This window comes from Neorhizobium sp. SHOUNA12A (genome assembly GCF_023006505.1).
Classification (GTDB): Bacteria; Pseudomonadota; Alphaproteobacteria; order Rhizobiales; family Rhizobiaceae; genus Neorhizobium.
On the sequence record NZ_JALBGV010000034.1, the window covers coordinates 1 to 56,917 of the forward strand.

Consider the following 56,917-nt stretch of genomic DNA (forward strand, 5'->3'; position numbering starts at 1 on the left):
AGTTCACCCGATCTCACGTCGCCGCCGCGCATCCATCAATTCCCAATCTCGACGGGACCAATGAATCATGAGAGGAGCGCTCAGGCTAGGCCTTTTTCAACAGCCTGCTAGTTCCCAAAATTTAGGTGGGAGCGTTGGATCACTCACGTCTCCGCCTGCTTGGGTCTGAGTAGAAATCTAGATACTTGTCTGCGCGACGCATGGTGCAGGCAATCCACGAAGTCGGGAGGACAGGTAAGAGGAACCGATCGATATAGTATTCCAGAAGTGGCCAAGCACTCACGAACGCACTTGGCACGCCGCCGACTAGGCCGAATATAATCGCAATCACGAGACCAATGGAAAAAAATAGCGGTAGAAACAAAACTGCTAAGACCACGTCCTTCACAAATATTGCCGCGCTTCTCATCTGTTCCGGCCTTCCACCGAGAGCGTTTGCGATGAGGGACTGTTCGGCTTCAAATCGTCAGCCGCTAGCTTCATCATACACGCATACATGCGGCGCTCGAATTGAAAGAGCCACCATTTCAAAACGTTTAGCGGGATGATGAAGCGGGACGGATAGACCGGGATCTGGTAAGTTATATTCCATAACTCCGGATAGCGTTGGCAGATCGCCTTGTAGTATTCCCGCGCACTATGGCCCAGTCCTACGATCAGAATGATGCGCGCCACTGGTAGACGTTTCAAGCACTCGCCGATCTCCCACATTAAGCTCTCGTGTGGGTCGGAAAAATCTATGACTGCCAGATCAGCTTCTTTAATCAACTCAGTTACTTCGACCTGCCATGTCTCTCCGTAAATTTTTTGATATTGGCTATCCGTCAACACCTTACCGAGCTGATCTTGAGCGCCCTCTGCGATAACATTCCTTGCCCACATAATTCGACCGTAACAGCCGATGCACGGCAAAACTCGGTTCGGAACATCTGCTCTGGCCTCTTCATGAAATCCACGCAGAAATATGATATTACAAGAACTACGCGCTCTATATTTCCGAGGAATAAGTATGGCCCATAGTATTAAAAATGCGAAATTAACGACAAAGAATGCGGCCGCAATCCGAAAAAAGCTATCCTCTGTTAGAGGACTAACGATCAACCAGAAAGGAGAAAGTATGTTTGTCATAACTAAGGCTCGCACCGACCAAATAATGGACGCTACTAATGCATAGCTTGTGTAAGGCGCACTCAGATACCGCTTTGACCCTAGCTCCTTTGCAACGTTGGGTACCACCGCGAACTCCGTGACCTAAGGTTTATTGATCAACACACAATATACACGCTCGAACAATACACTCAACCAAGTCGTGGCAGCGGCGAAGCACTGCTAACCGCCCCGACGAACATTAAATGATTCCCCGCGCGCGAAACCTCCCCCTCCCCGTCATCTCGCTCAGCCCCAGTTCCAAAACTATCCGCCGCGCCGCCTGCGGCGTGAAGTCGAGCGTCTTGGCCACCATCCCGGCCGACACCAATGGCTTTGCCATCACCAGTTCGACCAGCTCCGGCAGCTTTGAAGACGTCCGGTGCCTAAGCTTTCCCGAGCTGGAGCGCTGTGTAGCGCTGGCAATCCTCGATCATAACCAACAAGAAAATTCCAAAACGGTGAAAGTGCCAATCGCGGAGTGGCGAAACCGTAGCCCGGGTTTGCCCGAGCGACCAGACGATTTAGATCAAGTGCCTTTGTCGTTTCTGCCCAGCACGACACGGCAGTTGTCTCCTCAGGGCCTCAGCATGTTTGCCTTGCATTACTATGCGCCTTGGCTCGGTTCCCCCGTCCCAGATCGCGACCGGCTCGGAAAACTCGAGGTTCGATACGATCCCCGTGATATCAGCCATATCTATGTTCGTCATCCGGAAACCCGATCATTTCGACCCGTCGAGCGACGAGATGGCTGCCTTGAGCCGATGACGCTCTGGGAACATGATGCTCATCGCGCCCAGTTGAGAGCTGCCAATCACCGCTCAAGCATAGCGAACGTTACAAGATCTACCCAGCACGAGACGAACGTATTCTTCGAACTGTGCGAAAGGTTGTCAGGGGGCTATCACATTTTCACGGCATACAATCTGCGATACGAGACGACGAGATCGTCGCAGACGTGATGACGTATACGCTTCCACATGAGACTATCGAAGCCATGCAATACCACCATGCTGAACCCGACGTCCTGCAATACGCATTCGTAAATCTTGGTGCCGGTCCCGACGTTCGTAGCCTTTGGATATTGCGGTTTTCCGAGCGGACTAGCTTCGTGGCCGTGCATTTCGGTTCATCGACCGCAGCTGCATTACCCGTCGGATACCGGAGTTAACGGCTAGGTCGCTTGTACGCCCGTTTTTGGTTTGAACTATCCGGCGCCTGTCTAGCATCCGCTGATCAATCGCCATCGTCTTCAGCGATTGATTCGTGCGCCTCATCAGTTTGGTCGTCGCGCATTGCGGCTTTTCTGCTTAGCAATCCGGCATCCTCAAGCGCTTCCATATCCGGCAGGCCGCGCAATGTCTCCATCCCGAACGCACAAAGAAAATGCCGCGTAGTCACATAGGTGTATGGAGCGCCTAGTGTCGGGCTGCGCGGCCCGGACCCAACGAAACCAGCGCCACGCAGGTTGCCGATGGTATCGCGACTGACCTCCTTGCCGAAGATCTTCGACAGCTCTCCGCGCGTGATCGGCTGGAAATATCCCACGGCCATCAGCACCATTGCCTCGAATTCCGAGAGCGTAGCGACCCCTCCCCTCGTCGCGCCGAGCATGCGCGGATCGTGTCGGCAAAGCGCGGCCGGGTGCGGTGCTGCCAGCCACCAGCGACGGACACCAGTTCGTAGGGCCGATCCCGTAGTTCCTCGACGAGATCGTCGATCCGCAGGTCGATGCTGCAATCCCGACCGACGACGCGCGCCAGTGTCTCACGGCCGACTGGCTCGGCCGAGGCAAAGATGACAGCCTCGACCCGCATCATCCACTCCCGCCAGCGCAATTCAGCCGGTAGATCCTCCAGCTCCCGATCGAACCGACGTTCGTCTGCGGGGTTGGTCTTCCGGCGCGATGGCTTAGCAGCGGGTGAGCCGGGCATGGTCATAACCCAAAAATTCGAAACGAAGGCCGGCCGGACAGTTCGCGCACCGCCTCGAGAGCCACGAGCCGATCAAACAGGCGGCCCGCCGCCCAGCGCGACAGTTGACCTCCGGGTGACGTCGCCGAGACGGCATCGTCATTCAGCAGCTTCTGGACAACGGGTTCGGCCCCCTTGGTTCGAAGTTTTGGTGTCACGGCCAAGAGCCTGGCGGCGCGGAGCGCCGTTTCAGCGCCCTCAACAAGGGCCAGACAGATTGCTTTCGGATAGGCCGGCTCGCCCGGCCTCGCCCGCCAATCGTCCGGAATCCCGAGCCAAATCTCGCGGGTAGCAGCAGCGGTACTGGCCTCGCCCACCTCAGCTTTAGCGCCAGAACCACCTCGGCCAGCCCGAAGGCAAGAACCTCAGCGTCCGGGCGAAGGGTCGCGATCGCCGATATCAGATCGGCCACCGCGAGGGGTGCCGCACGCCCGGACTGAATCGCCGTATCGATGAGATCGGCGACCGATTTAAGGTCGTCGTCCCATCGGATAGAAAACAACGTCGCCAGTTCCTTGACAAACGGGGTGCCCGGCATCTGGGACCGACGGGCGAGCAATCGCGTGGCCAGATACAGCCTTCCAGCCGGCCCCGGATCACCGTTTGCGGGGGTCAGCAAAACAGCGTCGCGCAGCGCGTCCTCCTCCTCTGCCCTTCCACCCATCCGGGCGGCGACAGCGGCCGATTTGAGCGCGAGGCGATCGCGCCAGCAGCCGATCCACGGTGGCTCCGCGCGGATCAGATCGTCGAGCGATTTCAGGGCGATACCTGTGGCGAAGACGGCATCAAGTTCGTCGATTTCGCGACCGCGCGACAAGGCCCATCCCGGCAGATGTGATGACCATGCGGTTGCAGTTGACGGGATGGTGGCAATCGAACTCATGAGCCGAAGCATAGATCAGATGCGCAGTATGTGCCATCATTTTCGGTCTAAACCGCACAGCATGTCGTGAAACTAAAACGTCCGATAATCTTGCATTATCGGACATTCTTGTCATTAGATATGAAATGGCCCAAATCATCGAGCAAAACAGCGAAAATCACGTCGAGAAGACCGCAGCGCCGTCTCTCAGCACGGCGGCCGGGCATGATGTTTCCGTGCCGGAGGCGTCGGGCGGGTTTCCCTCCCCTCACGTGGAGATGGACGCCGGCCTGCCGGCGCATCTGCAGGATCTTGGCGACCGCGCACGCACCTATATCGAGGCCGCCAGTTCCGCCAATACCCGCAAGGCCTACGCCGCTGACTGGAAGCATTTTTCAGCGTGGTGCCGGCGCTCCAATCTGGCCCTCCTCCCCCCGCATCCGCAAACCGTTGGGCTCTATATTACTGCCTGCGCTTCCGGTACGGCTGAACGGGGCGCAACAGCAAACTCCGTCTCGACCATCGAACGACGCCTCTCCTCGCTCTCCTGGAACTATGCCCAACGGGGTCTTTCGCTTGATCGCAAGGACCGGCACATCGCCACCGTGATGGCCGGCATTCGCAATAGTCACGCGAGGCCGCCCGTCCAGAAGGAAGCAGTTATGGCTGAAGACATCGTCGCCATGCTCGAGACGTTGGATCGTGGCTCTCTGCGCGGCCTGCGGGATCGGGCCATGTTGCTCATCGGATTTGCTGGCGGCCTTCGGCGTTCCGAGATCGTCGGTCTTGATCTGAAGGCCAACCAGACCGAGGACGGACGCGGATGGATCGAGATTCTCGACAAGGGCATGCTCCTCACCCTGCGCGGCAAAACAGGATGGCGAGAGGTCGAGGTCGGCCGCGGCTCAGCCGATGCGACCTGCCCAGTTGCCGCAATCGAGACCTGGATCAAGTTCGCCAAGCTGGCTCATGGTCCCCTCTTTCGCCGGGTGACGGGTCAAGGGAAGGCTGTCGGGTCGGAGCGGCTGAACGACAAGGGGGTTGCTCGGCTTGTAAAAAGGGCAGCAATGGCTGCAGGCGTTCGCGGCGATCTCAGTGAGATCGAGCGCGCCTTCAAGTTCTCCGGTCATTCCCTTCGCGCTGGGCTCGCCTCCTCTGCCGAGGTCGACGAACGCTATGTCCAGAAACAGCTGGGCCATGTTTCCGCAGAGATGACCCGTAAATATCAGCGGCGGCGGGATCGCTTCCGCGTGAATTTGACGAAGGCCTCAGGGCTTTAGTCAACTTCAGCTATACGAATACTACGTTCCGCGATTCCAACAGCTGGTGCTGACATCGGCCAACGGGATCGCTACAATGTTCACACGAAATTTCAAGGAACGATGCTATGGCGGCGCCACAAGACGAGTTTTCGGACTTTGTTCAAAAGCAGCAAAAGGATAAATCGGTCGCAACGGCTATCGATTGGGGCAACGTGCGGGACGAATGGCTCGTCCGCCTAGACCAACTTTACGAGCAGGTCGCCAGAGATTTAGATCCTTATATTCTGGGTGGAACGATTAGGCTTGCCTACTCACCGATCGATCTTACCGAAGAGCACATCGGGACATATAAAGCTCGGCTACTTCATATTGAAATCGGGAAGCAAATCGTTACGCTGAAACCGATCGGAACTAGGCTGATTGGTGCAAAAGGACGCGTGGATGTTTTAGGGAGCGCCGGTCAGTCTCGGTTCATCCTCGCCGATAAGGGAGCGCGAAGTTCTCGTGATCTTATTCAGATCAACATTCATATCGATGGAGAGCCTGAGAAGCCCCCTAAGACAGTCCAACCGAGTGAACTTGTATGGAAAATCGCGAGTGCTCCCCCCGCCATACAACTGACAGAACTCAATCAGGATAGTCTTTTCCAGGTCTTGATGGAAGTGAGCAATGGTTAGTAGGGTGGCGTTCTCCGGTGAGAACGTCGATATCACCGCGCATGCATTTCAGCATACGGATATGGAGAAGGCTCTCCGCCTGTACTTCAGCCCTTCATCTCCACTTTATTTAACACGGTTTGCCGGGGACACCGTGGCAGAAGTCACAGAGATGATGCAGGAACGTCTCGATGAGCTTGACCGCTCTTCTGCCTTGACCGTCTTGGGCGCGACAGAGGCTGCCTTCCGTATCGACTATCTTACCCGATGCTACGAAAAGCAGAAGGACGATCTTTCTCGGGCTTTCAGGGAGATACACAAGGAGAAAGGCTCAAAGGCATCGTTGGACAGAGACATCTTCGATGCATGGCAGGTGCATGAACCGGCGCACAAGGCGACCATCTCGGCGCTTAAGGGTGCTTTCAACTTTCGACATTGGCTCGCGCATGGTCGATATTGGGACCCAAAATTAGGACGCAAGTATGACTATATAACGTGCTACGGCCTGGCCGCGGCCGCCTTGTCAACGCTACCCTTTGTCGAATAGTTGAGTTTTTGAAAGTCGAGCTTCCATTCCAGGCATCCCATCTCGATTCCGGACTCGAACTCTCGCCTCTCCCCGCGTTGCTTTTGTCGATTAAACCGACCTCCCTCGATTATCTCTGCCCCTGTTATTGCTCAGTTTCAATCCAGCACTACCGTCCGGCCAGGTAACCTTGAATTCTCCTGATCCACTAGGCCAGGCCAAACCAAAGCCGTTCTCAAACGCCAATGCTAAATCGTCCGCTTTCGTTGAGCCCTGCTTTGCGGATAGTCGCCGCTTGCAACACCTACGGATTGTCGAGATTTGCGACCATTTGCAAATACAAATCCTTTTCGCGGACTAATATCTACCATCGATAAACGATAGTTATCGATGGTCAGCCATCTTATGGGAAACTCTTGCCATCTCCATCGTTAATCCCTATGTTTTCCGCACGATTTCGACGAGGTAGCACAATGTCCGAACCGCAGCTCTCCGTGCGCAGTACCAAGGCCAGAGACCTGGCCCACGCGCTGGCGCGCCGTACGGGCCAGCCGATCAACAAGCTCGTCGAAATCGCTCTCGAACGTTACGACCAGGAACTGCGGCAAAAACCGGCACAGACGCCAGCGGACACGCTTTGGGAGTTGATGCACGAGGGCCGAAAGTCTGTGCCGCCCGGCACGACCTCCGCCCACGATGATCTCTACGACGAAAACGGTTTGCCGAAATGATTGCCGTCGATACGTCGGTCATTGTCGCCACGTCACTGGGCGAGCCTGAAGCTGAACAGTTTCATGCGCTCCTTACCCGTGAGGAGATCGTTATTGGGTGGCCGACCCTGGTCGAAGCGCGCATGGTACTGGCCGGCAAGAATTTTCCCAACGCCGCGACCATCATTTCACAGCTGGTTGCCTTGCCAAACGTGAGCCCGGTGGCTTTTGGCGAGCGGCACTATTATGCCGCTGAGAAAGCTTTCGATTTGTTCGGCAAGGGCCGTCATTCAGCCAGCCTTAATATGGGCGACTGTTATGCATACGCCGTTGCCGCGATCGCCAAGGCGCCCCTGTTGTTCAAGGGCCACGATTTCGGACAGACGGACCTGAAACTTCATCCGTCGTCGTCGCAATAGGGAGGGAAAATCGTGGAGGACCGCGTCCGCTTTGCCCTCGAAAAGTTGCTCAACATCGCGCAAGGGGATACCGGCCAGGGCCGGCGGGTGACCAACTTCCTGCTCGCCTGGTGGAACGCTGACATTCACGGCGGCTTTGATCTGACCGATCTGGCCAATGTCGATCGCGAGGTTTCCGAAGATATGGCGACCGTCTTCGCCTGGCTGGCGCGCGCGGAGGATGTCGTCTACCCCTACGACTATCGCAGCGAGATCGAACAGGTCATCGCACGCTGGCGGCCGCAGGGCCAGACGGCCTGATGGCGAACACCCGCAAACAGCTCGCTCTATCCGGTATCGAGCGGCGCTCCGTCGAACTTGACACGATCGCCTCGGTGCTGCCGATCGACCGGCGGGATGAGCTTGCCGAGCTGCTGACCGACAAAAATGTCGAAACGCTGCGCCACCTTGTCAACGAGGGGATGGGTGCCAACACGCTGCGGGCGCTGACCTCGGATCTCGCCTATCTGGAGGCCTGGGGGTTGGCGGCCACAGGAAGGTCACTGCCCTGGCCGGCCCCCGAGGCGCTGCTGTTGAAATTCGTCGCCCATCATTTGTGGGATCCTGAAAAGCGTGCAGCCGATCCCGATCACAGCATGCCGGCCGCCGTCGACGAAAAGCTTCGGCGCCAAAAATTTCTGAAATCCGTCGGTCCGCACGCGCCGGCGACGGTGCGCCGCCGGCTGGCGAACTGGTCGACGCTGACCAAATGGCGCGGTCTTGACGGCGCCTTCGCCTCTCCTGCCCTCAAATCAGCCATTCGGCTGGCGATCCGAGCCGCGCCAAGACAACGTCTTCGCAAGAGCGCCAAGGCGGTCACCGGCGACGTGCTGGCAAAACTGCTGGCGACCTGCGCGGCCGACAGTCTGCGCGATCTGCGCGACCGGGCGATCCTGATGGTCGCGTTTGCGTCCGGCGGCCGCCGGCGCAGCGAGATCGCCGGGCTGCGATGCGAACAGCTGACCGTCGAGGCCCCGATCGAGGTTACGGACGGCCCTCCCCTCCCCTCTCTCGCCATTCATCTCGGCCGCACCAAGACCAGCTCTGGCGAGCAGGATGAGGTCGTCTACCTGACCGGCCGGCCGGTGGACGCCCTGAATGCCTGGATGACGGCCGCCAGGATCGAGAGCGGGAGCGTGTTTCGGGGGATCGGGCGCTGGGGGACGGTTTCGCGTCGGGCGCTCGATCCGCAGTCGGTCAATGCTATCATCAAGCAGCGGGCGGAGATGGCGGGTTTAGATAGGGGGGAGTTTTCCGCGCATGGGCTGCGGTCGGGATACCTGACCGAAGCCGCAAACCGCGGGATTCCTCTCCCCGAGGCGATGGAACAATCCCGACATCGATCGGTACAGCAGGCGTCGAGTTACTACAACAACGCGACGCGGCGCAGCGGTCGAGCAGCAAGATTGCTTTGATCGATATAGTTGGCAAGGCCATGAATCAACTTAACCATCTGATAATACAACATTATCGGGCGTTTGCTCTTTATAGAGAGAACAAGCGATTTGCCCGTCCGGACATTCGCAATGACGCATGGTCGAGGTTCAGCTGCGCGAGAATTCGCGTCCGCGTTGTCGTGCATTTCCTGGCGAGACATGCTAGTTAGGTAGAATATAGAAAAATAGGAATAGAGGAACCGGCAAATGGCTCTTAGCATCAAAGACCCCGAGACCGAACGGCTCGCCCGCGCCCTTGCAGAGCGCACTGGCGAGACGATCACGATCGCCACCCGCCGTGCCCTTGAAGAACGTCTGCGCCGCACAGGCTCCGAGGCTCGCAAGGCCGCGCTGCTGGAGGATATGGCCGCCAGCCGCCAGCGCTGGAGTACCTTGCCGCTCCTGGATAACCGCTCCGCTGATGAGATCATCGGCTATGACGAGAATGGCTTGCCAAACTGATGGTCATCGATACCTCGGCTATCGTGGCGATCGCCCTTAATGAGCCGGACGCAGCGTCCCTTGAGCAACGAATTGCCGACGATCCTGTCCGCATGATCTCGGCCGCCACCATGCTGGAAGCCGCGATGGTCATCGAGGCCCGCCTTGGCGAGCCCGGCGGCAGCGAACTGGACCTATGGCTACACAAGGTTGGCGTTGAGATCGTCGCCGTTGAAGCGGAGCATGCCGACCAGGCGCGCCGCGCCTGGCGTCGCTACGGCAAGGGTCGCCATCCGGCAGCGCTGAACTATGGCGACTGCTTTTCCTACGCGCTCGCGGCGCTCATCGGCGAACCGCTACTCTACAAAGGCGACGATTTCTCGCAAACTGACATACGAGCAGCATGAGGCGATCGATGCAGCGTCCCTTGCCGACATCCGAAGACCTGCCTCGATCAGACTGAGGATTCTTCGGGCTGGATCGAAATCCTCGACAAAGGCATGCTGCTGACGCTGCGCGGCGAGACCGGATGGCGCGGTAGGTCGAGGTCGGTCGCGGTTCCTCCGAGGCCACCTGCCCGGTCGTCGCAGCCAAGACTGGATCAGGCTCGCCCGGATTGAGAACGGTCTCCTTTGCAGGAAATATCAGCTCATCGCGTGCTGCCATCAAGATGGCAGATGCCCGCATGCCATCGCGCGCAGAGCTTTGCCGTCTTGCGGAGCAATCAGCGGTATGCGCCATCAAACTTGCTCAGGTCCGGACCGCCGCTCTGAATTTCCGCCACAGGGGGCCGCTGGCGCGCGTTTGCCGGCCCGGAGGATCCCGTTGCTTATCCGCAATTGTGATTTGAGTCTGGTGAGCCGCTGTCCGGCACATCAAACACGCTTGCAAAGGGTTATTTTCTCACGCATTCCTTATCTGTACAAAGCACCTGAAAAGCGCGTGAGAAAACCATGGCAAAACGGCAAGCCGCCAATCCACCGTCGGCCCCAAAACGTCTTATAGGTTATGCACGTGTCTCGACCGACGATCAGGTCCATGATGCACAGATGGACGAGCCGAGTGCCGTTGGCTGTGAGAGGATATTTCAGGAGCACGGTTCAGGGGCGTCACGGGCGCGACCAGTCCTGACAAGGCTGCTCGGCGACCTCACCGCCGGCGACGTGCTGGTCGTCGTCGGGCTGGATCGCCTCGCCCGGTCTGCGAGACACCTGCTGGAGATTGTCGAAGATCTAGAGCAGCGCGGCGTCCATTTTAGATCGATTCGCGATCTGATCGATACGTCCACGCCACAGGGCATGTTTTCCCTGCAGGTCCTTGGTGCCGTCGCGCAGCTCGAGCGCGCGTTGATCGCTGAGCGAACCAAAGCTGGTATCAAAGCAGCAAAAGCCCGCGGCAAGCTACCGGGGAACCCTGGACTTCGTGAGCGGCGGCCGGAAGCCATCAAGGCGGTCTCGAAGGCCCGGCAAAAACTCTATATCGACGAGCTGATCTCCTCTGCCCAGACCTGGCTGCCTACCGTCCGGCAACTTCGCCCGAAGCACAGCTGGGATAATGTCGTGCGGGTCCTCAATCGTCGGGGCCATGATTGGACGGTGGAGAGGCTACGTCGCGCCGTGCATCGCATGGTCCGCGAAAAGCTCGCGGATCCCGAGCTACTGGTCCGCTCTCCACGCCGCGCGCCAGAAGATCACCTCATGAAGCTCGTCGCAGCGATTGCCATTGCCGATCCCGGCCTGTCGCTGCGCGAGATTGCCAGCCAGCTTGATCAGATGGGAGAGCGACCGGCGCGCGGCGGTCGCAAATGGCAGCCATCATCTGTTCGTAACCTGCTGGATGAGGCGCATCGGTTCGGTCTCATCCGTCATTGAGGCTACGGAGCATCAACCTGCCGATTGCCCTCTCTCTTGCGCGCCCTGTTTTCGGCGGTAGAGATTTCCAGCCTCGGCTCTCGATAATGTCGCGGGCGAGCTGCTGGTATTCAGTTTCTGGGCGAAGTTTTAATAGTGGCGTCATCTGCGTTGGTAAGAAGGTATCAGGGTCCTTGGGGATTGTTCCACGCTCGAATTGCCGAAAGCCCTGTGACCATTGGGATGGAGTTGTGCGGTCTTGGAGGCCAGCCCAAAGAGAAGGTCTGCGATGGCCATGTCACTGCTCGCCATGCCGGTGGAAGGTTGGTCAGCGGCTTCAAGTCTGCAGTGACTGACGGAGGCTGGCCATAGGGCGGTGGTAGGCCCAGCGAGGTGATGTAGGCCGTGCTTTCGGCCCGAAGCGGACAGCTGGACATGGAGCGAGTTCCCGCGCTCAATGTGCGGGAGGGGATTGTTCGGCTTTCCATATCGCCTTAACGTCAAGGTCGGCAGGCAATCCTTGTTATTCACCCTGCGTTGATTTGTACTGCCGAGCGACACTCATGACCCGCGCCCCATAGAGACGCGCTGTTTCGAGATCGCCCAAGGACATTTCATCCGGGGCTGCGTCAGCGTCCGACTGCGCCATCGGTGCGATATAAGATCCCATGCGGTTCGCGTCGTCGCGCTTAGACTCTTTGACGTTCGATGGTTTGATGCCCAGGCTCACCCATAGGCCACCATGCTGCCCGGAAAGAAGGACAAAGTATTGCAGCGTGTTTAGCTTATCGCCATTGAGACTGGCGCTGTTGGTGAAACCGCCAAAGACCTTGTCCTGCCACTTGGCGGAAAACCACGGCTTTGAGGATGCATCGGCGAATTTCTTAAATTGCCAGCTCGGTCCGCCCATGTAAGTCGGCGAGCCGAAGATGATGGCGTCGGCGGCATCCAACGCCGCCCATCCGTCGTCGGAAAGGTTGCCCTCGGCGTCAATCGCAAGGAGCTTTGCGCCAGCACCTTCTGCGACGGCTTCAGCCATCCGGTGCGTATGGCCGTAGCCGGAGTGGTAGACGATGACGGTGCTTGGGATGGTCATGAGTGGCTCCTATGCCGTGGTTATGCGCCTCGCCGATGGAGTTCAGCGCGGTTCGGATTTGGTGGTTGCTGTGATTGAGCTGGCGGTTTCCCGCGCAGCTAAAATGAGAACTGGACGAGAGCTGCGATGATGAGCAGCAGCAGGAACACCGATGGCGGCGGGATGTGGCGGAAGTCGCGGGCCCTAATGATCGCGATAATGGCGGCGACCATGATGCAGGCTCCGAGCGCCACGCCGAAGGCGAAGGTTGGCCGCAAGACCAGCAAAACTGCCGTCAGGAATTCCAAAATTGCGGTGATCCAACACCACCACGATGGAAATCCGTAACGAACGAATTCTTCTTGAACAGCCTTGCGCCCGGACGCGTTGATGACAGCACCGAGAAGGAATGCGGCGGCGGCAAGGAGCGTCGCCGCATTGCCGACTGACCGCGATATGAAGTTGAACATTGAACAATCCTAGCGTGACACCCGCGAGCGATGCGGCGTCAATAGCACCATGAATAACTATAGCGCTGCTAGATTGTCAACCGTTGCCCTAGTTTATTTGTGCCGCTATGATGCTTTGAAACCAAGGAAGGTGAAGTAGTGGGCATAAGTGAACGCAAAGAGCGGGAGAAAGCCGAGCGAGAGCAGCGGATCATCGGCGCGGCAAAAATGCTTGCGGAAAAAGACGGATGGGCTTCGGTGACAGTTCGTCGACTTGCTCAGGAGATCGAATACAGTCAGCCCGTCCTGTACGCCCATTTCGAAAACCGCGACGCGATTGTCGGGGCGGTCGCTCTTGAAGGATTTGGGGAGTTAGGGCCGGTGCTGCGGTCATCGGTCCGCCGCGGCGCAAGTGCAGTGCAAGCAATGGAAGACGTTGCTATGGCCTACCTGAACTTCGCCTTTGAGCGGCCAGCTTTGTACGAAGCCATGTTCGTCCTTCCGAGCGGTCTGCGGTTTGCAAAGTCAGACACGCCTCAGTCCTTACGCGATACATTCGGAGCCATGATGGCGGTCGTTGAGCCATTTTGCGCAAACGCTGAAGTCGCGACCGAGGCCTTCTGGGCTACCCTCCATGGTCTAGCGGAACTTGAGCGCCATGGTCGGATCAGGGCGGCGTTCCGCAAAGAGCGAGTGGCACATATCGTTGATATGTTTTCGCGTAGGAGTTGACGTACGGATACGAGGGACCTTTCAGCTAACGCATCCCGACTTGAGGTCATTTGCGGCGTTTGCTGCGCTCGAACATTGCTCCTGGTGATCTGCGCGGCCGACAGTCTGCGCGATCTGCGGGACCGGGCGATCCTGATAGTCGCGTTTGCGTCCGGCCGCCGCCGGCGCAGCGAGATCGCCGGGCTGCGATGCGAACAGCTGACCGTCGAGGCCCCGATCGAGGTTACGGACGGCCCTCCCCTCCCCTCTCTTGCCATTCATCTCGGCCGCACCAAGACCAGTTCGGGTGAAGAGGACGATATCGTCTATCTGACCGGCCGGCCGGCCGAGGCGCTGGATGCCTGGATGACCGCCGCCAGGATCGAGAGCGGGAGCGTGTTCCGGGCGATCGGGCGCTGGGGGACGGTTTCGTGTCGGGCGCTCGATCCACAGTCGGTCAATGCTATCATCAAGCAGCGGGCGGAGATGGCGGGTTTAGATAGTGGGGAGTTTTCCGCGCATGGGCTGCGGTCGGGATATCTCACCGAAGCCGCAAACCGCGCGATTCCTCTCCCCGAGGCGATGGAACAATCCCGACATCGATCGGTACAGCAGGCGTCGAGTTACTACAACAACGCGACGCGGCGCAGTGGCCGGGCGGCTCGCATGCTTTGAACCGCACGAGTCGCTCAGTGCATGTCGCAAAACGGTGAGAACCGCCTCGAAATAGAGGCCAGAAAGAGTTCGAAAGCCGCCGAGAAAAGGCTGTCGCCTTCCCGCCACGCTTGTATTCTCCATGGCAACGAGCCTCGGAAATGCAGGCGACGAAGGCTCACGCGCTCGAACGGGTTAAAAATCCCACGGGTTGAGGAGCACGAGACCTGTCGTTTCAAAATCCCTGAGATTGCGCGTGGCCAAGCGTCCACCGTTCACGCGAGCTATTGCAGCGATCATTGCATCGGGTGCTGACATTGCGTGCCCCTGACGAGCCGCCTGCCCCATGATCTCACCATAAGCGAGCGCGGCTTCTTCTGTGAGACCAAACATTCGATCGGCAAACCGACGACGCCATTCCGACAGCCCCTGTTCCAAACGCTCGGCCCGCTGGTCCGGCCTGATCTTTTGAATGCCGAAAGCAATCTCGGCAATTGTCACAGTGGGCAACGCCAATTCCGCGTCGAACCGAACCAGCCAGGCCATGACGGCTTGGTTAGGATCCTTCCGCAAGGTCTCCGAGACAACGTTGGTATCGAGAAATATCAAAACTCGATGCCTTGGTGAGGACGACGGCTTTCACGGATCATGGTATCCAGGTCAATATCTGTGGCAGCTTGCGCGTTGACCCGCAGGTAAAAGGCCGCCGCCGGTTCGCGACCCGCCTCGCGTGTCTCGTAGGCTTCAAGCGCGCGTTCGACCACTTCGGCAATCGAACGATTCTCACGGCGCGCGAGTCGGTGCGCCAGATCCCTTGCCTTGGAGCTTCGGACAGAGAGTTGTGGTGCGGCCATTGCAGTCTCCTTTGCAAGAAATATAAACTCATCGCGTGCTGCCATCAAGATGGCAGATGCCGGCATGCCATCCTCAAGCAGCGGGCGGATGGCAGGGCTGGATAGTTCCGAATTCTCCGCTATGGGCTGCCGTTCAGGGTACCTCACGGAAGCTGCCGATCGCGGCATTCCGCTCCCTGAGGCGATGGTGCAGTTAAGGCATCGCTCGGTGCAGCACGGCATCCAGTTACTACAACGACGCCACACGGCGCAGCGGTAGAGCAGGGCGTCTCATCCCGGAGCCAAACCTTGCTTGCATTTCTGGAATTTCCATCCATAAATGCAAGGATGGTCGAACGCAGAATTGAAGCCAAACTCCTGGATCTCGTTGACCACAGCGCTGCTGTCGGCTTACTCGGCCCTCGTTAAGTCGGCAAGACGACGCTGGCCATCGATATCGGCAAAACTCGCCCCTCCATATATCTTGATTTGGAATCGGAGACCGATCGAGCCAAGCTGTCCGAACCGGAGCTCTATCTAGCACGTCATGACGACAAGCTGGTCATCCTCGATGAGGTTCACCGTTTGCCGAACGTATTCCAAGTCCTACGTGGTGTGATCGATCGCAACCGCCGGGCAGGACGGCGCGTCGGCCAATTCCTGCTGCTCGGTTCTGCTTCCATCGATCTTCTCAAACAGTCTGGTGAGACGCTCGCCGGCCGCATCGCCTATCTTGAAATGCAGCCTCTCGACGCATTGGAAGTGTCGGCAGACGCCCTCGATACGCTTTGGCTGCGGGGCGGCTTTCCCGATAGTTTCCTTGCGTCCAGCGACCGTGGGAGCATGCGCTGGAGGCAGGATTTCATCCGCACGTATCTCGAACGAGATATTCCGCTTCTGGGGCCGCGCATCCCCGCCGAAACGCTGAGACGGTTCTGGACCATGCTGGCACACCACCAGTCCGGACTCCTCAACGCAGCCGAACTCGCCCGTTCCCTTGGAGTCGATGGCAAGACTGTAGCTTCCTATCTCGATCTTCTCGTCGACCTGCTTCTCGCGCGCCGCCTTGAACCCTGGCATGCCAATGTCGGTAAGCGGCTGGTCAAATCACCAAAAGTCTATGTAAGGGACAGCGGCATTGCCCATGCGCTTCTTGGACTTGGAAGCGCCGAACAACTGCTCGGACATCCAATTGTCGGCTCCAGTTGGGAGGGCTTCGTGATCGAAACACTGATCGCCGCATCGCCTGACGGTACAGCGGCCAACTTCTACCGTACAGCGGCCGGCGCCGAAATCGATCTGCTGCTGACCCCTCCAGGCCAAAGACCCTGGGCAATAGAGATCAAGCGAAGTCTATCGCCGAAACTCGAAAAAGGTTTCTACCCCGCTTGTGAGGATCTCCAGCCGCAAAAACGGATCGTTGTCTATCCCGGTGGAGAGGCCTTTCCTCTCTCCAACGATGTGACCGCGATGTCGCTCTGGGCCGCCGGCCGCCTTTTGCTTGACCGATAGCAGGATGCTCGTCGGGCGGACAGCATGATCCTCCATCGCGCCAAGCCCCCCGAATTAAATGGATCCCGCCATGTTTCCGGCGATCTCAAGCGTGGCGGACAGCGGCGCGCATCGCCCCAGCCCCTCCCCTGCCGGCGTCCAACCGCCGAACGCCTCGCGGTGAACCTCCGCCTCACATGATGTCTGTCGCGGTTGACGGGTGGAACCCGAGCCGTTTACGGTCGAACACACAAGCCATGTTTTCCCTCGAGGTTCCTGGCGCCATTGCTCAGCTCGAACGGGCCTTAATTGCCGAGCGTACCAAGGCCGCAATCAGGGCGACGAAAACTTCCCTGGAAATCCGGGGCTTCGAGAGCGGCGCCCGAAAGGAATCCAGGCAGTCTCGAAGGCGCGTGAGGCTGCATCTCGACGAACTGAATGCGTCGGCATAAACTTGGCTGTCGACGGCGCGAGAACTCCGGCCCCAGCACGCGGGGATAGCGCCGTGTGGGTTCTTGGTCGTCGCGGCCACGAACTAAGCGCATGGTCCGTGAAAAGCTTGCCTACAGGGAGCTGTTCGTCCGACTATCTCGTCGAGCTCAGGGAGAAAGTTGGCGGCTTTAAAGTGCGTGGTAGTTCCTCCTCAATGCCGCCGAGCAGGATCCGTTTCAGCCGACGCCATAATGCATTCCCACTTTCTTGAAGACCGTGCGCGCCAGTTGCTCTCCACAGCGTCGCCATCGGGAGTGATTTCGGCAATCCTGTTCCGCCCACGAAACCCTGACAGCTGTCAGGGTTTTCGCGTAGTCCCGATTCTCATCACCGTTCATCCTACCTTGCGTCCGTTCTCGCCAGCCACACTCAGGAGCGCCATCAGCATCGGTCCGAGTGAAAATTCGCCCCGTGCCGTCTTGCGTGTCAGGTCTCGGAGATATCCACCTCTTATCGATGGTAGTACACACGACTCAGCCGAGGTGGACTCTCCCTCCCTGTACTCCCGACGATCAATGGGAGGAACTGCAGCGACAAGCGCTATTGCGCGCAGACAGCCCCCTATCGGCAGTTTTTCCTGCTCGGCTCCCTGAGAAAGAGGCGAGGCTCTTGGCCGGATCAGCGGTCGCCACTCGGCTGGCCCCTTTAATGTCTGCCGTGCCAGAAGAGCGCTTGCCGTTCCTTCACAATAACCGGGTACGGTGATACCGCGTCCGATTGGCTCAAGGACTACGAATTATATCAGAGGCTTTTTCGGCGATCATGATGGTCGGTATGTTGGTATTTCCGCCGGGCTCTTCCGGCATGACCGAGGCGTCGACGACGCGCAGGCCTTCGACGCCATGCACCTTGAGCTCGGGGTCGACCACGCTCTCCGACACGACGCCCATAGCGCAGGTTCCCAACGCGTGCTGGCGTACCAGTGCCGTCCCGCGGATAACAGCTTCGAGGTCGCCGTCCGTCTTCACGTCCCTGCCTGGAAACATCTCGTCTTCGATCAGGTTCTTTTGTTGGCCAGAATTATAGATCTCGCGCGTCAGTCGCATAGCCTTGATCATATTGTCCATATCGGTACGATCGGTAAGGAGATTGAACTGAATGCGAGGGGAGGCCTCAGGGTCTGCGGATCCGAGCTTTACCCAGCCTCGCGAACGTGGATAGAGGGTTCCGACACGCGCCGTGAAAGAATGGATAGCCGGCGGGGTGACACCTGGAAACCAGAACTTTGCGTCATTGGCTACCGAAGAGCAGACCAGTTGCACATCCGGACGGTCGAGATGTGGCTCGGTCCTGGCGAAGATTACTGCGGCAGCGCCGTTGTTGGTAAATGGGCCATTGCGAAAGAGATGCCAGCGCGCGCCTGAGACGACCGCACGGTCGAGCCGGAGCTGCTCCAGGAACGTGCCCCGGCTCTTCGCCTTGAAGATCGCCAGCATGTTCGGATGCTCGGAAAGGTTCTGTCCAACACCCGGCAGATCGTGGATCGCCTCTATGCCGACTTCCCGTAGATGATCTGCCGGCCCTATGCCCGACAGCATCAGCATTTGTGGTGACTTGTAGGGTCCCGCGGACAGTATCACTTCGCGATCGGCCCACGCTTTCCGAAGCTCGCTGTTCCGCTTGTATTCGATACCGATCGCGCGGCCATTTTCGATCAGGACCCGGCGCAAGACGGCCGAGGTCTCGATCGTCAGGTTGGCGCGGGAAACGGCCGGCAGGAGATAGGTCTTGGCGGTGCTCTGGCGCACGCCGTCGCCGACCGCGAGCTCGATCTTGCTGATACCTTCCGTATCGGCGCCGTTGTAATCATCCCGTTCGGGGAGACCACGCGTGACGGCGGCATCGCGCAGGGCGTCATAGAGCATCTGGGGGTGTCGGGTCTGGCAAACCTTGACGGGCCCTTCCGCGCCGTGGAATTCGCCTGCTCCGCGCCAACTGTTTTCGAGCCGCTTGAAATAGGGGAGCACATCCCGATAGCTCCATCCCTCGGCGCCGCTCTGGCGCCAGGTGTCGTAGTCGCGTGGATGGCCGCGGGCGAAGATCATCCCGTTGATCATCGATGTGCCGCCCAGCGCACGACCTCGACGCAGGAGGATACGACGGCCGTTCAGACCCGGCTCCGGCTCGGTTTGGAACTGCCACGTATATCGCTTGTTGAACGACATCATGTAAAAGGCGATCGGCATCTGAAGCCAGGGATGGCGAGCTCGCCTCCCCGCCTCGACGAGCAGGACACGTGTCGTCCCGTCTTCAGTGAGCCGGTTGGCAAGCACGCAGCCCGCCGAGCCCGCACCGACAATAATATAATCATAATTGGCGGTCATGCTTGTGTTCTGGCCCTTCGAGGGAATTGGCTCCCGCGCCGAGTGCGAGAGCAAGGCGCATGGCTGGTCAGCCGGCCGGGGGTATCTTGGCGATCCGGATGAATTCACGCCACTCGTCGATCGCCTTGATCAGCATCTGCTGGGAGTTTTCGGGAGAATTTGCCCATGGATCGCCGCCGGAATCGTTGAGAAACTTGATCGTATCGGGCTGCTTCAAAGCGCTTTCGAACCAGCTGTTGATCTTGTCCACGATGGATTTCGGCGTGCCAGCCGGAACGGCTGCCGAGAACCAGGTCGTCACGTCGATCGGCAGTCCCTTTTCCGTGAGCGTCGGAATGTCCGGGATCGAGGCAAGCCGCTCGGCACTGGCAACGGCCAGCACGCGCAGGCGACCTTCGCGCTGTTGTGCCAGCGAAAATACCGGGTCCAGCGTTCCGAACAGGAGCCGGCCGGACAGGAGATCGTTCAGAGACGCCGCAGCGGATTCGTATTTCACCTGAACGGTATCTAGCTTGGCGGCCTGCTTGTAGAGTTCGCCGAGAACCATGCCGGAATTGGCAGCCGCGGCGTAGGAGGCCTTGTCGCCCGCGGCTTTCAGCTTTTCGGTAAGCTGCTCAAGCGTGTTGATGTCGCTCCTGGCATCCACGACAATCATGAACGCCTGCCGATTGATGGTCGCGACCATCTGCAAGTCTTTGGCGACATCGATCGGCGGCTGCTTGAAACGCGACATGATCGAGGCGATCGTAGTGCCTGCATCCATCAGGATGGTATGGCCGTCAGCCGCCGAGCGCGCCACGAATTGGGTGCCTATGCTGCCGGCCGCGCCCGGCTTATTTTCCACAACGATCGTGGCGCCTGGAGCCTGAGACTTGATCTTTTCGGCCATGAAGCGGACGAGGATATCTGCGCCGCTTCCCGCCGGGAAAGTGCAGATGATGCGAATGTCCTTGCTTGGATAGTCCTGCGCCTGGGCTCCAAGCGGCATTGCCGCGGCAAACGCCAGCGCGATAAAAGTTCTGCGAAACATCGTCCTCTCCTCCCTTTGTCGGCCGTAAGAAGCCGACATGACACTCTGACCGGCGTCTCATTGCAGTTCATCGGCACGACCTCCGCCGCCGTACCGAAGCCAAGGGGCTTCATGCCCCGCATCCGTCCAAGCCGCGTGGCTCAGAGCGCCATCGCCACCGACTTCAGCTCCGTGTAGGCTTCGATGCCCTCACGCCCCAGTTCCCGCCCCCAGCCCGATTGCTTGAAGCCGCCGAACGGCAAGGCCGGGTCCAGCCCACCGCCATTGACGCGTACCGTGCCGGCCTTGAGTTTTTTGGCCATTTTGTGTGCAGTCGAAAGGTTCTGGGTCCATATGACCGCACCGAGGCCGTAACTCGTCGCGTTCGCCGCGCGCGCGATGCGGTCGAGATCAGCTTCGTCATAGGACATGGCGCAGAGTACCGGTCCGAAGATTTCCTGCTGCACGACATCCATGTCCTGCCGCGTTCCCGTCAGAACCGTCGGCTGGATGAAATAGCCCTCGCTGCCGATCCGGCCGCCGCCGGCGCGGATCTCCGCGCCCTGATTCTGGCCTGACGCGATAAACCCGGAAATTCGCTCGAGTTGCTCCTGCGAAACGACCGGCCCCATTTGCGTCAAAGCCGCTAGACCGGCGCCGACACGAATTTCGCTTGCCCGCCGCGACACGCCGTCCACCAGTCTCTCGAAAACGTCCCGATGGGCATAAAGCCTGGAGCCTGCATTGCAGATCTGGCCGGCGTTGGAAAAGATCGATCGGGATGCGCCCTCGATCGCCCGGTCGATATCGGCGTCCGGGAAAACGATGACCGGCGTCTTGCCGCCAAGCTCGAGCGTAACGCGCTTAAAGTCGGCGGCGGCGGCCCTGATGATGAGGCGCCCGACCTCCGTCGAACCAGTGAACGTCACCTTGTCAATACCCGGATGCGCCGTCATGGCCGCGCCCGCGGTCTCGCCGAAGCCGGTCAAAATATTAACGACGCCATCTGGAAAGCCGACGTCGAGAATGAGCTGGCCAAGTCTCAGGGTCGTCAATGGCGTCTGTTCGGCTGGCTTCAACACCACGGTGCAACCAGCCGCAAGCGCAGGCGCAATCTTGGACACCGCCATCATCAGCGGCGCATTCCAGGGGGTGATCGATCCGACGACGCCGACTGGCTCCCGTGTCGTATAGGCATGCCAGGTGCCGGGGTTGGAAATCGAGATGGATTCACCGTTCAGCTTGGTGCACCAACCCGCGAAATAACGCAGGACCTCGATCGAGTGCGGCAGATCGACCAATTTCGCATCATTCAGCGGCTTGCCGTTGTCCAGCGTCTCGATGAATGCGAATTCCTCTGCATGGGCTTCCAGCGCATCCGCAAGCTTCCAGATGAGCTTCGCCCGCGCCGCTGGCGCCACCTGCGACCAATGGCCATCGTCGAAGGCGCGGCGGGCCGCCGTTACAGCCAGATCGACATCGACTGCCTCAGCCGCGGCGATGTCCGCCAGCGGACTACCATCGGCGGGGTTGTAGGTGGAAAATGTCCTGTGCGATGCGGCAGAAACCCATTTGCCGTCGATCAGCAGCCTGTGAGGGCCGCGGATGAATTCGCTCACAGCAGCAGGGATCGCCGCCATCGAAACGTTGACGCTCATGCCTCCTCCTCCTCCTCGCCACTCCAGCCGGGGTGCTCCTACGCGAGTATCAGGCGACCTTAGTGTTCATTATGGACAAACGCAATCCATCATCGTAAAAATCCTGAGGCTGAAGGATCATCGCGACGGGAGGGAAACGTGGCAGATCGCATTATCGGATTTATCGGGCTCGGCAACATGGGCTCGCATATGGCCAGGCATTTGGTGAAAGCCGGATACGAGGTTCTGGCCTATGATATCGACCCGGAAAAACGAACAGCCTTTGCCCGGGAAAATGGAACGGTGGCTGCCGAGACGCCAGCCGACCTCGCTCCAGCGTCGGTCATCCTGACCATGGTGCCGACCGGTGCCGTCGTGCGTGCGGTGCTGAACGAAGGCGGCGAAAAAAGTCTCCTCACAGGCCTTAGACCTGGCAGTCTCGTCATCGACACGACGTCTTCGCCACCCAAAAGCACGCGCGAACTCGGCGCCGATCTTGCGCACCACGGCCTGCTTTTGATTGATGCGCCGGTCTCCGGCGGCTGGATGGGCGCACGCGATGCTAACCTGGTCTTCATGATGGGCGGCGATAGCGAAGCGGCCATCGAGCGCGCGGCGACGGTGCTTTCGCACCTCGGCAAGCAGATATTCCGGCTTGGCAAACTCGGTTCCGGCCATGTGATGAAGGCGATGAACAACTACGTCTCGGCTGCAGCCTATGTCGGAGCCTGCGAGGCGCTCATTATCGGCCAGCAGTATGGGCTGGATCCTGCTATGATGGTGGACGTTTTCAACGTCTCAACCGCACGCAGCTTCGCCACGGAAACATCCATCCGCCGCATCATCGCGGGAAATGAGAGCCGCAATTTCGCGCTCGACCTCTTCACCAAGGATATAAGGATCGCCGTCGACCTTGCCGACGCCAAAGCCGTGAAGGCGACGCTGACACATGCAGTTCTCCACCGCATGGTCGAGGCACGCGATGCGATCGGCGGCCATGGTGATCACACCAAGGCTTATGCCTTCTGGGCATCCGAGGTAGGAGAGGACAATGACCGACGAGACGCATGAGGTCGACATCATCGTCGCCGGGGCCGGCAGCGCCGGATGCGTCGCCGCAGGGCGATTGAGCGAGGTCAGCGGATTGAAGGTCGCGCTTGTCGATGCCGGTAAGAAGGACAGCCTGCGCCGGACGAAGATACCGGCTACCGTGCTGAAAACCATCGCCCATCCGCGCTAAGATCGCCAAGGGTCCCCTGTTCCGTCGCGTCACAGGAAAGGGCAAGGATGTCGGCCCGGACCACTTCAACGACAAGCAGGTCGCTCGCATTCGGCGGCAAGGCCAGCACGGCTGTCTGGATCAGAGGAAGCATCCGCGAACCCCAGGATATTTCCGGTCCTCAACTGATGTCGCTTCACCGCCTCAACGTCGAGCGCATGCTCGTTCCAGATGTGGCCGTCACGTTCCACAATGCAATCAGCGGTCGAGTGAGGATCATAGCGGATCCCTCCTTTCGCGAGCTCCACATGTTCGCTCCGGACTGACCGCCATCCTGTGAAGCTGAACATTCTCCCGCGAAGTCGGACGCCGAAGCGGACGGTATATGTGGAATTGCAGGCGCGTATTCTCTCTTCAAGACCGTCGGCCAGATCGAGATGTCGACATGCGCAGGTGATATAGCTCTCCACTGACTGAAGAAAGCTATGTTCGTCGGCTTCAGGATTTGACATTATCGACACTCGTCAACCTGGAGTGGTCTTATCCCGTGACTTCAAGGATCAGAGTTTCGGCAATAGGGCTCAGGGTGAGCCTTTGTGGCTGTATTGAAGAGATCCATGTCGACATTACCACCGGAAGCGATGACGACGACACGATCCGAGCCTTGCAGAGAGGGTGAATAAAGTGCAGCTGCAAGCGCGACCGAGCCGCCGGGCTCGAGAACTAGCTTGAAATGCTCGAACGCCACACGCATGGCACTCATGACCTGTCTCTCACTGACGACGAGACCATTGCCACAGAGACGCTGCATGATGGGAAATGTGAGAGCTCCGGGCGTGGAGGTGACAATGGAGTCACAAATTGACGAGAACTCGCTGCTATTCGCAACGCGCTCTCCGGCCGCCAGAGATCTCGCAGAGTCGTCAAAATGTTCGGGCTCACAAGTGCGTACAACGAAGCCTGGTGCAGTTTTTTCCAACGCCAGGGCAACACCTGACGTCAGCCCTCCTCCTCCACACGGCACCAGGACGTCGCAAGCGTGGATTCCTTCCTGCTCCATCTGCTTGCCCAATTCGAGCCCGATCGTCCCCTGCCCTGCAATGACCTCCGGATCGTCGTATGGCTTGATGAGGTTCAGCCCTCGATTGCGGGAAAGCTCAATCCCGATCGCGTCTCGATCGTCCTTGTAGCGGTTGTAAACCACAACGTCTGCGCCGTACGCTCGCGTATTTTCCAACTTTGTTCTCGGTGCATCGTCCGGCATCACGATCGTTGCTGGTATGCCGTGCATTTGTGCCGCAAGAGCGACCCCTTGTGCGTGATTGCCGGATGAAAAAGCAACGACACCACGCTTCCGTTCTGCGTGAGAAAACGCCGAAATGGCTGACCAAGCGCCACGAAATTTGAACGAGCCGGTCAGCTGCAGACACTCAGCCTTGACATAAATCCGGCGTCCAGCGGCCGCATTCAACAGCGGTGAGTGCAGTAAGGGAGTACAACGCACCTTCCCGCCGGCCCGGATCGACGCTGCGCGGATCATATGAAAATCTGTCATTTTAACAATCCAGTTCGGTGCTGGGCATGAGATCGTGCCTCAGCAAATGCGGCGCGAGCAATCTGGATAGCAGATCTGCTTCACGGGCTTCCTTGCCAATGTTGTTCAGTTAGCGTCCTGATGCTTGCCTGCAGATGTGTATCCTGACGGTGCAACAAAAAGCCCTCCCCGGCGCATTTCAAGCGCGCGTGCGACACGCAGCGCCAAATGGTCTGAGTAGCGGCGGACGACAATCTGGACGCCTGTCGGGAGGCTGCCTGCAAAGCCCATGGGAATGCTAACCGCTGCGAGATCCATTAGATTGGCAAATCGTGTGAAGAGACCGAATGGCGCGGCGGTATCGTGAATACCTTCGAGCGGCTTGGCAGTGATCGGTGAAGTCGGAATGAGAAGCGCATCGGCGCCGGAAAGATAATGCTGGAACTCATCCTGCATTACACGCCGCTGCTCCAGATATCCGAGATAATCTGAAAGCGTAATCTGAGCTCCGCGGGACATCCGCTTGGCGATTTCCGGATCGACAAGGCTGTCCTGCGCTTCCACGATTGATTGATACTGCCCCCATGCTTCAACGGTAATCATGTTGGCCGTCACGGTTGCATAAGTTTCGAGCGGCCGGGGGAGCGGCTTTTCCTCCAGAACTGCGCCCATCTCCTTGAACTCGGAGAGGGTCTCTCTGAAGCGAGCGAGGATGCCGGGTTCGGCGACACTCAGGCTTTCAATTGGGGGATAGCGAAGCACAAGTTCCGCAACGCCCCTGTCGAGGTCAACTGTCGGATCTTCTAGGCTGAGGCCCATAGTTGATGGATCGCCCCAGTCTTCTCCCTGCAAGGCGCTCAAGATTGTTGCCGCATCTTCGACAGATCGTGTCATCGGTCCCACGGCATCGAAAAGTAGTGCGAGGGGTCGCACGCCGCTTCGACCGATGGCGCCGACGGATGTCTTTAGACCCACCACTCCGCAGAGCGCCGCGGGTGTGCGCGCCGATCCGCCGGTATCGGTTCCGAGGGCGACGGGGACCAAGCCCGCCGCAACCGCTACACCCGAGCCGCTGGAAGAGCCACCGGGAACGCGAGCAACGTCAAGATCAAAGGGGTTGACAGGCGTCTTACTGCTGGGGTTGGTTCCCCAACTGCCATAGGCGAATTCGACCGTATGCGTTTTTCCGAGCAGGATCATTCCCTTGTCGATCAATTGCGCAATCGCATGCGCTGTTTCAGCCGCGGGCGTTGCCGGCAGCGCTTTCGACCCTGCAAGAGTAATATGTCCTTGCACATCAAAGAGGTCCTTTGCTGCGAACGGTACGCCATCAAGATTGCTCCTCAATTCACCACGTGACCGGCGCTGATCGGATTGTCGGGCTGCGAGCAGGGCTTCCTCGCCGTATACTTCGACGAAGGCATTTACATTCGGATCAACCATGCCGATGCGTGACAACAATCCAGTGATGAGCGCCTCTGAAGTAAGGTCGCCACATTGCAAAGCGTTCTGGAGTTCGCTGATCGTTAAGAAGCCAAGTTCCATTTCGGTTCCTTTGGATAATATTTGTCACACGTCAGGCGCGACGCCCGAGATTTGAGTTCGGGTCCTCCTGCGAAGTGGTGTTCCGTGTGCGATTGCATCGGGAGCGTCGCGAGTTGCTTTGCTGAGGTGATGCGAGTCATGGATGGAGGGATCTCGAGCCAAAGCATCGGCCAAGGTCCGAGATCGCCATTTTCAGGTGCCATCGGACGTCGTCTTCACAAGACGGACGCCGCGCTTGCGTCCGAAAAGCAAAGTAATCAGCGCCGCGATGACAACGCAGGTGATAGTGAGCAGCATGGCGGAAACCGCAGCAGATTCCGGGCTCGTGTTGAATTTGATCCCTTCCCACAGTTTTCGCGGCAGGGTCTTGACCGAAAGGTTGCTGAGAAAAATCGACGAGACCGACTCATCGAAGGAGAGAAGCAGAGCGAGCAAGGCGCCAATTGCCAGGCCCGGAAGCAGTAGCGGGAAGACGATCGTCCGGAAGACACGCCAGGAATTTGCTCCCAATGTTGCCGCTGCAAACGACAGGGATTCGTCGATGGAACTGAAGGTCGCAGATGCGATCAGATAGACGACCGGAAAGATCAACACCGTATGGGCGATAATGATGCCAGCTTCCGTGTCAACCAGTCTGAACCGAGCAAAAAGGAGGTAGGCACCCAAGGCGAAGACGACGGATGGAACGGTCATCGGAGACTGGAGAAATGCCTCAATACCACCGCGGAACTTCGCGTTTCGACCCATACCGAGGACAGTGAACGTTGCCAGCACCAAGGTTAGAATGGATGTTGCGATGCCGATCCGAAGACTTGTGAGACCGGCGGCAATCCACTCGGGATTGCCAAGAATTCTCTCGAACCATCGAAATGAATAACCGGGCGGCGGAAAGATGAGGACATCGGCTGAGCTGAATGAGACCGGGAACAGGACTAGCAGCGGAAGCAGAATATAGGCCGAGATCAGGATAAGGTAGGTTGGCTCCGCGCATTTCCAGAACACGCGCGACGTACTCGAAAGATCGATTCTTGGTTCCCGGATTGTGACTGGCGTACGCAGCAGAGCCGTCTCTACTATCGGGGTCTGAACGCCTGAAGCTGCTGGCAATGGACGGGGATTCTGCCATCGGGAGAACGCCCGCGAAACCGAGGACAGACCAAAAACAATCACCGTTGCTGTAACAGCAAGTGTTACTCCCAGCGCTGCGGCGAGCGGCCAGTCTGCCCCGCTTTCAAGTTCCGACTGGATCACCTGGGCAAGCATCTGCTGGCGCTGGTTCCCGAGTAGGGCGGGCGCTATGAAGCTTGCCATGGTGAAGAGGAAGACGATCGTTACGCCGGACTGAATGCCCCGTATGCCGAGGGGCACTACAATCCCGATCCACGCGCGCAAAGGGCGTGCACCAAGCGTATGCGCAGCCAGAAGTGTGCGGCCGTCGATGCGCCGCAGGACGGGAACAAGGGAAAATACCATCATCGGGATGGCGGAGTGCACCAGTGCCAGCAGTACCGCAGTTTCGGTGAAAAGCAGCGCCTTGGGTTCGGTGGCGAGCCCAAGCTTTAAGAGCGTGGCGTTGACGAGGCCCCGCTGACCAAGGATCGCCAGCCATGCAAAGGTACGCACCAGTACGCTCGTGAGAAAGGGGATCAGGACGAGGAGCCCGAGCAGAAGCATTTTGACGCCCGATGCCCGGCTCAGGATCCAAGCAAGGGGGAACGCAACGACCAGGGTGATGGCGGTGGCTTCCAGGCTTATGCGGACCGTCGTCACAATGATTGACAGGTATACGGGGCTACGAAAGATCCCTGCGAAGCGCTCGGCAGCGGCGCCGCCGAACGCTTCAGGCACGATTGCCAGCAGTGGCAGTGCAAAGGCGAAGATCAGAAAGACTATTATCGGAGCAAGCAGTAAACGCCTATCCAACCTAACCAATTTGCCGCGATAATGCATCTAGCTGTCCTCCCTCTGCACTGGCAATTACTGCATGATGTACGTGTTCCAGCGCGGCGTGATCGACGCGAGGTTCTCGTTCCACCATTTAGCGTTCAGGAAGCCACCAAGCTTCTCATTCTCAGGATAGCCCGGCAGCGCCTTCGCGAGAGCAGGATCGAGTAGCTTTACTGCGTCTGAGTTCACCGGACCGTAGAAGATCTGTTTGGGGAGCTCAGCCTGTGCTTCCGGCTGGATCGCGAAATTGATGAACTTCATGGCCTCGGCAACATTCGCGGCACCTTTCGGAACTGCCCAGTATTCTACGAAGGTCAGGGAGGATTCGTAGCTGAATTTCCAGTTGGCGCCGGCCTTGATCGCGTTGTTGATACGTCCTCCAGGGCCGTAGGCTGCGTCAACCTCACCCTGCTGGATGAGCGCCTGAACATCTGACGGCCCCTTGAAGCCGACGATCTGATCCTTCACACGATCGATCACTTTGAGAGCGCGCTCAACGTCGAGCGGGTAGAGTTCGGAGGGCTTTACGCCGTCGGCAAGAAGCGCAAACTCCATGTTGTAGTACGGCAGCGCGAGCATAACACGGCGCGCCTTGACAGACGGGTCGAAGAACTGTGCAGGCGTCAGGTCGTTGGGGAACTTTTCCTTGCTCCAGGACAGGTTCTGCGTAGCCTTCATGTATCCGACGCCGTACTTCAAGCGGAGCTCGGCCGGGATTTTGTCTGCCTTGACGATCGAATAGTCGATGGGTTGGAGCAGATCTTCCTTTGTTTCGCTCTCATAGGCAGCGGCGTCGGCCGAAATGACGTCCCAAGTGACGTTTCCGCTCGTCACCATTGCCTTAACCTTGGCATAGCCGGTTCCGGTGGTATCAACGACTTTCGCCCCGGTTGCCTTGGCGTAGGGCTCGAAAAACGCCGCCTTCTGTGCGTCCTGAAAAGATCCGCCATAAGATGCGATAACGACCTTTCCGGGATCGGCAGCAGAAGCGGCCCCGATAAACATCGCTCCAACCGCAGCGATGAGCGCCCCAGTGGTGATTTTTCTTGATCGATTTTTTTCCATTACATTCCCTCTCTTTGTTTTGGGTTTACCTTCACAGAACCCGGCTTCAGAAAGAACCTTCAGCTGGGAGAACGGCGACCGCTTGCGGCGGCCAATGCGCAATCACGGACTTGCCGGGCGCCAGGTAGCTGGCGACCTCGTCTCCCCGGATGATCGTTGCCAGGAGCGTCTGCCCGTCCGGCAGGATCAGCGTTACCCGCCAACCGGCGCCGAGGTACGTGATATCCTTCACGGTCGCGGGCACTCCCATATTCACGTCGGTCATCGGATCGGTCGGTGCGCGAAGAGATACGTTCTCAGGACGCACCACGATGTCGAAGAGGCCCTGGGTTGGAGAATTTAGGGCCAGACGTTTGTCGGCTATCATGTAGCTAAGACCGCCGGCATCAGGCTTCACCTTCAAGATCGAGCATTCACCGAGGAACCTCGCGGCGAAATGATTCGAAGGCCTTGCATAGATGGTTTCAGGGTCATCCACCTGAAGCAGCTTACCATTTGCCATGATGCCGATCCGGTTTGCCATCGCCATGGCTTCGGACTGATCATGGGTTACGTAGATGACCGTGATACCAAGCTCACCCTGAATGCGCTTCAGCTCTAGCTGCATCTGATCGCGCAGCCTGCGATCAAGTGCGCCAAGCGGCTCGTCCATCAACAAAAGGCTTGGGCCGAAGACAAGGGCGCGCGCCAAAGCGACCCGCTGCTGCTGTCCACCTGACATCTGTGATGGGTATGAAGCACCCCGCTCCGTGAGATTGACGAGGTTGAGCGCCGCTTTGACGCGTTCCTCACGTTCGGCGCGACCGATGTTGCGCATCCTAAGCGGATACGCGACATTTTCAGCGGCGGTGAGGTGGGGGAACAGTGCGTAGTTTTGGAACACTACACCGATTTGTCGCCGATGTGGAGGCACATCTGAAACTGATGTGCCGGACATCAAGACTCGTCCTTCGGTCGGACTGTCGAAACCCGCAAGCAGCATGAGCAAGGTGGTTTTGCCTGAACCGCTCGATCCGAGCAGAGCGAAAAACTCACCTTGAGCGATGTCAAGGCTGACATCGCTCACTGCGGTCACAGCTCCATACCGCCGCGTCACGCCCTGGAAAGATACGGCAGGCAGTAGCCGATCACTCATCAAACGCCCTTTCCCGTCGGCCGAATCTGAAGATACCTCGGAGTCTTCGTCAGGATCTCCACGCCGTTGTCCGTCACGCAGATTGTCTCGCTGATCTGGATGCCAGCGGCTGACAGGTACATGTGGAACACCATGCCCTGCTCCAGTTCCCAGTCGGCACCGGGCGTGAATAGATGCGCGAAGTCAGCCAGTTTTGGTCCAATAATGATCCCGATGCCGTAGCCGGTGTTGTGGGGAAAGCTGGCGCGGAGACCGGCTGCAGCAAGGCCCTCACGCCCGATACGGTCGATTTCCTTTGCAGGAACGCCCGGTCGGATGGCGGCAAACTGACGGTTCTGTATCTCCACCAGCTGATCGACGCTGGACTGCAAATTGGCAGGCGCCGTCCCGAGCACCGCCGGTCGCATCAATCGTGACGAGTATCCGTTTGACTGCGGGAGCAGTTCAATGTGAACTGCTTGCCCGGGTTCAAGTCGGCGGTCGCCAACGCCGCCGTGGTAATGCTGCGTCGTTGACCCCATTCCCAACAGGACGATCCGCGGCGCATTGTTGTCCGCACCAGCAGCGAGAGCTGCGGAATATCCGGCCGCCACGAGTTCGCGCTCACTCACGCCTTCCTTGATGGCCTCTAGGATTGCCGCAACACCCAGATCGGCAAGCGCTGCAGCGCGGCGATGTTCTTCGATTTCGGTAGATGACTTGCGCACGCGCATCTTCAAGATGACGCCGGAAATGTCAGTGAATCGTGCGTCGGGAAGAGCGGCAGCGATACGACGCTGATCACGGACCGTCAGGTAGTTGGAATCGAGCTCCTGACCAATCGTTGCGCTCGCCAGTCCGAGCCGTCGAATTTCGGAAAACAGGAGTTCAAACGGGTCCTCCCAGTCAACGTAAGTGACGTGGTTCTCTACCCAGGAGACGGATGCGAAAAGCGCGTCATCAAGCTTCCGCACTATCCCGTGCACTGAGCCATCAGCGAGAACGATGCAGCACTGGTACATCACCGCGCTGGCTGAATATCCGAAGAGATATCTCATGTGTTCGGCGTGATCGATGATTGCGGCGTCGATCTGCCGGTCGCGCAGTACCTGGGACAACGCCGCCACTCGACCGATCTGATCATTTCGATGGGGATTTGTATTGAGGGATCTGTCGAGCACGCTAGCCTCCTGTGTCGTACAATCGATTGTATTAAGAATACCATCGATTGGATTGTCAACTTGAATCTTTGTGGAAAGACTAATTGGCTAAATGACGAGGTGAGTAGTCGGGGCTAATTGTGATCGAGCGGCAATCTACCTCGTCAACCCGCCGTGGTCGGCAACGAATTGGTTAAACGATGGCGTCTGCGTGGATCAGACGTCAGTCACGCTGTCCCTAAGGATCATCCTGTGCTCCAAAACGACTCGGCCTGAAGGCTCGGCGTTTTCGTAAAGCTGTCGGTAGAGAAGCTCGGCGCCTTTCCGTCCCATTTCAAAGCGAGGGACCGAAATCGTGGACAGGGGCGGGGAAAGCATTTCCGTTATCTTGAGATCGTCAAAACCAAAAAAGGAAATCTCCTCGGGCGTCTTCCATCCTGCCTCCCTGGACGCGGCCATGGCACCGATCGCCAGTTCATCATTGGCACAGAATACGGCTGTGGGCCGAATGCTCTCGTTTAGGATGGACTTCATAAGCCGGAAGCCCGAATCGGTATCATAGACGAAGGTATCGGTTGAGCGCACGGTGATGTGCTCTGGCACGTTCGCTTCTTCCATGACTTCAGTATAGGCGGCACACCGATCGCGGAAGGTTTGTGAATAGGTTGGGCCACCGATATATGCGATACGTTCGTGTCCCCTGGAGCGGAGATACGCCATCGCTTCGCGTGCCGCCTGGTAATTGTTGATGACAACTGAGGTCACGCCCTCGTGCGGAATGGGTCGTGAAATTCCGACGACCTTGCGATGAATGTCCTGAAGACCTGCAATTGATTTAGGAAGGCTGCCAGTAACGGTGATAATTCCATCAACCGCCCCGGTGAGCAGTTGTTTGGCAAGTTGCGACTCGCGTTTGGGCTGACGCAGGGTCACACCGAGCAGCACGTTGATGCTCCTCTCCGCAAACCATTCAACAATTCCCTGGACCACGTCAGAATAAAACGGGGCAGCGATGTCGGAAACTATGACGAGGATCTGGTTGGCGCGTCCGCCCCTCAGCTTCCGTGCCGTTTCGTTGACGACATAGCCTGTTTCATGCACGATCTTGTCTATCAGCGCCCGTGTTTCTTCAGTGACGCGGGGGCTGCCGGCAAGAGCGCGGCTCACTGTCGACGTATCTACTCCCGCCAACCGCGCAATCTCCGCCATGGTCGGCCGGCGAACGCTACCTGTGTTATTAGGGGCATCTTTGGGTGGCGGCTTGGGCATGCTGGTTCCAAAATGGAAAGGACGGCACCGTCCTTGAAGTTTGTGAGACATTCAGACCGGGTGCAATCGGCCTGACACGCAATCTCCACTTAACCTAGACTGCGTTGACAATTCAATCCATTGTCCCGAAAAGCCAATCGATTGTATTGCTCTCTCAACAGATCAGGGCTTGCTTTGAAGCATTGGCTGGAATCGCCTAGGATTTATGTCGAGAACGCCAGGGGCGGTGAACCTGCATATCACATCACCACGGAGAACGTGGTAGCGGCGCTCGCGGATGTTTGTCCTCCGGAAACAATCACTTGCCAAAATGTAGACGAACGTGATGTCGATGCATTCCGTCAGGCAGATATCTTCATCGCCAGCAGGCTCGATACAACGCTCATCAACGAAGGTCGAAACCTCAAGCTCATCCAATGGACGAGCGCCGGTGTTGAAAATACGCACCGTTCGACTGGCTCGTACCGACTGTTCTATTGACCAATGCAAGCGGGGTCCACGCTCAAAAAGTCGGTGAATTTGGATTGATGGCGACCCTGATACTGCAAAATCATGTGCCAGCAATGGTCACCCGCCAGCGCGAACACATTTGGTCCAGAAAGTTGCACGGTCCAGCAAGCGGCACAAGAGTGATGATCTATGGTGGTCGGAGCACTTGGAGGAGCAATTGCAGGTCAACTTCAGGCAAATGGCTTTCGCGTCACCGGCGTGAGACGCAGCGGGAAAGCGCATGATGCCGTAGATCTCATGATCACGCCTAAAGAGTTTCTGAACGAATTGCCGTATGCGGAAATCCTTATTCTGACTTGCCCTTTGACAGATGAAACGCGCGGGCTCGTTTCCTCCAGGGAATTTGCCGCCCTGCCTCCAGGCGCAGGCTTGCTCAAACTCTCCCATGGTAGCGTGATCGATCATTCAGCGCTTGTTCTCGCGCTGACACGCGGTCGTCTGTCTGGTGGCGCGATCCTGGATGTTTCGACAAGGAGCCCCCGCCTCCGCAGTCGCCTCTTTGGGACGTCCCAAACCTTTTGGTATTCCCCAAGGTGTCAGCAGATTCGCCAGATGGATACAATCTGCGTTGCCGCAAGATCCTGGCGGAGAATCTCGCGAGGACTCGAGATGGAAAGCTTCTACGAAACTTGGTCAACCCGGAACTCGGCTACTGACAGCGACGATGAGTTGGAGCTCAAGTGCCGCATTCCCCGGAAGCGATGCTACTCCAACCCCGGCACGCGCTGCGGGGTTGCTCGTCCCCAATTCGCGATCTAAATATTCAGACCCGAAGTCAGCGATTTTTGAATGAGCCCGGAAACCCGGTTCTGCCGCTATGTAGATCGTAAGATTGACGATCTTCGAGACCCATTCTCCTGCCAGTTGCGATTTCACGGCCGCCAGCGGATTTCTAGACGCTAGTATGACGGCATCACGATAGTCTCTGGGGTCCGCCTCGGCGGCAACCGGACCTTCGAAAAGCATTTCGCCGTTACATCTTGGTGTCATTCCAGCCGAGAATATCAGATCACCATGACGCGTCGCCGGAGAATAAAGTCCCTGAGGTGCTATCGCCACTTTTCTTCCTTCATTAGATCCGGCAGCACTCGTTGGACGCTCATCCAAGGTGGTTGTCTAGCGATCGCTGGTCGGCCAAGAGGCGCCGCCGCTCCCCAAAGGTCCGCCTTGGAACGGTCGGCGCCCCCCACCTTGGTAGGATACACTTTGTAGTGGACGCGGGCAGAACGCCTGAGTGCCGCAAATGTCCTTATAAATTAGGGAGATTGTCCGATGCAGGCCTTCCGAACCTAAGCAGCGGGGTGATGTTGTGAAGGCGGCTTCCCGGATTTCGCGAGCTTGCTCGCATAAGGAAGTTTAATTTCTCGATGCGCTCGCCGGAGCGAGGCGCGCCGTTCTTCTGGAAGGGCACCTGCAGTCCGACGGAGAAGTCCATCACCACATCGTCGACCACCCCCCCCGACCGTCCAGACGGGACCGCGATCATGTCGTGGCTTTGAGCGAAGTCGTAGGCGTCCAGCGCTTCCGTGATTGTACCCACCTGGTTGGGCTTGAGAATGAACCCGCTGACGGCCTTGGCTTGATATGCGCGCTTCAGGTATTCGAGATTCGTCACCGTCAAGTCATCGCCAAGAATGAGAGTCCGGCTAACTTCCCTATTAGCTTTGACGTATCCATTCCAGTCGTTTTCATCGAGAAGATCTTCAATGAACACCAAGTCGAATTTTTCGGTCAAGCCCTTAGCGTAGGCAATAAGCTCATCGGTTCCGACGCGCTGGCCTTTCAGCAGATAGGTGCAGCTTTCAGGCTCATAGAATTCGCTTGACGCGCAGTCGAGAGCGAAGGCGATACGACCAGAATAGCCGCATGCATCCACGGCTGCCTTCATGAGACCGAGAACGACTTCGGGGTCGTCTGAGGGCGCCGCATATCCGTAGGAACTTGCTACCTGCGGCTTGCAGCCTAGATAGCTGGTGAGAACGTCGGATAGTTTCTGGAAGACCGCTATGGCCATCTCGACGGAGACATCGATGCTTTCCGTCCCGTAGGGAACGATCAGGAATTCATTGAAGGCCTGCGTAAACTTCTCGTACTTTCCGCCGTTGATCACGTTAAAGCACGGGACGGGGATAGTCTTTATGTTGCCGCCGGCAATGAGGTTGTAAAGCGGGACGCGTCGGGCATCGGCCGCGGCGCGGAAAACGGCAATCGATACCGAATAGACGGTGTTTCCACCCAGGTTCCTCTTATCTGGCGTCCCGTCCAGCTCGATCATCTTGTAGTCAATGGCGCGCTGATCATGAACGTTCATGCCAATCAACGCGGGCCCAATGACAGTCTCGGCTTTTTCGACAGCCTTATGGACGCTGAGCCCGCCATAGGTTGATTTGTCGCCGTCCCTCAGCACGAAAGCTTCGTGCATACCGACCGAGGTACCGGTCGGCGCAGCCCCGCGCCCGACTGCCTGGCTCTCAGTTCTGACTTCAACTTCGACGGCAGGACGGCATTTGCAGTCGATGATCTGTTGCGCCCTGACCGATACGATCCTGTCTTGCATGTCAGTGCGCCTCCTGGGCGGGAACGTAGAGGATGTTGAGGTCGCAAAGGTTCGTACCGGTGTTGCCGGTAAAAATTGCGGAACCAATGGCGTCAAGCGCCTCGAAGCAGCTGTGCTCCCGCAACGTCTGGTAGAGGTTGATCCCTTGCGCAGAAGCAGCAGCGAGGCTAGCCGAATCCGTGATGCCGCCCGCGACGTTGGCAGTGCCGTCGGTCCCCTCGCTGTCGATTGATAGAAGGCAGGCACCGCTTGTTTTTGCTGCAGCAATTGCGAAGGCTACGGTCATTTCTTGTCCCGGACCACCGTGGCCTCTGATTACGCTGCTATCGAGAATCTGGGTTGTGACCTCTCCGGAGCTCAGCAGGACACAAGGCGGCTTGATCGGATTTCCGGAGGTCTGGATCTCGCGGGCGATCGAGGCAAAGAACGTTCCGGCATCCTTGCTCTCCCCTTCCAGGAAAGAGCTAACGATCATCGACGGGATGCCCATTTCGTGGCAGATCTGCTGGGCGTAGATGCAGGAGTCCGGAAGCGTGTTCAGAAGAAAATAGGTATTGTCCGGGAAGGCTTTCGGCGTTTCCTTGTCTGGACCAGCCGACATCAGGTAATCGACCACCCTCCTCGGCAGCCGATCGACAACGTCGAAATTGACGATGGCCGAGCGCGCATCTTCAAGCGTTGTCGCATCCGGTCCGATGGGCGTGCTTTTATATGCAGTGTACGGAACAGAGATATCGTTCGTAGCAGGCGTACCGACCGCGTCGCTGATGCCGATGCCGATCAATTCTGCCCCAACGTCCTTGATACGCTTTGCAAGCATCCCCCCGTTGAGAGCAGAGATATGCCGCCTGACCGCGTTGACCTCGTAGATCCCCGCTCCGGACTTCAGCATGATGTCCGTCGCGTCGATCTCGTCCTGCAGTGTCAGCCCGTCCACGGGGCAGGACATCAATGCCGAACTTCCGCCGCTCATCACGGCAATGAACAGGTCCTCCGGTCCGGCATTGTCGACGATGTCGATTATCTGTCTTGAGGCCCGCAGCCCTTCTTTGTTCGGAAGGGGATGACCGCCGACAAAGACGTCTGTTTTGTGAAAGGTATCCGTCTCCTCGCGGATCTTCACGATGGCGATCCCGCGCGTCAGGCGGTTCCCAAGAACATGGTCGACAGCCATTGCCATGTGGTTGCAGGCTTTGCCCGCACCGAACAGATAAACGTGCCGCTTCCTGCTGAGATCCCAGGTCCGCCTGCCGATGTGCAGGATGTCGCCATCAAGGCGCATGATCGACCTGATGCGCTTGTAGCTGTCGAGCCCCTGTAACGTGCGATCGGCGATTTCGAGAACGACTTTGCGCGAAGCAATGTCGCCTTTCGAAAGGATCGCTTCCGCGTTTCGAATTTTCTCAAATGCGTGCACCAAAGGCACTCCCTGCTTTTCCTTCAGCCTGTGACTGCACCTGCTTGACCGCGTGAAAAGACGTCGTGCCAACGCCGGGTCACCACGTCTCCCGACACAAATTGTACAGTCCAATCGTTTGTATTAGCCATACCATCGATTGGATTGTCAATTTAATTTTAACCAGCTTACGTTCAGAGTGACTTTCAGAAGGGCGCGGCTTTGTTGGGCCGCTCGAGCCGGGTGTCAGATCGGTCTGCCCGGCAAATGTTCGATCATCGATCGCAAGGGGGAACCATGTCGTTTCTGAAGCATCTGAGCATCCGCAAGAAGATCCTGTCCGTCATGGTGCCACTGTGCCTGGTCGGCCTGGGCGCGACGACATTCATGGCAGCACGCTACGGGGCAGCCGACACGGCCTATTCCAGCTTTATCTCGGTTGATAATGCCGCAGCGATGGATCTTGCGCGGGCCGACCGGAATATGGCGGCGATGGCATATGGAGCCTATCACGCACTGAGCTTCGAGGCAGACGATCCATTCCTTCCGGTGGTCGTCACGATCTATTCGAAAAACAAGACAGAACTCATGGAAAGGATGGAGCGGGTCAAGTCCGCCACTCCATCGCAAAAGGCGCAGATCGACGCCATCATTAGTCGTATCAAGCTTATTGCGTCTCTGACAGACAAGGCGATCCAGTACGCAAAGGCAAACAGGCGGGCGGATGCGAGCGCAGTTCTCGTAAACGCCGATGAGCACATCCTGACAGCCTCACAGGACGTTTCCCAGTTTCTGGAGGACTGCAAGTCTAGGATTTCCAGCAGGACAGCCGAGTTGAACGAGGAAACACGCCTGACGATCCTGGCGTCACTTGCCGGCCTTGCGGCGGTTTTCGGCGTCGGCATCACGGGCGCCTTCTTCATCGCAAGCAAGGGCATTACAAGACCCATCAACCTTTTGCGCGCGCGCATGGCTTCTCTCGCTGCCGGTCAAACAGAGGCTCCGGTAGATGGTCAGGACCGGCGCGATGAACTCGGACAAATGGCCCAGGCGGTTGCCGTCTTCAGGGATAATGCTGCTGAAAAGGTGCGCCTGGAAAGTGAAGCTGAGGAGGCGCGTATGCTGGCTGAGCAAGATCGGCTGGAACGTGATGCCCAAAAATCCAGGGATACGTCCGAAATAGGGTTTGTGGTCGAGCGACTGAGGGTTGCCCTGAGCCGCCTGGCGCAGGGCGATATCACGTGTGAGATTTCCGAACGGTTTACCGGTAGCCTCGACGGTCTGCGCACAGATTTCAACACATCGATCGGGAAACTGAGAGATGCTCTCCAAGCCGTCGACGAGAATGCCGGTGCCATCGAAAACGGCGCCAGGGAAACGCGGGCTGCTGCTGACGACCTTTCAAAGCGGACCGAGCACCAGGCCGCTTCGCTCGAGGAAACCGCAGCTGCGTTGGAGGAAATCACGACGACCACGCGCGACGCCTCGAAAAGAGCTGAAGAGGCAGGTCGGCTGGTCGCCCAGGCGCGCGAAGGCGCGCAACGATCAGGCGGCGTCGTCGAAAACGCTGTGGTCGCCATGAGCGAAATCGAGCGGTCCTCGGCGGAGATAACGAGCATCATCGGCGTTATCGACGAGATCGCGTTCCAGACCAACCTTCTCGCACTGAACGCGGGCGTTGAAGCGGCCCGTGCCGGCGAGGCCGGAAAGGGCTTTGCCGTCGTAGCACAGGAAGTCCGTGAATTGGCGCAGCGATCGGCGTCGGCAGCGAGAGAAATCAAGAAACTGATCGCGACGTCGGGCGAGCACGTGCGTTCAGGCGTGGCTCTAGTCAATGCCACCGGCGAGGCGCTCCAGACCATAGTGTCTGACGTGCAGGAAATAAATCGGCATGTTGTGGCAATCGTAGAGTCGGCACGCGAACAGGCAACCGGCCTCAAGGAAATCAGCCAGGCCGTAAACGAGTTGGACCAGAACACACAGCAGAATGCGGCCATGGTTGAGCAACAAACCGCAGCCAGTCACGCACTGGCCAGCGAAGCCGCCGCTCTCAACGAGCTTCTTGCCCGCTTCAGCTTTGGCAAGAACGATGGCGCGGCAAGCATTCAGGCACGCCCTGTCGAACGGCCTGCTGAGACGAGAACCTCACGAACCGTTAGATCGGCCGGCGAACCTTCCAGGAAGATTGCCTGAGGGGACGTCTCTCACCAACGTGGGGGTGCGATCAAAGGCGCCACTCCCGGTTGCCGCCACCGCTCGGTCATGATGACTGAACCAGCCGGCCAGGCCTCTCAAACGCGGAGCGGGCGGCGATACCGGCCGCGAACAGAGCTGCCGCCAAGCCGTCGGCTGTGCCGCCGCCCCCGTGTGGTTTTGGGGATACAGCTAACCCGTCTCCGCCACGACTGTTCCAGACCGGATGCATTGACCGACCGTATGGTTCACACCATTTAGGCGGCATGGCGAAACACGAGAAGAGTGACATCGAGCTGATCAGAACGTGGACCTTGTCGGCACCGATCACCATGGGGTCATCCGTGCGGGCGAAGGGTCTTCTACAGGCGATCCAGGCGCGACTTCCCACCACCTCCAAAAAAGCGATTTCGCTCGAAGGAGTCGATCTCGTCTTGGCGATGCCGGCCGATGCTAAGGCTGCTTTCAATGCCGCGGCTTCGGTCGTCTCCAAAGCGTTGGATGAAGCGCCGTCCCTGCCCGTCATCCCGCGCGAGATTCAGGATATCCTCGGCATGAAGACGAGCGAGCGGCATCGTTGGCTTGCGGACGGACGCCTTCCCAGCGCTGGAACGAGAACCGTGAGGCTTGCGGGACACGCCCGCCAGATCACCTTTCACGTCTTCGATCCGAAGGTGGTCGAGGATCTACTTGACCGTGGTGCCGTCGATGAGTGGCGTGTCGAGGATGCGGGGGCGAAGGCAGAAAAGAGAGCGAAGGCTGCGTATCAGGCGAAGGTGACGCGGCTTTCGAACAAAAAGAAGCGGTCGAAAAAGGCGGTCGAGGGCACCGAAGATCCCGCCTCGAGCCTCCGGGGCTGGAAGGATTTCGATCTCGATGGGCTGCTGCGTTGATCAAGAGGAGCATGATAATGTCCGGACATGGTGATGAGTTCGATCTTTACTGCCACGGCAAGCCGCTGGATGCGCGCGAGCGTCTCGCACCTGTGCGGCAGCTCATACTGGACACCGTGCCGGAAGTAAGCGAAGGACGGGTCCACTTCTATCTTGTTTACTATTTCGGTGGCGGAGCGGTCGCCAAGCTGCATCTCGACGCCAGGCAGCAGGTCAACATCACCTTCGTCACGGGCGAAGATCTCGTCGATCCATCAAAGCTTCTCAAGGGATCGAGTTCCGTCCGGACCATCAAGGTCACCTCGGACGCTTTTCTCGAAAAGAACCGCCCCTCCATCACAGACCTTGTGCGCCAATCCTTCGCGCTCATCAGCGAGCGGTTCGACGGCTCCGGAACTTTCATCACTCTACGGCCCGACCAGCCCAGTCCGTGAAGAACTCTTAAAACGAGGGGCGGTGGGCGTTCCGCGCCTTAACCCTTGAATCGTCGATGTGGAGATGCGGCACAAACAGGCCCACCACCCTTGTCGACGGCGGGCGATATCGCGCATCACCACCGTATGTCATCGCCTTGGTTCAAAGAAGGGTGGCATCCTTGCGCGCCTCCCCTCCTCTTCCTGCGCTTCAGCTTCATCTACGCGCTCGCTCGGCTCCAGCAAGTCGCGAAAATCCTCCGGCTTGATGACAAAGTACTGGTTTCCATCAGGCCAGGAAACCCAGGTTCCTTTGTTGACCATCGTCTCGTACGCCGTCAGCAGTTGCAGCTTCGCTTCCAGTAAACGGTTCAATAAAACCTCGTTTTCTTTAGAGGTTAGCGGATATTGAGGCGTCGGCGCGACGAGCTCGAGTTTCGATCGACCCAACACCACTCCATAAAGCGGCGCGGTTCGGACCAATCGGAACGTCGAACGTTTAAGATCTTGCCTCTCGGCCTGCTTCTCGCGACGAAGTCCGGGAGTTATATGCAATTCGCGAAACAAGATCGTATCCCCGTTCCCGGCCCCATTCGAACATATCGTCCGTAGAGCAACTGCTCAGCGAATGCCCTAAAGCGTGTCGCTGTTTTTGCGATTCATGGTTCTCAAATCAGTCCATCGGTGATTCCCTTTGATGTGAAGGGAGATCGCCATGGGCAAGTCACATCCGATTGCGTTGCGTGAGCGTGTCGTAGCGTTTGTGGAAGAAGGCCATGGGCATCGGGAGGCCGCCCGGCATTTTCGGGTGTCGCCGCGTTTCGTGAACGATCTGGTGATCCTGAAGCGCGAGACAGGTTCGCTTCTCCCCCGCCGGCAGGGGCACCTTGGCGGCGGTAAGCTTTCGGCACAGCACGCGTGGGTTGGAGAGCGGCTGGCACAGAATGGCGAACTGACGCTGGACGAGCTTTGCGTGGAACTTTGCGGACGTGGCGTCATCGTCCATCGCTCCAGTGTCGGACGGCTTCTGCATCGGCTTGGGTTGAGCCATAAAAAAAAGCCTGCAGGCCGCCGAGCAGTTGCGCCCGGAGATCGCGCGGGCGCGTGAACTGTGGACCGCACGGCGCAAGCCTTTCTTCAACAAAGGATTGGCCCGGCTGGTTTTTATCGACGAGACATCGACGAACACAAAGCTGACGAAGCGGTCGGGATGGTCTGCGCGAGGGCAGCGCTATCGAACGCATTCACCCTTCGGTTCGTGGAAATCCCAAACCTTCATCGCCGGGCTGCGATCCCATGGCATGGTTGCCCCCTGGATCGTTGACAGGCCGATGAACGCCCGCATCTTCGAGGCGTGGATAGAGACCCAACTCGCGCCGAACCTGTCGCCTGGAGACGTCGTCATTCTCGACAATGTCGCCTTTCATAAGAGCGAACGGGCCGAAGAACTGGTCAGGGCAAAGGGAGCCTGGCTGCTGTTTCTGCCGCCCTATAGTCCCGACCTCAATCCCATAGAGATGGCCTTCTCAAAACTCAAGACGCTGCTGCGAAAGCGGGCTGCCCGCAGCTTCGATGCCATCACCCAAGCCCTCGGCGAAATCTGCAATCTCTTCTCCGTCACAGAATGCAGAAACTACTTCAAAGCCGCAGGATACGAGGCAGATTAAACGCGACACGCTTTAGAACTCTTTTAACGCCGCAATCGGCGCCCGCAGTGCCGGCGGCGATTGACGGCGGCGGGTGATAGAGGTGGAAACCCGGAAAAGCCGGGCACCAGTCCTCAAGCACCTAGATGAGCTTACCAGACGCGATCTCGTCCGCCACATCATGCTCCATGATGTATCCGAGACCGGCGCCGACGCGAACGGCGGCAGCAGGCAGGTCGCCGTCATTGGCGGCAAGCGGCCCGTTGGTGTAGATCTTGATCTCCTTGCCATCCTTCTCGAACTCCCAGGGCAGCAGGCCACCCGAGGTCGCCGGCCGGTAGCCGATGCAGGCATGGCGGTTGAGATCATATGGCGTCAGCGGCGGCGGGTAGCTTGAAATAGTCCGGTGTTCCCTCGACGACGGTGCGCAGGTCCGGCCCGAGCCTGACGGCAATCATGTCCTTCGCCACCGCCTCCCCCAGCCGGATGCCGGCCTCGAACCCTGAGGCAACGATGTCTGTCAGCCCGTCGTCGATGTTCACCTCCGCGCGAATATCTGGATGGGCAAGAAGGAAAGCCGGAAGCTTTGGGAGCAGGACCATGCGAGCCGCATAGGCGAAGGGGGTGATGCGCACCGTGCCCGACGGGTAGTCCCGCCATTCCCGCAGCGCCTCCAGCCCTCTTCGATCCCTGAAAGCGCCGGACGCAGGGATTGCAACAGGCGCTCGCCCGCTTCGGTCGGCGCGACGCTACGCGTGGTGCGGGCAAGCAACCGTACACCAAGCCTTTCCTACAGGCCGCGCATGGCATGGCTGAGGGCAGACGGTAACATGCCCAGCACTGCCCGCCGCGCGCGTAAAGCTGCGCTCACGGGCGACCACCTCGAAAGCCAGGAGATCGTTGAGCTTACCGCGTTCCATTGCTGTATGTTGCTCACAGGTCCATGCGGTCGGCAAGGACTAATCGCCGAAGCCTGAAGCGCCTAGATCTCGTGACGACAAACACGGAGAACGCATATGAACCTTACGAGCTATCGCACACTTGGAAAATCTCCCATTATGCGAATCTTTTCTTCGCCATCGAGATGGCACATGCCCGCATGCGATCGTGGGCGGGCATGTGCCATCTTGACGGGAGCAATCAGCCGGGTGCGCGATCGGCCCTGCCCAAGTCCGGAAGACTTCTCGAAATTCCGCCACAGGAGGCCGCTGACGCGCGTTTGCCGATCCCGACGATCCGTCGCTCATCCGCAACCGCGATTTGGATCTGGTTAGCCGCCATTCGAGTTCTAAAACACGCTTGCAAAATGGCGTTTTCTGGTACATCCATTATTTGTACAAAGGCACTCGCAAGATTCCCTTGGAAGCGTCATGTCGAAGCGACAAACAACCAATGCCCCACCAGCGCCAGGACGGCTCATCGGCTACGCCCGCCTCTCCGTGGAGGATCAGGTCCACGACGCCCAGGTGGATGAGTTGCGCGACGCCGGTTGCGATCGAATTTTTCAAGAACACGGCTCGGGTGCCTCACCTGCTCGGCCGGTCCTGACGCGCCTGCTCAGCGAGCTGGGGGCCGGCGACATCCTCGTCGTAGTCCGCCTCGATCGATTGGCCCGCTCCATCAGTCACCTCCTGCAGGTGATCGAAGATCTCGAAGGGCGCGGCGCCCATTTCCGATCCATCCGAGACCCGATCGACACGTCCACGCCGCTGGGAATGTTCTCACTTCAGGTTCTTGGCGCCGTTGCTCGGCTTGAACGCGCTTTGACCACGGAGCGCACGAAGGCAGGGATCAAGGCGGCGAAAGCGCGCGGAAAACTTCCCGGAAATCCGGGGCTTCGAGAGCGGCGACCGGAGGCGATCCGGGCGGTTTCCAAAGCGCGTGAGAAACTGTATCTCGACGAACTGACCGCGTCCGCGCATACTTGGCTGCCGACGGTGCGGCAACTCCGGCCCCAACATAGCTGGGACAATGTCGTGCGGGTTCTTAATCGCCGCGGCCACGACTGGACGGTTGAGCGCCTTCGTCGCGCGGTACACCGCATGGTGCGCGAAAAACTTGCCGAGAAGGAGCTGCTCGCTCGGTCACCTCGTCGAGCTCCGGAAGACCATCCAATGACGCTGGTGGCGGCGATCGCCATTGCTCATCCACACCTGTCGCTGCGAGATATCGCCGCTCAGCTGGATCAGATGGGAGAGCGGCCTGCGCGAGGCGGTAAGAAGTGGCAGCCGTCCTCGGTGCGCAATCTGCTTGATGAAGCTCACCGGTTTGGGCTTATCCGCCGATAACCGGTAAGTGACGGCGACCGCCCCCCCCATTTCATGAGATGATTTTCTCCATTGAACAACCAGGCGGTCGCCCCCGGAACACTGGGGCCAGCATCCTGATATTCTAGGGAGCGATAGAACCGCCGCGCCGTCTGAGTGCTTGTGAGTCAACCGCGAGTCGCCCCCGGTCCGTTAAGATTTGCTCCAGGCTATGACTAGGCATTTGCTTAACCTCTTCCTCGGAAGTGGCCGCAGGTGTCACGCAATATCGCCCACCTCCCCTTTTGCGGTCGTTGCGAACCCGGTTAACCTCCATCGCATGCGGACACCCACCACATCTGACGTGCTCGAAGAGGCGAGAAGCGACCTTCTTGCGACGGCGGTTGACTGGTTCGAGAGGGACCCACACGTTCTGGGTATTTTCCTCGCCAGATCGATCGCCGCTGAAAGCGCCGACGCCTATTCGGACATTGATCTGCCGATTGTCATCGAACCGGGGCGGACATTCCCACTTTGTGGAGAAGCGCGGGGAAATTCCAAAGCAATGGCCGGGTTTTCTCTTCAACGAATGGCTCCCGGGCACTCAGCACTGCGTGTCGCATTTTCAGCCGTTCGGGAAGATCGAGATATTTTACCATGACGCCGCCAAGCTGACACCTTCGCCCTGGTATCGGCCGCCGATCAAGATTTTACATGATCCCGCGGGTATCGCCGCCGATCTCTTGAAACGATCGGAGGACTGACGTTCAAGGTCGCAGAGGAGGACGTGGATTTCTCAACCAGCAAGGGCCTGGCGGCGGCGCACGAGACATATCGGCGGGCGAGGCGCGGAGAACTGTTTTACGCGCAGAAGCTCCTGGACGAGCGACGTCACCACATCATGCGGGCATACGACTGGCTCCATGATCGCGCACCTGAGACGATCGTCATGGCGAAGTTCGACAAGCGAGCCAGCGCCAGGGCTCTGGCCGACCTCACCATATCCTATTGCCCGTGCGAAGGCGAAGCGATCTTGGCTGCATTACGCTCACTCGCGGGCGGCTATCTCAACCAGGTGCTGGCCCTGCATGAGAAGTTTCAGCTTTCCCGGCCGCTGAAGAACGATATGGCGGCACTTGATATCGTCGCCTGACGACAACCGCCCGCGGCGCCAGAGGTTGCCCCCTTTCGGCCAGCCCCCTTGCGGACTCTGTTATATCGCGCCGGCCGGTTCCCCATGATCGAAAGGATTTGAGGCATGGACCCCGTCCCCATCGCGGCAGACGCCGGAATCAGGGGAGATGTTGAAGTCTCCCTAGCCTACGCCACCCAGGTCGTCACGGGCGTCGGCTCGGGGTGTTCGGTCACTCTGCTTCCCGGAATGTTTATTCGAGGGATATCTGCTTGATGAACCTGTGGCCCGCCAATCCGCGACAGGCTCGCTTCGCCAAATTTCAATCCATCGTCGCTCAGCTCCCGTTGACAGATATGGTCATCGCCCTGGGAATGATCGAGACTGGTCTCGGTAGCCCGCTCAAACCCACCACGGCCATCCAGAGTGGAACGTTCAAAGGGTTTTCCCGAAAAACACATCTTCTCAAGTCGAAGGTTTTTTCGCGCGGCAAGCTGCTGCGCTCTCCGTCGGCAGCCGGGGTCTCGTTGTCAACATCTGTTACGACACGAGCTTTCCGGCCATGGCGAAGGTTGTCGCCGATCAGGTGGCACATCTTGTCTGTCTCGCGAACACCATGATTGCCTCGTCGGCGGGTGGGCACCACCGGGACGCCCATAAAGCGGTGCGCACAGTGAGGCGTAAGGATCATAGATTGCGGCTTGTTTCCTTGGACCTTTTCGGTGAGCGAGATCGGCGGGTGTCTTGGGACCAACCGCCGTGATCGACCACCGCGGGCAGGCCGTGACGCGAATTGAATAGGAAGGGGCAGGGCTATCGGATTTCGACATCCCTATTCCCCAGCGGCGATGACTGCCGTCGGCCACAATGCCGTCGCTGGATGTGATGATATGGGGCCTCGATCCACCGCGCTTGGGCAAACCGATTGACCGCGTACTCGTCCCGCCAGTGGACGACAGCTTCCCGCGCCGCTGACGCTTGCGCGGCCATGTCATACGCGTCGTGTCGGACGGCGCCAGGTCGAGGTCGAGACATCGACCTGTGACCCACTCCCGTCGAAAAGCGCCAGGCTATCCGCGGCCGTGCGGGCGCAGCCAGGGTAGCACGGGTTGCCGTGGAACCACACGTGACCGCCGCCCGATGAGCCGCGCCCACACCGCTCGACTTCGAACAACACCCTCCCGGGGCTGTGCTGATCGTTGCGCCTGCTTTGGCGCAAGAGATCCATCGACGATCTCCAGCCTGCGGACCGTCACTCGGCGCGGCTGGCGGCATGTGTCGGCCACGCGCCTCGGTTAGAATTGGTCTCGAACGGCTCGCCCTCCATGTGCTTCATCATCACCAGACCCCTCGCAATTACCCCAGCCGCAAAGGGGGGGGGCCTGCGGCCGCCATGCCTTGACGGTGGACGTACCGCAGCAAGTCCGGATCCCTGCGCGAGAATCGGTCCTCGGCCGGGACGGCCGACGAGATCCGCCTGTGGACGAAATGCGGAATACGGCAAAGAGATCGGACCCCGGGTGGCTTCGTTGAAGATCTCGCGGGGACGACCGATATCCTTAATCTTGTGGGCAGAGCGCGATCAATGGCGAATGGGTCGGCGGCGATTGAGCAACCAGCATCGCCAGATCACCATGACGCGACACCCGAGGTCGCCGTCCGCTTGAACTCCTCGGCTCATCAACCTTCCTGTCGCCAGAGGCCGAAATGCGCCGGTCGGCGAGCGCGACGAGCGCCGCGCGAGGTTCGCCGCTGACGACGTCGGCGAAGCGCTTGAGAGTCTGGGTCCGCGCGCGCGGATTGTTGGCGAAGTGGTCGGATCCAAAAAAATGCATCGGCTCCGCCTTCGGTCATCCTGCAGGGCCCTGATCGCCACTCGCCCAAGCGCCGGACTGAGCGGCGCGGCCCCGCAAGCGGCCCGAACTTTACAACTGTAAAGTCGCCACCGCCACGAAGGGGGAGGGACGAACTTTACAGCTGTAAAGTTTTCGCCTTGCGTCACGATACCCCCATAGGGTTATCAGCGATCGAGCTCCCTGGACGTTTACGTTCCATTAACTAAAAATGGCTTGTGGAATCAGACGACCTCTGACAATCATGACGGAAACGACCGCGTAACGTGAATAAAACCGTCAAGAGGATCGGATGCAACAAGTGGCATCTAGAAGCGTCACAGATACCGCATCGAAGATCGGCATATACACGTCGAAGCTTTCTGCGGAACTGCGCGATATGCGCGAGGCCGTCTATCCGCCTGAGGCCCGAAAGACCTTTTCAAGGACTTTCTCGACTGTCGACCTTGTTCGCCTTCTTGGCGTGCCTGAAAGTACCCTGCGTCAACTGACTATTGAAGGCAAGGGGCCGCTTCCCGACAGAGCGGAGAACAATCGCCGTACCTATACGGTCGAGCAGGTCCGAGAACTGCGCGCGTTTCTCGCAACCCTTAGACCCGACGACGCCGGTCATCTCCTGCCTCATCGCCGCAAGGGCGAGAAGCTGCAGATTCTCGCGACAGCGAATTTCAAGGGCGGAAGTTCAAAGACAACAACGTCCATCCATCTCGCGCATTTTCTCGGTCTGCAAGGGTATAGGGTCCTTTGCGTCGATCTTGATCCACAAGCATCGATGACGGCGCTGTTCGGCATCCAACCCGAATTCGATCTCGGCGACAACGAGACCGCCTACGCCGCGATACGCTATGACAACGAGCGTCGTTCATTCAGGGAGGTGATCCGACCAACCTATTTCCCCGGTGTCGATCTCGTTCCCGGCAATCTTGAACTGATGGACTTTGAGTTCGACACGCCAAACTATCTGACAGCGAAAACGCGCGACGAGCTCGGTCTTTTTTTCGAGCGGATCAACACCGCCATAGCTAGTGTCGATGATCACTATGATTTCGTTATCCTCGATACGCCGCCCTCGCTTGGCTACTCGACACTTGCCGCTTTGTATGCGGCTACCTCGCTCATAATCACGGTGCATCCGGCCATGCTGGACGTTGCCTCATGCAATCAATTCCTGATCATGATCTCTGATCTCTCCGAAGTGCTGGCGCAGTTCGGCGCGAAATTCGAGCATGACTTCCTCCGGTTCCTGCTGACGCGCGTCAACCCGAACGACGGCCCACAAAAATACATGGGCGGCGTGATGCGACGACTGTTCGGTGATGACGTCCTTGTGGCGGAGGCGCTCGAATCCACCGCGATTGCCGGCGCGGCTGTGGCTAAAAAATCCCTTTATGAATTGGAATCAGGTGAAGTCGGAAGGGAAGCGCTTAAGCGCGCGCTGGAAAGCGCCGATCGGGTCAATTTCGAAATCTTGGCGCTCGCTCACAAAGTCTGGGGACGAAGCACATGAAGAAGAGCATCCTTCAACGTATGGCCGAGGAGGCCGTCAATCGCAGCGAGACGGTTGAAGCCGACAATGCCGAAAAGCTTGCCCCGACAAGGCGGCATTCGTCGCCCGTCATTGTTAATGTCGGGAAATCCCTCACTCATCTCGGCGAGGACAGCATCCTTTCGCTCGATCCCTCCAGGATCGAGCGCTCACCCTATCAGGACCGGTTCAACGACGATCAAGAGACCAAAATCGAACTTGAAGCCTTGAAGGTCTCGGTCGCGTCCGAAGGGCAAAAAATACCTGTTCTCGTTCGGCCGCATCCCACGAAGCCTGACCATTACCAGCTCGCCTACGGCCACCGCCGTCTAGCCGCCATAAAATCATTGATGGCGGACTCCGAGCGACCGGAGACGGTCAAGATCAAAGCCTATCTCCGCAATCTCACAGATCGCCAGCTCATCGAGGAGCAGGCGGTCGAAAACGGCGTGCGCGAAAACCTGACCTGGATAGAGCAGGCGATGTGGGCGGTCCAGTTAAAGGAAGCCGGCTTGTCACATCGCGCGATTTGTCCGGTATTGGCTCTTTCCGAAGCCGCCGTGTCACACCTGTTTCGAGTGACATCCGTCATCCCGACGGACATCATCTTTGCTATCGGTCGCGCCAAATCCGTCGGCCGTCCGAAATGGACCGCTCTTGCAGAGCTCCTGAAAGACGACAGCAAGATCACGGCTGTTCGAAAGATCCTCAACATCGGCGAATTCCAGTCGAAAGACGGAGCCGGCCGTATCGGTATGGCGATCGACATCGCCAATGGCCTCACTTCCGCGGAGCCGAACGGGGCACCCGAAGTGGTCGACATCACGCTTGGCGAGCGGCTGTTCGGACGCATGAAAAACTCCTCTTCGGGTACCACACTCACCATCCCGAAAAAAGAGGATGGGTTCGCCCGCTGGTTAGCAGAACGAATGCCCGAGCTCGTACGAGAGTACGATCATCAATCGGACCGCGTGAAGTAGGTCCGGCAAACCGTTTATCTCAGTCAAAAGGAGCATTAGCGCAAAGAAAAAGGCCACCAAAACGTTCCCGTCGTGGAAGCCTTCCTCAAGTCCTTAAGCAAGATCGAGAATCGCATTTCTACGAATCACAGTCAAGAGTCTTGGCGCCGTTTTTGGTGAGCGGATTTCTTTTGCCTTCTGGAAGGTGAAGAAATGGACAGTGAACATGTCACGACGCCCTTTGGGCGGCGGTCAATGACGTTTGGCTTATTGGCGCGGCAACGCCAAGTCAGCAAATCAACGCCAGATACCAAGCGGAACAAATGGAAACTCTTCAGGGCCGTCTGCGAGGCTCGGGAGGAACTGAACGTGTCTGATCGATCTCTATCGGTCCTTGACGCTCTATTGTCGTTCTACCCGTCCGAAGAGCTCTCCGCGGCGGATCAACTGATTGTCTTTCCCTCAAACGCCCAGCTTTCGATACGGGCAAGGGGGATGACCGCGGCCACGTTGAGACGCCATCTGGCCGCTCTTGTCGACACCGGCCTCATCCTCCGCAAAGACAGCGCCAACGGCAAACGCTTTGCCAGGCGGAGCAGGGCGGGGGAGATCAATGAAGCTTTCGGCTTTAATTTGGCTCCGCTATTGTCGCGCGCAAAGGAGATCGAGGACATCGCCGCCAAAATCACCGCCAACCGCGAGTATTTCCGCGCGACAAGGGAGCGTATCAGCCTCTGCCGACGCGACATAACCAAGCTCATCCAGATGGCGCTGGACGGATGTGTGGAGGGTGAATGGAGCCAGCTTCACGATCGATTCCGCGCCTTCCTCGCATCTTTGCCACGTCGGCCGACACTCGATGAGCTCCAGCTTCTCCTAAATCGTTTGGTCGAGCTTCGCACGACAATCGTCAAACTCTTGGAGGATCACGATAAAACGCGAAATATATGCGCCAGAGAGTCCCAAAACGAGCGCCACATACAGGATTCACAAACACAATCCTTTTTTGAATCTGAAGCCGAGCAAGAAGAACCACCGACCAGAACTTCCGGCTCACCGACGACGCCTGGGACTGAGAAGAGGAGTCACGGATCAGTCAAGAACGCTCTGGACAATTCGGTGCGATCCTTGAAACCGACAGTCCCATTGGACATTGTGCTGCGCGCATGTGTTGAAATTCACCCCTATGGGCCTGGTGGATCGATCAGATCCTGGGGAGACCTCCTGACAGCGACAGCCGTCTTGCGCTCAATGCTTCAGATAAGCCCATCGGCCTTCCATCAAGCCTGCCTCGTCATGGGACCCGAAAACGCTGGCGCCGCCATTGCTTGTATCTACGAAAGGGGAGGGCGGATCAACTCCGCGGGCGCTTACCTGCGCGATCTCACCAGACGAGCCACACAGCGGCAATTTACGATCAAACCGATGGTCTCAGCCTTGCTGAGGTCCAAGGCGGGCATATCGCAAAATGAAGAACCAACGCTGGCGAGGATGGCCGGCAGTAAACGCCGCGCATAACAGGCTCGCGCCAGGCGCGGCGGAGATAGCCATGGGTCGAGCTTCGGCGTATGTCTTTCGCATCCATGCAAGGTCGATGAGGAACCAGGCGGGGACCGCATCCAGCATTGACTTTGGCTTTTCGCGTCCTTGACCGTTCATGACGGACAAAGTCGGCACAAATTAAAGTAACAGGCAGAGATGGTGGACTTTATCACAAGGGATAGAACGTCCGTTTCAGACGGGCGAGTCTATTCTCTCTATCGTCCGGATCGTGCCTACTGCAGTTGGGTAACTGGACGGCTCTGGTCCGATGGTTTCCGGAGTCATGTAACGAGCCCGCTGCACGGCCACTCGTCATTTTGTTCGAGCAGCAATGCGCCAACGAGGCGGACGATGGCGTCGTCGTTGGGGAAGATGCCGACGACCTCTGTGCGTCGCTTGATTTCGCCGCTGAGCCTCTCAAGCGAATTGATCGAATGGAGCTTGACGCGGTGCTCTTAAAGTATCGGCGGCGGGGCCTCGACACCAACCAACTCAAAATCGAGAGTTGACCAATCCGGCAAGGTGCCAGTTCCGACCCGTCTTATCGACACAATTTTTCCTTAGCCGGACGCCACCTCATGGCGATCCGGCTTCTCCTTAACAGGATCGTAGTTTTTAAACTACAATATCATATGATCGAACGGAACCGTTCCGGAAGTGGTGGACCAAGCCCAAGGACGAACGCGCCCGAGGCGTGATCTTTGCGCGGCTTGATCGTCTTGCCTACGGACATGCGGGTGATGCGGAGCCCGTGGGACAAGGCATCACCGAGTTGCGCATTCATTACGGCCCCGGCTACCGCGTTTATTTTTAAAAGCGGGGAGACACAATCATTGTTCTGCTCTGCGGTGGTGACAAAAGCACGCAGAGCAAGGACATCAAAATGGCGAAACGTCTGGCAGAAGAATGGAGTGAATGACATGGCGGAAAAACTGACGACCTTTGATCCTGCGGAAGGCCTGACCTCGGATGAAGCGATTATCGCATTCATGGCGGAGGCTTTCGCGTCGGAAGACGTGGGATATATCGCCCATGCGCTCGGTGTTGTGGCCCGCGCCAAAGGCATGACGCAGATAGCGACGGAAACAGGGCTATCGCGCGAACAGCTTTATCGCTCGTTCAGCGAGAACGGTAATCCGACCCTTAAGACAACGATTGCGGTGATGAAGGCCCTTGGTATCGAACTCACGGCAAGGCCGCATACGCTCGAACACCGTCTGGCGTAGGCGTCTTTCAGCGCAAAGCGCCAAGGACGGCCTCTATCTCGTCATCGCCGTTATGGACATGCCTCGGTAAGGCGGGGTTCGTTTCTTTCAGCCAATCGTATTTACCCGGCTTCCCTCTCACATCGCAGAGCATGCCGCTCATTTCCGAACGTTTCCAGAAATTCGGCATATCAACAACAAAATACCCATGGTCGCGGCTTTCGAGCAGTGCGGTTTCGCATCCGATGGTCTGCACAGCGCATTCAAGGAAGCGGAAGCCGTCAGCCGTGGCACCAAATGCCAGCAATATCTTTTCTCGCTGGTCGGTGTAGCAGCAGTGAAGTCGAGTCTCGGAATCCGCGATCGCGCCGATGCGCGAGAAGCTGATTGGAAATCGGCGATTATATGCTACAAGAGGGAAGAGGGTGGAAATTTGTCTTTGCTCGCCTAGCGGGTAAGATATTCGATACGGGGCACTTTGAAAAATGCCAAACGCGAACTCCGAAGTCCGTGGATGTCCGTTTGCGGTTCGCCACAACCAGCATCCTGAAATTGAATCCGACGACCCGCTGGATCAGATCAACGCGGGCAATTTCGCCTCGGCAATCGAACTCTACCGCATTCGAGACCAAGGCGGGATCGCATCGGCCGAAGACTATGCGCTGGCCGCTCATGCTTTTCGCAACGTCGGCGACTTCGATATCGCGGCCGACTGGCTGCAGAAGGCCGTAGACAAGGCCCCGCAGCACAGGTTCGCGAAGTCATGGCAAGATCAGATCGCGGCAAACCGGATCGACGGCCGGAACAGCGCCGGCATCCTGCGCCCGAACAAGCTGACCGAGGATTATCTCAGAACTCACTCAGAAGACATCTATCGCGACAGCCCTGCCAATTGGGTCCTTTGCACCGATTTCAAGCGCCCCGACGACTATATCCCGCAAAAGTCGGTCTTCGACCATATCAGGAATTTCAAGGACTCGCTGGTCTCGCTTGCTCTCGGGCCGGTCGGCGCGCTGGCCAATAGCGGCGCGACGCCGGGCAATGCCGGCCGCTGGACCCAGCGCAAAATCCCAATCCTCCGACTGGCCGCCCTCGGGGCGCAACGGACATGGATGGAACAGCGCGAGCGCGACCCCGACGGCGAGCGTGGCGACATTGTCGGCCAGCTTGCCAAGCGCGAGGAATTGCCGAAATGGGCGGACTCCGGGTTCTCGCCCGATGGTGCCTATGTGTCGGACCAATTCGGCCCCGCCGAGGGCCGTGTCGGCCAGTCATTCGTCGACCATGGCATGGCGGTGGGCTATCGACCGCGGGACCGGTCGAACGATCCGAACCTGCCGAGCGAAGCAGCGGTGGCGAAGGCGTTCGGCTATCGCAACGGCAACACGCTCGAGGCAATGACAGCCAGCTTTCACGCGGCCGCGCATCTCCAGCAACTCGTCCATGACGTCGCCCAGACGGCACCCGACAACAGGCGCAAGCATGCGATCGCCGTCGATCCCGACAGCGAGCTGGCTGCCCTCGGCGTGTTGTACAACTGGAGCCGATCCGACGCGATCAATGTGCTCCGCGGCGCGGACGGCGAAGGCATGCACAGCACCACCGTTTGGTGGGACATGAGCCACCTTTACGGCAGCGACATCGAAACGCTGGCGGATGTGCGCTCATTTCCCGACGGAACCAAGGTTCCCGACGGCAAACTCTATCTGGACGGCATGGATGCTGACGGGAAGGGCGGCCGGTATCTTCCCGTGAGAGAGGTGGAGAAGGACGGCCGCAGGCACCGGCAGATCGTGACCGGCTTCGGCCGCAACATGACGGCACCGCTGGAGGCCGAGCATACGCTCTATGTCCGCCACCATAATTGGGTCTGCGATGTATTAAAAGCCCGCTACAGCCGCTGGTCTGACAATCAGATTTTCCAGATCGCGCGGCGTATCGTGACCATGACCTATGTGAAGATCCACACCGGCACCTGGACCCACACGCTGTTCGCCAACGAGGCTGTCGTGAACGGCTTGAACGCCAATCTGTTTGGGCGGGCCGAACGCAAGCTTGCGCATTTCGATAAGAAGATCTATCGCGCGGAACAGGGCAGCGATCCGGTCGCGCACGGCATAGCCGCCGGCAATGTCAATAAGCAAAAGCCGGAAATTAAGGGCAACTACTTCAGCAAGGCCTATCGCTTCGGACACCAGATCTGGGTCGACAAGCTCAATTGCCCGCCGATCGGAACGAAGGTCGATGACTCGACGCCCTATATCAATATGAAGGAACTTCGAGAGCTGGATGGCCATGAATTCATCAAGGAAAATGGCCTGGGATCCGTCTATTATTTCATGATGCATACCCGCCTGGGGGCACCCGTGGCAGGCAATACTGCCGATTTCTTCCATGACATGGCGACGGAAGAAGGCGTCATGAACATTTTGGAACAGGAAATCCGCAAAGACCGGCGCCGCGGCACACCGTCGTGGACCGAGTATCAGAAATCCCACAACATCCCCCCGAGCGAGACTTGGGACCATCTGTTCCTGGACCCCACCAGTCAGGCATCGCGGGACAAGATCGCGATCCTCGAGAAGCTCTATCCGGACGGTATCACGACCCTCGACGCCGTAATCGGACTGACGCTGAACGAGCATCGCCCCGAAGGCCTGGCCATCACCAATGAGGGGTTTCAGACCTTCGTCCAGGAAGCCACCAGCCGGATCAGGAAGAGCCCGTATCTGACCGAAAAATGGCGCCCGGACGAGGTCGGCTGGACGGCCATTAACCTCGTTGAGGCCGTCGACAAGGAAAAGCTGCTCTACCTCCACTGTCCGGAGCTCAGGGAGTGGCTCGAGACCCGCCAGACGGTGAACAGCTACGAATATGCCGGCACCAACGCCCGGGACAATCCCGAGGAACATCCGCTGGAAGCGAAGGGCATCATCGTCTGGGGCGAGCAGAATATCCGCGACATGGGCCTGGGCGATGCGTGGCGACGCGAGCATTTCGTCGGCGATGTGCCCAATTACATGCTTCGGATCGAGCATGGCGGGAAAACATATATCGTCGACGTCACGGAGGAGGAGGTCCGTGCCGATGTCGAGGGCAATGGCCGTATCTTCAGCCGCGACGTCCTGATCGAGGATCCCGAGGGCGTGACGCGCGCGGCGCTGATCGAGGCCGCCAAGGCGATCAGGGCGGAGAAGAAATTCCCGTGGCCAGGCTATGAATCGCCGCGACATCCGGGCCTCGCCAGCGGTTGGCTGCTGGACCAGGCGGAAGTGAACAGGCTCAAACGCTATAAGGGCGACAAGCGGAACAAGGGCGTGAAGGCGTGGCTGACCGATCTGGAGAAGCACGTCATCCCCTTCAATCTCGCCCGCGACTCCTCGACCATAACATTCTCGGAAAATCTGAAGGGGTGGAGGGTCCTCGAACGAAGCAAGCTTCAGGCCCTGAGCCTGACCCTGGGCTCCATCTTCACGTTCGGCGGGCTCGTGAATCTCCTGCTCGGAAAGGGCATTCCGATGGACGAAATGGCCAGACGGCGGCCTGGCAAGCGAACCGATATTTTCGACCGGGAAGGCATGATCGACGAAGACCGGTTGACGGAATATTTGGACCAGTTGCGGAGCATGGCAGCGGCGTATCAGCACGAACAGATCCCGCAGGATGCATTCATGGCGATGCTGGAGCAACGCGGCGTCCTGGACAGCCTGACCCGCAGGCAATGGGCCTCCTATTTTCGCCTGCTCGACCGCGCCGGCCGGCACAAGGCCATCAGTCCGGCGGACTTCGAGGGGCTCTACAGAAACACGCTCATCCCCGAGATGTTTGACCGTCTTGCCCCCGCCGCCTAGGGCCATGCGCCGAGAGTGCCTGACTGAAGAGAAAAGGCGGGCCTAAACCGACCGTCGAGCTTTATTTGGATGTTTCGGCGCCGAGAAGCGCATGGCAGCGTAGCAGCAGGACCACGCCCGCCGCGTTGACCAGTGGCAGCGGTGCCAG

At 58.4% G+C, this 56,917-nt stretch carries 50 protein-coding genes and 13 pseudogenes (1 of these 63 cut by a window edge); 35 read left to right on the forward strand and 28 right to left on the reverse strand.

The features are described 5' to 3' along the window. Positions 1 to 405 precede the first annotated feature (405 nt). Together MOV63_RS16480 and MOV63_RS16485 are read right to left on the reverse strand one after the other, a co-directional pair. Entirely contained in the window at positions 406 to 1,128 is a 723-nt protein-coding gene (locus tag MOV63_RS16480; protein ID WP_247034925.1) for a hypothetical protein, read from the reverse strand. A gap of 220 nt (positions 1,129 to 1,348) precedes the next feature. After that, a pseudogene (locus MOV63_RS16485) lies at positions 1,349 to 1,528 on the reverse strand (helix-turn-helix domain-containing protein); the annotation flags it as partial. A gap of 151 nt (positions 1,529 to 1,679) precedes the next feature. Between MOV63_RS16485 and MOV63_RS32805 the strand changes: the two are divergent. Beyond that, positions 1,680 to 2,108 (forward strand): Mu transposase C-terminal domain-containing protein, encoded by a 429-nt coding sequence (locus MOV63_RS32805; RefSeq protein WP_309500835.1) that lies wholly within the window; start codon positions 1,680 to 1,682, stop codon positions 2,106 to 2,108. A 274-nt stretch (positions 2,109 to 2,382) separates the two neighbouring features. On the opposite strand, the pseudogene MOV63_RS16495 reads toward MOV63_RS32805, so the two are convergent. Both MOV63_RS16495 and MOV63_RS16500 read right to left on the reverse strand, forming a co-directional pair. Continuing rightward, positions 2,383 to 3,086, reverse strand: a pseudogene (locus tag MOV63_RS16495) (SMC-Scp complex subunit ScpB). Further along, positions 3,083 to 4,002: pseudogene (locus MOV63_RS16500) on the reverse strand (DUF1403 family protein). The pseudogenes MOV63_RS16495 and MOV63_RS16500 overlap by 4 nt, the downstream one beginning before the upstream one ends. 125 nt (positions 4,003 to 4,127) lie before the next feature. Between MOV63_RS16500 and MOV63_RS16505 the strand changes: the two are divergent. From MOV63_RS16505 to MOV63_RS16550, 11 genes and pseudogenes are all read left to right on the forward strand, one after another. Continuing rightward, positions 4,128 to 5,261, forward strand: a complete 1,134-nt coding sequence (locus tag MOV63_RS16505; protein ID WP_247034927.1) for a site-specific integrase — start codon at positions 4,128 to 4,130, stop codon at positions 5,259 to 5,261. A gap of 107 nt (positions 5,262 to 5,368) precedes the next feature. Then, the gene (locus MOV63_RS16510) at positions 5,369 to 5,920 is read left to right on the forward strand and encodes a hypothetical protein (RefSeq protein WP_247034929.1); all 552 of its coding nucleotides are present in this window, start codon (positions 5,369 to 5,371) and stop codon (positions 5,918 to 5,920) included. After that, entirely contained in the window at positions 5,913 to 6,446 is a 534-nt protein-coding gene (locus MOV63_RS16515) for a hypothetical protein (RefSeq protein WP_247034931.1), read from the forward strand. The genes MOV63_RS16510 and MOV63_RS16515 overlap by 8 nt, the downstream gene beginning before the upstream one ends. Positions 6,447 to 6,898: 452 nt before the next feature. Next, entirely contained in the window at positions 6,899 to 7,156 is a 258-nt protein-coding gene (locus MOV63_RS16520; RefSeq protein WP_247034933.1) for a type II toxin-antitoxin system VapB family antitoxin, read from the forward strand. Beyond that, positions 7,153 to 7,554: a type II toxin-antitoxin system VapC family toxin gene (locus MOV63_RS16525; protein ID WP_247034935.1), complete on the forward strand. Its 402-nt coding sequence runs from the start codon at positions 7,153 to 7,155 to the stop codon at positions 7,552 to 7,554. The genes MOV63_RS16520 and MOV63_RS16525 overlap by 4 nt, the downstream gene beginning before the upstream one ends. Before the next feature lie 12 nt (positions 7,555 to 7,566). Next, positions 7,567 to 7,854: a hypothetical protein gene (locus tag MOV63_RS16530; RefSeq protein ID WP_247034937.1), complete on the forward strand. Its 288-nt coding sequence runs from the start codon at positions 7,567 to 7,569 to the stop codon at positions 7,852 to 7,854. After that, on the forward strand, positions 7,854 to 9,008 hold the full coding sequence (locus MOV63_RS16535; RefSeq protein ID WP_247034939.1) for a site-specific integrase: 1,155 nt from the start codon (positions 7,854 to 7,856) through the stop codon (positions 9,006 to 9,008). Before MOV63_RS16530 ends, MOV63_RS16535 begins: the two co-directional genes overlap by 1 nt. A gap of 228 nt (positions 9,009 to 9,236) precedes the next feature. Continuing rightward, complete coding sequence (locus tag MOV63_RS16540) at positions 9,237 to 9,491, forward strand: type II toxin-antitoxin system VapB family antitoxin (protein ID WP_247034946.1); 255 nt, start codon at positions 9,237 to 9,239, stop codon at positions 9,489 to 9,491. Next, positions 9,491 to 9,877: a type II toxin-antitoxin system VapC family toxin gene (locus MOV63_RS16545; RefSeq protein ID WP_247034948.1), complete on the forward strand. Its 387-nt coding sequence runs from the start codon at positions 9,491 to 9,493 to the stop codon at positions 9,875 to 9,877. The genes MOV63_RS16540 and MOV63_RS16545 overlap by 1 nt, the downstream gene beginning before the upstream one ends. Before the next feature lie 45 nt (positions 9,878 to 9,922). After that, a pseudogene (locus tag MOV63_RS33005) lies at positions 9,923 to 10,112 on the forward strand (integrase); the annotation flags it as partial. A gap of 311 nt (positions 10,113 to 10,423) precedes the next feature. Next, a complete protein-coding gene (locus MOV63_RS16550; protein ID WP_247034956.1) occupies positions 10,424 to 11,341 on the forward strand; it encodes a recombinase family protein in 918 nt (305 codons plus the stop codon). A gap of 502 nt (positions 11,342 to 11,843) precedes the next feature. Here MOV63_RS16550 and MOV63_RS16555 read toward each other — a convergent pair. Beyond that, complete coding sequence (locus MOV63_RS16555) at positions 11,844 to 12,416, reverse strand: flavodoxin family protein (RefSeq protein ID WP_247034958.1); 573 nt, start codon at positions 12,414 to 12,416, stop codon at positions 11,844 to 11,846. A 98-nt stretch (positions 12,417 to 12,514) separates the two neighbouring features. Continuing rightward, a complete protein-coding gene (locus tag MOV63_RS16560) occupies positions 12,515 to 12,865 on the reverse strand; it encodes a DoxX family protein (RefSeq protein WP_247034960.1) in 351 nt (116 codons plus the stop codon). A 138-nt stretch (positions 12,866 to 13,003) separates the two neighbouring features. On the opposite strand from MOV63_RS16560, the gene MOV63_RS16565 reads away from it, so the two are divergent. Further along, positions 13,004 to 13,576, forward strand: a complete 573-nt coding sequence (locus MOV63_RS16565) for a TetR/AcrR family transcriptional regulator (protein ID WP_247034962.1) — start codon at positions 13,004 to 13,006, stop codon at positions 13,574 to 13,576. A 78-nt stretch (positions 13,577 to 13,654) separates the two neighbouring features. Then, positions 13,655 to 14,230 (forward strand): annotated as a pseudogene (locus MOV63_RS16570) (site-specific integrase); the annotation flags it as partial. A gap of 174 nt (positions 14,231 to 14,404) precedes the next feature. Here the strand turns inward: MOV63_RS16570 and MOV63_RS16575 are convergent. Together MOV63_RS16575 and MOV63_RS16580 are read right to left on the reverse strand one after the other, a co-directional pair. Next, positions 14,405 to 14,818, reverse strand: a complete 414-nt coding sequence (locus MOV63_RS16575; RefSeq protein ID WP_247034964.1) for a type II toxin-antitoxin system VapC family toxin — start codon at positions 14,816 to 14,818, stop codon at positions 14,405 to 14,407. After that, the gene (locus MOV63_RS16580; protein ID WP_247034966.1) at positions 14,815 to 15,063 is read right to left on the reverse strand and encodes a type II toxin-antitoxin system VapB family antitoxin; all 249 of its coding nucleotides are present in this window, start codon (positions 15,061 to 15,063) and stop codon (positions 14,815 to 14,817) included. The genes MOV63_RS16575 and MOV63_RS16580 overlap by 4 nt, the downstream gene beginning before the upstream one ends. Positions 15,064 to 15,126: 63 nt before the next feature. Between MOV63_RS16580 and MOV63_RS16585 the strand changes: the two are divergent. The 3 pseudogenes from MOV63_RS16585 to MOV63_RS16595 form a co-directional block, all read left to right on the forward strand. Beyond that, positions 15,127 to 15,338: pseudogene (locus MOV63_RS16585) on the forward strand (integrase); the annotation flags it as partial. A gap of 52 nt (positions 15,339 to 15,390) precedes the next feature. After that, a pseudogene (locus MOV63_RS33010) lies at positions 15,391 to 16,554 on the forward strand (ATP-binding protein). Positions 16,555 to 16,775: 221 nt separating this feature from the next. Next, positions 16,776 to 17,133, forward strand: a pseudogene (locus MOV63_RS16595) (recombinase family protein); the annotation flags it as partial. A 614-nt stretch (positions 17,134 to 17,747) separates the two neighbouring features. Here MOV63_RS16595 and MOV63_RS16605 read toward each other — a convergent pair. From MOV63_RS16605 to MOV63_RS16615, 3 genes are all read right to left on the reverse strand, one after another. After that, positions 17,748 to 19,349: a GMC family oxidoreductase gene (locus tag MOV63_RS16605; protein WP_247034970.1), complete on the reverse strand. Its 1,602-nt coding sequence runs from the start codon at positions 19,347 to 19,349 to the stop codon at positions 17,748 to 17,750. Between the two features lie 67 nt (positions 19,350 to 19,416). Then, positions 19,417 to 20,379 (reverse strand): tripartite tricarboxylate transporter substrate binding protein, encoded by a 963-nt coding sequence (locus MOV63_RS16610; protein ID WP_247034972.1) that lies wholly within the window; start codon positions 20,377 to 20,379, stop codon positions 19,417 to 19,419. Between the two features lie 140 nt (positions 20,380 to 20,519). Further along, on the reverse strand, positions 20,520 to 22,016 hold the full coding sequence (locus tag MOV63_RS16615; protein WP_293404922.1) for an aldehyde dehydrogenase family protein: 1,497 nt from the start codon (positions 22,014 to 22,016) through the stop codon (positions 20,520 to 20,522). Between the two features lie 84 nt (positions 22,017 to 22,100). On the opposite strand from MOV63_RS16615, the gene MOV63_RS16620 reads away from it, so the two are divergent. From MOV63_RS16620 to MOV63_RS16630, 3 genes are read left to right on the forward strand one after another with little or no spacing between them, the layout of a single operon-like run. After that, positions 22,101 to 23,066, forward strand: a complete 966-nt coding sequence (locus MOV63_RS16620; protein WP_293404961.1) for an NAD(P)-dependent oxidoreductase — start codon at positions 22,101 to 22,103, stop codon at positions 23,064 to 23,066. Further along, positions 23,047 to 23,235: an FAD-binding protein gene (locus tag MOV63_RS16625; RefSeq protein ID WP_247034974.1), complete on the forward strand. Its 189-nt coding sequence runs from the start codon at positions 23,047 to 23,049 to the stop codon at positions 23,233 to 23,235. The genes MOV63_RS16620 and MOV63_RS16625 overlap by 20 nt, the downstream gene beginning before the upstream one ends. Positions 23,236 to 23,282: 47 nt before the next feature. Next, entirely contained in the window at positions 23,283 to 23,540 is a 258-nt protein-coding gene (locus MOV63_RS16630) for a hypothetical protein (RefSeq protein WP_247034975.1), read from the forward strand. Here MOV63_RS16630 and MOV63_RS33015 read toward each other — a convergent pair. The 8 genes and pseudogenes from MOV63_RS33015 to MOV63_RS16665 all read right to left on the reverse strand — a co-directional run. After that, a pseudogene (locus MOV63_RS33015) lies at positions 23,472 to 23,726 on the reverse strand (glutamate dehydrogenase); the annotation flags it as partial. The gene MOV63_RS16630 and the pseudogene MOV63_RS33015 overlap by 69 nt on opposite strands. Positions 23,727 to 23,767: 41 nt before the next feature. After that, positions 23,768 to 24,769, reverse strand: a complete 1,002-nt coding sequence (locus tag MOV63_RS16635) for a threonine/serine dehydratase (RefSeq protein ID WP_247034976.1) — start codon at positions 24,767 to 24,769, stop codon at positions 23,768 to 23,770. A 105-nt stretch (positions 24,770 to 24,874) separates the two neighbouring features. Next, complete coding sequence (locus MOV63_RS16640) at positions 24,875 to 26,293, reverse strand: amidase (protein WP_247034977.1); 1,419 nt, start codon at positions 26,291 to 26,293, stop codon at positions 24,875 to 24,877. 192 nt (positions 26,294 to 26,485) lie between these two features. After that, complete coding sequence (locus MOV63_RS16645; protein ID WP_247034978.1) at positions 26,486 to 28,243, reverse strand: ABC transporter permease subunit; 1,758 nt, start codon at positions 28,241 to 28,243, stop codon at positions 26,486 to 26,488. Between the two features lie 27 nt (positions 28,244 to 28,270). After that, on the reverse strand, positions 28,271 to 29,305 hold the full coding sequence (locus MOV63_RS16650; protein WP_247034980.1) for a polyamine ABC transporter substrate-binding protein: 1,035 nt from the start codon (positions 29,303 to 29,305) through the stop codon (positions 28,271 to 28,273). A gap of 46 nt (positions 29,306 to 29,351) precedes the next feature. Continuing rightward, positions 29,352 to 30,371, reverse strand: coding sequence for an ABC transporter ATP-binding protein (locus MOV63_RS16655; RefSeq protein ID WP_247034988.1), 1,020 nt, complete (start codon positions 30,369 to 30,371; stop codon positions 29,352 to 29,354). Positions 30,372 to 30,439: 68 nt separating this feature from the next. Then, on the reverse strand, positions 30,440 to 31,600 hold the full coding sequence (locus MOV63_RS16660) for a Xaa-Pro peptidase family protein (protein WP_247034994.1): 1,161 nt from the start codon (positions 31,598 to 31,600) through the stop codon (positions 30,440 to 30,442). A gap of 195 nt (positions 31,601 to 31,795) precedes the next feature. Further along, positions 31,796 to 32,848, reverse strand: coding sequence for a LacI family DNA-binding transcriptional regulator (locus MOV63_RS16665; RefSeq protein ID WP_247034996.1), 1,053 nt, complete (start codon positions 32,846 to 32,848; stop codon positions 31,796 to 31,798). 174 nt (positions 32,849 to 33,022) lie between these two features. Here MOV63_RS16665 and MOV63_RS16670 point away from each other — a divergent pair, with 174 nt between their 5' ends. Both MOV63_RS16670 and MOV63_RS33020 read left to right on the forward strand, forming a co-directional pair. Beyond that, complete coding sequence (locus MOV63_RS16670) at positions 33,023 to 33,328, forward strand: hypothetical protein (RefSeq protein WP_247034998.1); 306 nt, start codon at positions 33,023 to 33,025, stop codon at positions 33,326 to 33,328. Positions 33,329 to 33,487: 159 nt separating this feature from the next. Continuing rightward, positions 33,488 to 34,117, forward strand: a complete 630-nt coding sequence (locus MOV63_RS33020; RefSeq protein WP_366518557.1) for an NAD(P)-dependent oxidoreductase — start codon at positions 33,488 to 33,490, stop codon at positions 34,115 to 34,117. Here MOV63_RS33020 and MOV63_RS33025 read toward each other — a convergent pair. From MOV63_RS33025 to MOV63_RS16680, 3 genes and pseudogenes are all read right to left on the reverse strand, one after another. Beyond that, positions 34,028 to 34,417 (reverse strand): annotated as a pseudogene (locus MOV63_RS33025) (RidA family protein); the annotation flags it as partial. The gene MOV63_RS33020 and the pseudogene MOV63_RS33025 overlap by 90 nt on opposite strands. Positions 34,418 to 34,607: 190 nt before the next feature. Beyond that, positions 34,608 to 35,915 carry an enolase C-terminal domain-like protein gene (locus MOV63_RS16675; RefSeq protein ID WP_247035000.1) on the reverse strand — a complete coding sequence of 436 codons (1,308 nt, stop codon included), beginning with the start codon at positions 35,913 to 35,915 and terminating at the stop codon, positions 34,608 to 34,610. A gap of 1 nt (position 35,916) precedes the next feature. Beyond that, positions 35,917 to 37,332, reverse strand: coding sequence for a glycerate kinase (locus tag MOV63_RS16680; protein ID WP_247035002.1), 1,416 nt, complete (start codon positions 37,330 to 37,332; stop codon positions 35,917 to 35,919). A gap of 276 nt (positions 37,333 to 37,608) precedes the next feature. On the opposite strand from MOV63_RS16680, the gene MOV63_RS16685 reads away from it, so the two are divergent. The 3 genes from MOV63_RS16685 to MOV63_RS16695 all read left to right on the forward strand — a co-directional run bounded on the left by MOV63_RS16685 (position 37,609) and on the right by MOV63_RS16695 (position 40,831). Further along, positions 37,609 to 39,504: a methyl-accepting chemotaxis protein gene (locus tag MOV63_RS16685; protein ID WP_293404937.1), complete on the forward strand. Its 1,896-nt coding sequence runs from the start codon at positions 37,609 to 37,611 to the stop codon at positions 39,502 to 39,504. Positions 39,505 to 39,770: 266 nt separating this feature from the next. After that, a complete protein-coding gene (locus MOV63_RS16690; protein WP_247035004.1) occupies positions 39,771 to 40,397 on the forward strand; it encodes a hypothetical protein in 627 nt (208 codons plus the stop codon). A gap of 17 nt (positions 40,398 to 40,414) precedes the next feature. Then, positions 40,415 to 40,831, forward strand: a complete 417-nt coding sequence (locus MOV63_RS16695) for a DUF1801 domain-containing protein (RefSeq protein ID WP_247035006.1) — start codon at positions 40,415 to 40,417, stop codon at positions 40,829 to 40,831. A 129-nt stretch (positions 40,832 to 40,960) separates the two neighbouring features. Here the strand turns inward: MOV63_RS16695 and MOV63_RS16700 are convergent, their stop codons facing one another. Beyond that, positions 40,961 to 41,377, reverse strand: coding sequence for a hypothetical protein (locus MOV63_RS16700; RefSeq protein WP_247035008.1), 417 nt, complete (start codon positions 41,375 to 41,377; stop codon positions 40,961 to 40,963). 148 nt (positions 41,378 to 41,525) lie between these two features. On the opposite strand from MOV63_RS16700, the gene MOV63_RS16705 reads away from it, so the two are divergent. Beyond that, positions 41,526 to 42,477, forward strand: a protein-coding gene (locus MOV63_RS16705; protein WP_247035011.1) for an IS630 family transposase whose coding sequence is annotated in 2 segments (ribosomal slippage) — positions 41,526 to 41,861 and positions 41,863 to 42,477 — 951 coding nt in all. Because the reading frame shifts where the segments join, the coding sequence is not laid out codon by codon here. 12 nt (positions 42,478 to 42,489) lie between these two features. Here MOV63_RS16705 and MOV63_RS16710 read toward each other — a convergent pair. Further along, positions 42,490 to 43,376: pseudogene (locus tag MOV63_RS16710) on the reverse strand (LysR family transcriptional regulator). A 450-nt stretch (positions 43,377 to 43,826) separates the two neighbouring features. Between MOV63_RS16710 and MOV63_RS16715 the strand changes: the two are divergent. The 3 genes from MOV63_RS16715 to MOV63_RS16725 all read left to right on the forward strand — a co-directional run bounded on the left by MOV63_RS16715 (position 43,827) and on the right by MOV63_RS16725 (position 45,855). Continuing rightward, positions 43,827 to 44,744: a recombinase family protein gene (locus tag MOV63_RS16715; RefSeq protein WP_247035013.1), complete on the forward strand. Its 918-nt coding sequence runs from the start codon at positions 43,827 to 43,829 to the stop codon at positions 44,742 to 44,744. Between the two features lie 494 nt (positions 44,745 to 45,238). Beyond that, positions 45,239 to 45,466 (forward strand): hypothetical protein, encoded by a 228-nt coding sequence (locus MOV63_RS16720; protein WP_247035015.1) that lies wholly within the window; start codon positions 45,239 to 45,241, stop codon positions 45,464 to 45,466. Positions 45,467 to 45,489: 23 nt separating this feature from the next. Next, the gene (locus MOV63_RS16725) at positions 45,490 to 45,855 is read left to right on the forward strand and encodes a hypothetical protein (protein WP_247035017.1); all 366 of its coding nucleotides are present in this window, start codon (positions 45,490 to 45,492) and stop codon (positions 45,853 to 45,855) included. Between the two features lie 1,538 nt (positions 45,856 to 47,393). On the opposite strand, the gene MOV63_RS16730 is transcribed toward MOV63_RS16725, so the two are convergent. After that, complete coding sequence (locus tag MOV63_RS16730; RefSeq protein WP_247035018.1) at positions 47,394 to 47,669, reverse strand: hypothetical protein; 276 nt, start codon at positions 47,667 to 47,669, stop codon at positions 47,394 to 47,396. 310 nt (positions 47,670 to 47,979) lie between these two features. Here MOV63_RS16730 and repA point away from each other — a divergent pair, with 310 nt between their 5' ends. From repA to repC, 3 genes are all read left to right on the forward strand, one after another. Continuing rightward, the gene (repA, locus tag MOV63_RS16735; RefSeq protein ID WP_247035020.1) at positions 47,980 to 49,194 is read left to right on the forward strand and encodes a plasmid partitioning protein RepA; all 1,215 of its coding nucleotides are present in this window, start codon (positions 47,980 to 47,982) and stop codon (positions 49,192 to 49,194) included. Continuing rightward, the gene (gene repB, locus MOV63_RS16740) at positions 49,191 to 50,192 is read left to right on the forward strand and encodes a plasmid partitioning protein RepB (protein ID WP_247035022.1); all 1,002 of its coding nucleotides are present in this window, start codon (positions 49,191 to 49,193) and stop codon (positions 50,190 to 50,192) included. Before repA ends, repB begins: the two co-directional genes overlap by 4 nt. Positions 50,193 to 50,384: 192 nt before the next feature. After that, positions 50,385 to 51,689: a plasmid replication protein RepC gene (repC, locus tag MOV63_RS16745; protein WP_247035023.1), complete on the forward strand. Its 1,305-nt coding sequence runs from the start codon at positions 50,385 to 50,387 to the stop codon at positions 51,687 to 51,689. Between the two features lie 216 nt (positions 51,690 to 51,905). On the opposite strand, the pseudogene MOV63_RS16750 reads toward repC, so the two are convergent. Continuing rightward, positions 51,906 to 52,165, reverse strand: a pseudogene (locus tag MOV63_RS16750) (transposase); the annotation flags it as partial. A gap of 173 nt (positions 52,166 to 52,338) precedes the next feature. On the opposite strand from MOV63_RS16750, the pseudogene MOV63_RS16755 reads away from it, so the two are divergent. Together MOV63_RS16755 and MOV63_RS16760 are read left to right on the forward strand one after the other, a co-directional pair. Then, a pseudogene (locus MOV63_RS16755) lies at positions 52,339 to 52,632 on the forward strand (type II toxin-antitoxin system RelE/ParE family toxin). Between the two features lies 1 nt (position 52,633). Continuing rightward, complete coding sequence (locus tag MOV63_RS16760) at positions 52,634 to 52,939, forward strand: addiction module antidote protein (protein WP_247035024.1); 306 nt, start codon at positions 52,634 to 52,636, stop codon at positions 52,937 to 52,939. Positions 52,940 to 52,946: 7 nt separating this feature from the next. On the opposite strand, the gene MOV63_RS16765 is transcribed toward MOV63_RS16760, so the two are convergent. Then, positions 52,947 to 53,225, reverse strand: coding sequence for a hypothetical protein (locus tag MOV63_RS16765; RefSeq protein WP_247035025.1), 279 nt, complete (start codon positions 53,223 to 53,225; stop codon positions 52,947 to 52,949). Between the two features lie 805 nt (positions 53,226 to 54,030). Here MOV63_RS16765 and MOV63_RS16770 point away from each other — a divergent pair. After that, a complete protein-coding gene (locus tag MOV63_RS16770; protein ID WP_247035026.1) occupies positions 54,031 to 56,769 on the forward strand; it encodes a peroxidase family protein in 2,739 nt (912 codons plus the stop codon). 61 nt (positions 56,770 to 56,830) lie between these two features. On the opposite strand, the gene MOV63_RS16775 is transcribed toward MOV63_RS16770, so the two are convergent. Next, positions 56,831 to 56,917: the final stretch of a hypothetical protein gene (locus MOV63_RS16775; RefSeq protein WP_247035027.1), read on the reverse strand. The gene runs 342 nt beyond the window's last position; 87 of the gene's 429 nt are visible here — the last part of the coding sequence; the start codon falls outside the window, past its right edge; its stop codon occupies positions 56,831 to 56,833.

Bases quoted from the DNA above. Each gene is read 5' to 3' on its own strand.
- MOV63_RS16480 (WP_247034925.1), bottom strand. From the start codon at position 1,128: ATGACAAACATACTTTCTCCTTTCTGGTTGATCGTTAGTCCTCTAACA.
- MOV63_RS16505 (WP_247034927.1), top strand. From the start codon at position 4,128: ATGGCCCAAATCATCGAGCAAAACAGCGAAAATCACGTCGAGAAGACC.
- MOV63_RS16510 (WP_247034929.1), top strand. From the start codon at position 5,369: ATGGCGGCGCCACAAGACGAGTTTTCGGACTTTGTTCAAAAGCAGCAA.
- MOV63_RS16515 (WP_247034931.1), top strand. From the start codon at position 5,913: ATGGTTAGTAGGGTGGCGTTCTCCGGTGAGAACGTCGATATCACCGCG.
- MOV63_RS16520 (WP_247034933.1), top strand. From the start codon at position 6,899: ATGTCCGAACCGCAGCTCTCCGTGCGCAGTACCAAGGCCAGAGACCTG.
- MOV63_RS16525 (WP_247034935.1), top strand. From the start codon at position 7,153: ATGATTGCCGTCGATACGTCGGTCATTGTCGCCACGTCACTGGGCGAG.
- MOV63_RS16535 (WP_247034939.1), top strand. From the start codon at position 7,854: ATGGCGAACACCCGCAAACAGCTCGCTCTATCCGGTATCGAGCGGCGC.
- MOV63_RS16540 (WP_247034946.1), top strand. From the start codon at position 9,237: ATGGCTCTTAGCATCAAAGACCCCGAGACCGAACGGCTCGCCCGCGCC.
- MOV63_RS16545 (WP_247034948.1), top strand. From the start codon at position 9,491: ATGGTCATCGATACCTCGGCTATCGTGGCGATCGCCCTTAATGAGCCG.
- MOV63_RS16550 (WP_247034956.1), top strand. From the start codon at position 10,424: ATGGCAAAACGGCAAGCCGCCAATCCACCGTCGGCCCCAAAACGTCTT.
- MOV63_RS16555 (WP_247034958.1), bottom strand. From the start codon at position 12,416: ATGACCATCCCAAGCACCGTCATCGTCTACCACTCCGGCTACGGCCAT.
- MOV63_RS16560 (WP_247034960.1), bottom strand. From the start codon at position 12,865: ATGTTCAACTTCATATCGCGGTCAGTCGGCAATGCGGCGACGCTCCTT.
- MOV63_RS16580 (WP_247034966.1), bottom strand. From the start codon at position 15,063: ATGGCCGCACCACAACTCTCTGTCCGAAGCTCCAAGGCAAGGGATCTG.
- MOV63_RS16605 (WP_247034970.1), bottom strand. From the start codon at position 19,349: ATGACCGCCAATTATGATTATATTATTGTCGGTGCGGGCTCGGCGGGC.
- MOV63_RS16610 (WP_247034972.1), bottom strand. From the start codon at position 20,379: ATGTTTCGCAGAACTTTTATCGCGCTGGCGTTTGCCGCGGCAATGCCG.
- MOV63_RS16615 (WP_293404922.1), bottom strand. From the start codon at position 22,016: ATGAGCGTCAACGTTTCGATGGCGGCGATCCCTGCTGCTGTGAGCGAA.
- MOV63_RS16625 (WP_247034974.1), top strand. From the start codon at position 23,047: ATGACCGACGAGACGCATGAGGTCGACATCATCGTCGCCGGGGCCGGC.
- MOV63_RS16630 (WP_247034975.1), top strand. From the start codon at position 23,283: ATGTCGGCCCGGACCACTTCAACGACAAGCAGGTCGCTCGCATTCGGC.
- MOV63_RS16635 (WP_247034976.1), bottom strand. From the start codon at position 24,769: ATGACAGATTTTCATATGATCCGCGCAGCGTCGATCCGGGCCGGCGGG.
- MOV63_RS16640 (WP_247034977.1), bottom strand. From the start codon at position 26,293: ATGGAACTTGGCTTCTTAACGATCAGCGAACTCCAGAACGCTTTGCAA.
- MOV63_RS16645 (WP_247034978.1), bottom strand. From the start codon at position 28,243: ATGCATTATCGCGGCAAATTGGTTAGGTTGGATAGGCGTTTACTGCTT.
- MOV63_RS16650 (WP_247034980.1), bottom strand. From the start codon at position 29,305: ATGGAAAAAAATCGATCAAGAAAAATCACCACTGGGGCGCTCATCGCT.
- MOV63_RS16665 (WP_247034996.1), bottom strand. From the start codon at position 32,848: ATGCCCAAGCCGCCACCCAAAGATGCCCCTAATAACACAGGTAGCGTT.
- MOV63_RS33020 (WP_366518557.1), top strand. From the start codon at position 33,488: ATGGTGGTCGGAGCACTTGGAGGAGCAATTGCAGGTCAACTTCAGGCA.
- MOV63_RS16675 (WP_247035000.1), bottom strand. From the start codon at position 35,915: ATGCAAGACAGGATCGTATCGGTCAGGGCGCAACAGATCATCGACTGC.
- MOV63_RS16685 (WP_293404937.1), top strand. From the start codon at position 37,609: ATGTCGTTTCTGAAGCATCTGAGCATCCGCAAGAAGATCCTGTCCGTC.
- MOV63_RS16690 (WP_247035004.1), top strand. From the start codon at position 39,771: ATGGCGAAACACGAGAAGAGTGACATCGAGCTGATCAGAACGTGGACC.
- MOV63_RS16695 (WP_247035006.1), top strand. From the start codon at position 40,415: ATGTCCGGACATGGTGATGAGTTCGATCTTTACTGCCACGGCAAGCCG.
- MOV63_RS16715 (WP_247035013.1), top strand. From the start codon at position 43,827: ATGTCGAAGCGACAAACAACCAATGCCCCACCAGCGCCAGGACGGCTC.
- MOV63_RS16730 (WP_247035018.1), bottom strand. From the start codon at position 47,669: ATGCATTTTTTTGGATCCGACCACTTCGCCAACAATCCGCGCGCGCGG.
- repA (WP_247035020.1), top strand. From the start codon at position 47,980: ATGCAACAAGTGGCATCTAGAAGCGTCACAGATACCGCATCGAAGATC.
- repB (WP_247035022.1), top strand. From the start codon at position 49,191: ATGAAGAAGAGCATCCTTCAACGTATGGCCGAGGAGGCCGTCAATCGC.
- repC (WP_247035023.1), top strand. From the start codon at position 50,385: ATGGACAGTGAACATGTCACGACGCCCTTTGGGCGGCGGTCAATGACG.
- MOV63_RS16760 (WP_247035024.1), top strand. From the start codon at position 52,634: ATGGCGGAAAAACTGACGACCTTTGATCCTGCGGAAGGCCTGACCTCG.
- MOV63_RS16770 (WP_247035026.1), top strand. From the start codon at position 54,031: ATGGAACAGCGCGAGCGCGACCCCGACGGCGAGCGTGGCGACATTGTC.